At 59.9% G+C, this 56,222-nt stretch carries 59 protein-coding genes and 1 tRNA gene (2 of these 60 cut by a window edge); 37 read left to right on the top strand and 23 right to left on the bottom strand.

Translation table 11 applies throughout. The annotated features are described in order from the left end of the window. Together AOA60_RS08140 and AOA60_RS08135 are read left to right on the top strand one after the other, a co-directional pair. A protein-coding gene (locus tag AOA60_RS08140; RefSeq protein ID WP_099583989.1) for an outer membrane protein assembly factor BamD crosses the window boundary here: on the top strand, positions 1–489 show its final stretch. Its footprint begins 537 nt before the window's first position; only the last 489 of its 1,026 coding nucleotides appear in the window; its start codon lies beyond the left edge, outside the window; the stop codon is at positions 487–489. Between the two features lie 124 nt (positions 490–613). Beyond that, entirely contained in the window at positions 614–847 is a 234-nt protein-coding gene (locus AOA60_RS08135; RefSeq protein WP_099583988.1) for a PP0621 family protein, read from the top strand. Here AOA60_RS08135 and thiO read toward each other — a convergent pair. The 5 genes from thiO to pilV form a co-directional block, all read right to left on the bottom strand. Beyond that, complete coding sequence (gene thiO, locus AOA60_RS08130) at positions 834–1,943, bottom strand: glycine oxidase ThiO (RefSeq protein WP_099583987.1); 1,110 nt, start codon at positions 1,941–1,943, stop codon at positions 834–836. The genes AOA60_RS08135 and thiO overlap by 14 nt on opposite strands. 62 nt (positions 1,944–2,005) lie before the next feature. Then, on the bottom strand, positions 2,006–2,407 hold the full coding sequence (locus AOA60_RS08125; protein ID WP_099583986.1) for a type IV pilin protein: 402 nt from the start codon (positions 2,405–2,407) through the stop codon (positions 2,006–2,008). Between the two features lie 11 nt (positions 2,408–2,418). Continuing rightward, on the bottom strand, positions 2,419–2,949 hold the full coding sequence (locus AOA60_RS08120; protein WP_099583996.1) for a PilX N-terminal domain-containing pilus assembly protein: 531 nt from the start codon (positions 2,947–2,949) through the stop codon (positions 2,419–2,421). A 7-nt stretch (positions 2,950–2,956) separates the two neighbouring features. Further along, positions 2,957–3,664: a PilW family protein gene (locus AOA60_RS08115; protein ID WP_099583985.1), complete on the bottom strand. Its 708-nt coding sequence runs from the start codon at positions 3,662–3,664 to the stop codon at positions 2,957–2,959. Continuing rightward, positions 3,661–4,146, bottom strand: coding sequence for a type IV pilus modification protein PilV (gene pilV, locus AOA60_RS08110; protein WP_099583995.1), 486 nt, complete (start codon positions 4,144–4,146; stop codon positions 3,661–3,663). The genes AOA60_RS08115 and pilV overlap by 4 nt, the downstream gene beginning before the upstream one ends. A gap of 202 nt (positions 4,147–4,348) precedes the next feature. Between pilV and AOA60_RS08105 the strand changes: the two genes are divergently transcribed. Next, positions 4,349–4,930 (top strand): GspH/FimT family pseudopilin, encoded by a 582-nt coding sequence (locus AOA60_RS08105; protein WP_099583984.1) that lies wholly within the window; start codon positions 4,349–4,351, stop codon positions 4,928–4,930. On the opposite strand, the gene ispH is transcribed toward AOA60_RS08105, so the two are convergent. The 6 genes from ispH to murJ all read right to left on the bottom strand — a co-directional run bounded on the left by ispH (position 4,884) and on the right by murJ (position 12,393). Then, on the bottom strand, positions 4,884–5,831 hold the full coding sequence (ispH, locus tag AOA60_RS08100) for a 4-hydroxy-3-methylbut-2-enyl diphosphate reductase (protein WP_099583983.1): 948 nt from the start codon (positions 5,829–5,831) through the stop codon (positions 4,884–4,886). The genes AOA60_RS08105 and ispH overlap by 47 nt on opposite strands. Before the next feature lie 172 nt (positions 5,832–6,003). Continuing rightward, positions 6,004–6,441, bottom strand: a complete 438-nt coding sequence (fkpB, locus tag AOA60_RS08095; protein WP_010213263.1) for an FKBP-type peptidyl-prolyl cis-trans isomerase — start codon at positions 6,439–6,441, stop codon at positions 6,004–6,006. A gap of 7 nt (positions 6,442–6,448) precedes the next feature. Further along, a complete protein-coding gene (gene lspA / locus AOA60_RS08090) occupies positions 6,449–6,958 on the bottom strand; it encodes a signal peptidase II (protein ID WP_099583982.1) in 510 nt (169 codons plus the stop codon). Further along, positions 6,951–9,782 carry an isoleucine--tRNA ligase gene (gene ileS, locus AOA60_RS08085; protein WP_099583981.1) on the bottom strand — a complete coding sequence of 944 codons (2,832 nt, stop codon included), beginning with the start codon at positions 9,780–9,782 and terminating at the stop codon, positions 6,951–6,953. Before ileS ends, lspA begins: the two co-directional genes overlap by 8 nt. Positions 9,783–9,796: 14 nt before the next feature. Beyond that, complete coding sequence (gene ribF / locus AOA60_RS08080) at positions 9,797–10,735, bottom strand: bifunctional riboflavin kinase/FAD synthetase (RefSeq protein WP_160385075.1); 939 nt, start codon at positions 10,733–10,735, stop codon at positions 9,797–9,799. Positions 10,736–10,854: 119 nt separating this feature from the next. Further along, positions 10,855–12,393 (bottom strand): murein biosynthesis integral membrane protein MurJ, encoded by a 1,539-nt coding sequence (murJ, locus tag AOA60_RS08075; RefSeq protein ID WP_099583979.1) that lies wholly within the window; start codon positions 12,391–12,393, stop codon positions 10,855–10,857. Positions 12,394–12,647: 254 nt separating this feature from the next. Between murJ and rpsT the strand changes: the two genes are divergently transcribed. Continuing rightward, positions 12,648–12,926 carry a 30S ribosomal protein S20 gene (gene rpsT / locus AOA60_RS08070; protein WP_003188401.1) on the top strand — a complete coding sequence of 93 codons (279 nt, stop codon included), beginning with the start codon at positions 12,648–12,650 and terminating at the stop codon, positions 12,924–12,926. A 188-nt stretch (positions 12,927–13,114) separates the two neighbouring features. On the opposite strand, the gene AOA60_RS08065 is transcribed toward rpsT, so the two are convergent. After that, positions 13,115–13,600 (bottom strand): peptidylprolyl isomerase, encoded by a 486-nt coding sequence (locus AOA60_RS08065; protein ID WP_032886172.1) that lies wholly within the window; start codon positions 13,598–13,600, stop codon positions 13,115–13,117. Between AOA60_RS08065 and AOA60_RS08060 the strand changes: the two genes are divergently transcribed. Genes AOA60_RS08060 through AOA60_RS08050 form a run of 3 tightly spaced genes read left to right on the top strand, consistent with a single transcriptional unit; the run spans position 13,569 to position 16,964 of the window. Next, complete coding sequence (locus tag AOA60_RS08060) at positions 13,569–13,904, top strand: DUF3565 domain-containing protein (protein WP_099583978.1); 336 nt, start codon at positions 13,569–13,571, stop codon at positions 13,902–13,904. The two genes, AOA60_RS08065 and AOA60_RS08060, sit on opposite strands and share 32 nt — an antisense overlap. Before the next feature lie 60 nt (positions 13,905–13,964). Then, positions 13,965–16,064 carry a phosphate acetyltransferase gene (gene pta, locus AOA60_RS08055; protein WP_099583977.1) on the top strand — a complete coding sequence of 700 codons (2,100 nt, stop codon included), beginning with the start codon at positions 13,965–13,967 and terminating at the stop codon, positions 16,062–16,064. Beyond that, a complete protein-coding gene (locus tag AOA60_RS08050) occupies positions 16,065–16,964 on the top strand; it encodes an acyltransferase (RefSeq protein ID WP_099583976.1) in 900 nt (299 codons plus the stop codon). It abuts the gene before it with no gap. Between the two features lie 176 nt (positions 16,965–17,140). Here AOA60_RS08050 and cysN read toward each other — a convergent pair whose 3' ends face one another. The 3 genes from cysN to AOA60_RS08035 form a co-directional block, all read right to left on the bottom strand. Beyond that, positions 17,141–19,039, bottom strand: a complete 1,899-nt coding sequence (gene cysN / locus AOA60_RS08045; protein WP_099583975.1) for a sulfate adenylyltransferase subunit CysN — start codon at positions 19,037–19,039, stop codon at positions 17,141–17,143. Between the two features lie 9 nt (positions 19,040–19,048). Continuing rightward, positions 19,049–19,966, bottom strand: coding sequence for a sulfate adenylyltransferase subunit CysD (gene cysD / locus AOA60_RS08040; protein WP_032886164.1), 918 nt, complete (start codon positions 19,964–19,966; stop codon positions 19,049–19,051). 163 nt (positions 19,967–20,129) lie between these two features. Further along, the gene (locus tag AOA60_RS08035) at positions 20,130–20,888 is read right to left on the bottom strand and encodes a Nif3-like dinuclear metal center hexameric protein (RefSeq protein WP_099583974.1); all 759 of its coding nucleotides are present in this window, start codon (positions 20,886–20,888) and stop codon (positions 20,130–20,132) included. Positions 20,889–20,990: 102 nt separating this feature from the next. On the opposite strand from AOA60_RS08035, the gene algW reads away from it, so the two are divergent. Continuing rightward, positions 20,991–22,145, top strand: a complete 1,155-nt coding sequence (algW, locus tag AOA60_RS08030) for a Do family serine endopeptidase AlgW (RefSeq protein WP_099583973.1) — start codon at positions 20,991–20,993, stop codon at positions 22,143–22,145. Between the two features lie 112 nt (positions 22,146–22,257). Continuing rightward, complete coding sequence (locus AOA60_RS08025) at positions 22,258–24,363, top strand: TonB-dependent siderophore receptor (RefSeq protein ID WP_099583972.1); 2,106 nt, start codon at positions 22,258–22,260, stop codon at positions 24,361–24,363. Positions 24,364–24,466: 103 nt separating this feature from the next. Here the strand turns inward: AOA60_RS08025 and hemH are convergent, their stop codons facing one another. Both hemH and AOA60_RS08015 read right to left on the bottom strand, forming a co-directional pair. Continuing rightward, positions 24,467–25,492, bottom strand: coding sequence for a ferrochelatase (gene hemH, locus AOA60_RS08020; protein ID WP_099583971.1), 1,026 nt, complete (start codon positions 25,490–25,492; stop codon positions 24,467–24,469). Positions 25,493–25,506: 14 nt separating this feature from the next. Next, on the bottom strand, positions 25,507–26,406 hold the full coding sequence (locus AOA60_RS08015) for a TIGR01777 family oxidoreductase (protein WP_099583970.1): 900 nt from the start codon (positions 26,404–26,406) through the stop codon (positions 25,507–25,509). A 212-nt stretch (positions 26,407–26,618) separates the two neighbouring features. Here AOA60_RS08015 and AOA60_RS08010 point away from each other — a divergent pair, with 212 nt between their 5' ends. The 12 genes from AOA60_RS08010 to AOA60_RS07955 all read left to right on the top strand — a co-directional run bounded on the left by AOA60_RS08010 (position 26,619) and on the right by AOA60_RS07955 (position 36,603). Next, complete coding sequence (locus tag AOA60_RS08010; protein WP_099583969.1) at positions 26,619–27,605, top strand: NAD(P)/FAD-dependent oxidoreductase; 987 nt, start codon at positions 26,619–26,621, stop codon at positions 27,603–27,605. Beyond that, positions 27,602–27,817, top strand: a complete 216-nt coding sequence (locus AOA60_RS08005; RefSeq protein WP_099583968.1) for a TIGR02450 family Trp-rich protein — start codon at positions 27,602–27,604, stop codon at positions 27,815–27,817. The genes AOA60_RS08010 and AOA60_RS08005 overlap by 4 nt, the downstream gene beginning before the upstream one ends. A 112-nt stretch (positions 27,818–27,929) precedes the next feature. Then, a complete protein-coding gene (locus AOA60_RS08000) occupies positions 27,930–28,889 on the top strand; it encodes a DUF523 and DUF1722 domain-containing protein (RefSeq protein WP_099583967.1) in 960 nt (319 codons plus the stop codon). Positions 28,890–28,892: 3 nt separating this feature from the next. Continuing rightward, the gene (locus AOA60_RS07995; RefSeq protein ID WP_099583966.1) at positions 28,893–29,822 is read left to right on the top strand and encodes a MerR family transcriptional regulator; all 930 of its coding nucleotides are present in this window, start codon (positions 28,893–28,895) and stop codon (positions 29,820–29,822) included. Further along, positions 29,823–31,265 (top strand): deoxyribodipyrimidine photo-lyase, encoded by a 1,443-nt coding sequence (gene phrB / locus AOA60_RS07990; protein WP_099583965.1) that lies wholly within the window; start codon positions 29,823–29,825, stop codon positions 31,263–31,265. Continuing rightward, the gene (locus AOA60_RS07985) at positions 31,258–31,680 is read left to right on the top strand and encodes a nuclear transport factor 2 family protein (RefSeq protein WP_099583964.1); all 423 of its coding nucleotides are present in this window, start codon (positions 31,258–31,260) and stop codon (positions 31,678–31,680) included. Before phrB ends, AOA60_RS07985 begins: the two co-directional genes overlap by 8 nt. Further along, complete coding sequence (locus tag AOA60_RS07980) at positions 31,677–32,459, top strand: SDR family oxidoreductase (protein ID WP_099583963.1); 783 nt, start codon at positions 31,677–31,679, stop codon at positions 32,457–32,459. The genes AOA60_RS07985 and AOA60_RS07980 overlap by 4 nt, the downstream gene beginning before the upstream one ends. Then, positions 32,456–33,703 carry an NAD(P)/FAD-dependent oxidoreductase gene (locus AOA60_RS07975; protein ID WP_099583962.1) on the top strand — a complete coding sequence of 416 codons (1,248 nt, stop codon included), beginning with the start codon at positions 32,456–32,458 and terminating at the stop codon, positions 33,701–33,703. The genes AOA60_RS07980 and AOA60_RS07975 overlap by 4 nt, the downstream gene beginning before the upstream one ends. Next, positions 33,700–34,509 (top strand): DUF1365 domain-containing protein, encoded by an 810-nt coding sequence (locus AOA60_RS07970; protein ID WP_099583961.1) that lies wholly within the window; start codon positions 33,700–33,702, stop codon positions 34,507–34,509. Before AOA60_RS07975 ends, AOA60_RS07970 begins: the two co-directional genes overlap by 4 nt. Beyond that, entirely contained in the window at positions 34,496–35,767 is a 1,272-nt protein-coding gene (locus AOA60_RS07965) for a cyclopropane-fatty-acyl-phospholipid synthase family protein (RefSeq protein ID WP_099583960.1), read from the top strand. Before AOA60_RS07970 ends, AOA60_RS07965 begins: the two co-directional genes overlap by 14 nt. Next, positions 35,760–36,245, top strand: coding sequence for a DUF2878 domain-containing protein (locus AOA60_RS07960; protein WP_099583959.1), 486 nt, complete (start codon positions 35,760–35,762; stop codon positions 36,243–36,245). The genes AOA60_RS07965 and AOA60_RS07960 overlap by 8 nt, the downstream gene beginning before the upstream one ends. Positions 36,246–36,297: 52 nt before the next feature. After that, positions 36,298–36,603: a YkgJ family cysteine cluster protein gene (locus AOA60_RS07955; protein WP_099583958.1), complete on the top strand. Its 306-nt coding sequence runs from the start codon at positions 36,298–36,300 to the stop codon at positions 36,601–36,603. 126 nt (positions 36,604–36,729) lie between these two features. Here AOA60_RS07955 and AOA60_RS07950 read toward each other — a convergent pair whose 3' ends face one another. The 6 genes from AOA60_RS07950 to hemA all read right to left on the bottom strand — a co-directional run bounded on the left by AOA60_RS07950 (position 36,730) and on the right by hemA (position 42,086). Continuing rightward, positions 36,730–37,248 carry an acyloxyacyl hydrolase gene (locus AOA60_RS07950; protein WP_099583957.1) on the bottom strand — a complete coding sequence of 173 codons (519 nt, stop codon included), beginning with the start codon at positions 37,246–37,248 and terminating at the stop codon, positions 36,730–36,732. A 102-nt stretch (positions 37,249–37,350) separates the two neighbouring features. Next, positions 37,351–38,145 carry a glutamate racemase gene (gene murI, locus AOA60_RS07945; RefSeq protein WP_099583956.1) on the bottom strand — a complete coding sequence of 265 codons (795 nt, stop codon included), beginning with the start codon at positions 38,143–38,145 and terminating at the stop codon, positions 37,351–37,353. After that, entirely contained in the window at positions 38,138–38,893 is a 756-nt protein-coding gene (locus AOA60_RS07940; protein WP_099583955.1) for a molybdopterin-synthase adenylyltransferase MoeB, read from the bottom strand. Before AOA60_RS07940 ends, murI begins: the two co-directional genes overlap by 8 nt. Beyond that, positions 38,887–39,717, bottom strand: a complete 831-nt coding sequence (gene prmC / locus AOA60_RS07935; RefSeq protein WP_099583954.1) for a peptide chain release factor N(5)-glutamine methyltransferase — start codon at positions 39,715–39,717, stop codon at positions 38,887–38,889. The genes AOA60_RS07940 and prmC overlap by 7 nt, the downstream gene beginning before the upstream one ends. Next, on the bottom strand, positions 39,718–40,800 hold the full coding sequence (gene prfA / locus AOA60_RS07930) for a peptide chain release factor 1 (RefSeq protein WP_099583953.1): 1,083 nt from the start codon (positions 40,798–40,800) through the stop codon (positions 39,718–39,720). Further along, complete coding sequence (gene hemA / locus AOA60_RS07925) at positions 40,797–42,086, bottom strand: glutamyl-tRNA reductase (protein ID WP_099583952.1); 1,290 nt, start codon at positions 42,084–42,086, stop codon at positions 40,797–40,799. Before hemA ends, prfA begins: the two co-directional genes overlap by 4 nt. 182 nt (positions 42,087–42,268) lie before the next feature. On the opposite strand from hemA, the gene AOA60_RS07920 reads away from it, so the two are divergent. The 16 genes from AOA60_RS07920 to hrpT form a co-directional block, all read left to right on the top strand. Further along, the gene (locus AOA60_RS07920; RefSeq protein ID WP_099583951.1) at positions 42,269–43,993 is read left to right on the top strand and encodes a tetratricopeptide repeat protein; all 1,725 of its coding nucleotides are present in this window, start codon (positions 42,269–42,271) and stop codon (positions 43,991–43,993) included. 4 nt (positions 43,994–43,997) lie between these two features. Further along, positions 43,998–44,615, top strand: coding sequence for a lipoprotein insertase outer membrane protein LolB (gene lolB, locus AOA60_RS07915; RefSeq protein ID WP_099583950.1), 618 nt, complete (start codon positions 43,998–44,000; stop codon positions 44,613–44,615). A gap of 1 nt (position 44,616) precedes the next feature. Then, positions 44,617–45,468 carry a 4-(cytidine 5'-diphospho)-2-C-methyl-D-erythritol kinase gene (gene ispE / locus AOA60_RS07910; RefSeq protein WP_099583949.1) on the top strand — a complete coding sequence of 284 codons (852 nt, stop codon included), beginning with the start codon at positions 44,617–44,619 and terminating at the stop codon, positions 45,466–45,468. Positions 45,469–45,505: 37 nt separating this feature from the next. After that, positions 45,506–45,580: transfer RNA gene (locus tag AOA60_RS07905), tRNA-Gln, on the top strand. Positions 45,581–45,626: 46 nt separating this feature from the next. Next, on the top strand, positions 45,627–46,568 hold the full coding sequence (locus tag AOA60_RS07900; RefSeq protein ID WP_003171603.1) for a ribose-phosphate pyrophosphokinase: 942 nt from the start codon (positions 45,627–45,629) through the stop codon (positions 46,566–46,568). Positions 46,569–46,706: 138 nt separating this feature from the next. Next, positions 46,707–47,306 carry a 50S ribosomal protein L25/general stress protein Ctc gene (locus AOA60_RS07895; protein ID WP_099583948.1) on the top strand — a complete coding sequence of 200 codons (600 nt, stop codon included), beginning with the start codon at positions 46,707–46,709 and terminating at the stop codon, positions 47,304–47,306. A gap of 168 nt (positions 47,307–47,474) precedes the next feature. Further along, positions 47,475–48,059 (top strand): aminoacyl-tRNA hydrolase, encoded by a 585-nt coding sequence (gene pth, locus AOA60_RS07890; protein ID WP_003171596.1) that lies wholly within the window; start codon positions 47,475–47,477, stop codon positions 48,057–48,059. A 22-nt stretch (positions 48,060–48,081) separates the two neighbouring features. After that, positions 48,082–49,182 (top strand): redox-regulated ATPase YchF, encoded by a 1,101-nt coding sequence (gene ychF / locus AOA60_RS07885; protein ID WP_099583947.1) that lies wholly within the window; start codon positions 48,082–48,084, stop codon positions 49,180–49,182. A gap of 308 nt (positions 49,183–49,490) precedes the next feature. Then, positions 49,491–50,414: a sigma 54-interacting transcriptional regulator gene (locus AOA60_RS07880; RefSeq protein WP_099583946.1), complete on the top strand. Its 924-nt coding sequence runs from the start codon at positions 49,491–49,493 to the stop codon at positions 50,412–50,414. A 587-nt stretch (positions 50,415–51,001) separates the two neighbouring features. After that, positions 51,002–51,370 (top strand): EscI/YscI/HrpB family type III secretion system inner rod protein, encoded by a 369-nt coding sequence (locus AOA60_RS07875; RefSeq protein ID WP_099583945.1) that lies wholly within the window; start codon positions 51,002–51,004, stop codon positions 51,368–51,370. Between the two features lie 5 nt (positions 51,371–51,375). Further along, the gene (sctJ, locus tag AOA60_RS07870) at positions 51,376–52,176 is read left to right on the top strand and encodes a type III secretion system inner membrane ring lipoprotein SctJ (protein ID WP_099583944.1); all 801 of its coding nucleotides are present in this window, start codon (positions 51,376–51,378) and stop codon (positions 52,174–52,176) included. A 13-nt stretch (positions 52,177–52,189) separates the two neighbouring features. Then, entirely contained in the window at positions 52,190–52,774 is a 585-nt protein-coding gene (locus AOA60_RS07865) for a type III secretion protein (protein WP_099583994.1), read from the top strand. After that, positions 52,752–53,345: a type III secretion system stator protein SctL gene (gene sctL, locus AOA60_RS07860; RefSeq protein ID WP_099583943.1), complete on the top strand. Its 594-nt coding sequence runs from the start codon at positions 52,752–52,754 to the stop codon at positions 53,343–53,345. Before AOA60_RS07865 ends, sctL begins: the two co-directional genes overlap by 23 nt. A gap of 293 nt (positions 53,346–53,638) precedes the next feature. Further along, positions 53,639–54,031: a type III secretion protein gene (locus AOA60_RS07850; protein WP_099583941.1), complete on the top strand. Its 393-nt coding sequence runs from the start codon at positions 53,639–53,641 to the stop codon at positions 54,029–54,031. Between the two features lie 14 nt (positions 54,032–54,045). Then, positions 54,046–56,184, top strand: a complete 2,139-nt coding sequence (gene sctC / locus AOA60_RS07845; protein WP_099583940.1) for a type III secretion system outer membrane ring subunit SctC — start codon at positions 54,046–54,048, stop codon at positions 56,182–56,184. Further along, a protein-coding gene (gene hrpT, locus AOA60_RS07840; RefSeq protein ID WP_099583939.1) for an HrpT family type III secretion system protein crosses the window boundary here: on the top strand, positions 56,181–56,222 show its 5' end (the start). The gene runs 162 nt beyond the window's last position; the window shows 42 of its 204 coding nt (coding positions 1–42); its start codon is at positions 56,181–56,183; the stop codon falls past the right edge of the window. The genes sctC and hrpT overlap by 4 nt, the downstream gene beginning before the upstream one ends.

Raw genomic sequence — 56,222 nt, 5'->3', positions numbered from 1 at the left:
GTAGCTCACTACTACCTGACCCGTCAGGCGTACGTGGCTGCCGCCAACCGTGGCCGCTATGTCGTAGAGAACTTCCAGGAAACCCCTTCCGTGGGTGACGGCCTGGCAGTGATGACCGAGGCTTACCAGCGGCTGCACCTGGACGATCTGGCCAACACCAGCCTGGAGACCCTCAAGCTCAACTACCCGGATCACCCTAGCCTGAAAGACGGCCAGTTCGTGCCTCAGGTTGCCGAAGCTGACAACCGTTCGTGGCTGAGCAAGTACACCCTGGGCCTGATCGAGTCGCGCCCTCCGTTGCCGCCGGGCGAAACCCGCGCCAATCAGGACGTGATCAAACAATACCAGGACGCCAAGGAAGCCATTCCGTCGGAGCTCAAGCCGCACGACGAGAACGGCGACGTGATCGAAGAAGAAGAGCCAGAGGCTCTGGGCAACAACCAGGACCGCTCGTGGTTCAGCTACATGACCTTCGGTGTGTTCGACTGATCTGTCGATGCAACGCAAAAAAGGAGCCCCTCGGGGCTCCTTTTTTATGGGCAGTATTATTGCGCTGTGCGTCTGCCACGTCCTTGGCTAAACTGGCGCATTCCTTATCGAGAAACCGCCCATCATGCTTCGTCTTCTGTTCTGGATTGCCGTTATTGCTGCCGCGGTATGGTTCTGGCGCAAATTCAAAAACCCGGCCGCCAAGCAGCAACGCAACAACGAGCCTGACGCTGCGTTGATGGTGCGTTGCGCCCACTGCGGCGTGCACCTGCCACAGGATCGCGCCCTAAGCTTGCGCCAGGAGTGGTATTGCACTCAGGCGCATCTGGAGCAGGGACCGAAGTCTATACAGCGCTGATGCGACCTTCAGGCAAGTAAGGCGCAGGATCGATGATCGGCGCATGCCCCAGCAGCAAGTCTGCAAACAACTGACAGGACGCCGGCGCCAGTACCAGGCCGTTGCGGTAATGCCCGCAATTGAGCCACAGCCCTTTAAAGCCGGGAACCTGGCCGATATAGGGAATACCTTCCGGTGAGCCTGGGCGCAAACCGGCCCAATGCCCCACTACTTCGGCGTCTGCCAGGGCGGGAATCAGCTCCACAGCCGAGGCTTTGAGACTTTCCAGCGCAGTATCGGTGGGGGTCTTGTCGAAGCCCTCGTGTTCCAGGGTACTGCCAATGAGAATATGCCCGTCGCGCCGGGGGATGGCATAACGGCCCTTGGCCAGGACCATGCTCGACAAGAAGTCCGAGGCGCATTTGTACAAAATCATCTGCCCCTTGACCGGTTCCACCGGCAGCACCAAGCCCAGCGTGCCGAGCAACTCACCGCTCCACGCGCCTGCTGCCAGTACCACTTGCTCCCCGACAATCGCCCCCACTGCCGTGTTTACGCCCACTACATTGTCGCCTTCCATGACAAATCCAGTGACTTCACACTGTTCGTGAACAGTTACGCCAGGCAGTGCCAACAACGCAGCCTTGAGGGATTTGACCAAGCGAGGGTTGCGCACATTGGCCACGCCAGCCATATAGATCGCGCTGGAATACCCGCCACCCAGCACCGGAACCGCATCATGGGCGGCCGACACATCCACTTTGCCTAGAGGCCGACCTTCACGGACCGCCCATGCCAGCGCCTCGGCCTCATCTTCCAAGTCTAGCCAGTACAAGCCGGTGGTATGAACCTCAGGGTCGATGCCGGTGGCGGCAAACAGGCGCTCAGCCAGTTGCGGATAAAAATCCTGGGACCAATGGGCCAATGCAGTGACCGCCGGGCTATAGCGCCACGGATACAGCGGAGACACAATGCCACCGCCCGCCCATGAAGACTCCTGCCCCACACCGGCGCGCTCCAACAGGACCACCGCCTGCCCCTGGCTCGCCAGGTTGTACGCCGTCAGCAGGCCAATGACTCCGCCGCCGACAATCACCACTTGCTGTTGCTTAGCCATCATTCGATCCAGCCGATAAATAGGAACAAGCGCACCTGGCGCCCAATCATCCAGCACCCCCATCAGTGCCCCCAGCATGTCTGGCGCGACATCTCAGGTGCTGCCCCCGGATTGGCCCGCACACCCGTGCTGCTAAGGCTGAAGTCACCACAAGGGTCACCCACCATCAACGAATCGACGCCCGGCGTAGCGACCAGGTAGAAATCCTGAGGGTTCAACGCAGCGGTGATTCTATAGCGATCATTGCCTGTGCTGACGCCGCTGGCGTCAATAAAAGTGCCGTTCCTCGTATAAAAACGCTCAAGGTGCTGAGCTTGCTCGGTCAGTAGCGCGACAATTTCCGCGCGATAGACCTTTTTTACATGACGGGTGTAGCCGGGGTAAGCGATCCCGGCCAGAAACGCGATGATCGCTACGCAGATAAGTAACTCGATCAGGGTAAAGCCCCGGCAGTCCATGCCCATTCCACTGTTCCTCATTGAAGCTGTCGCCATGACACCCGCCGAAACCGCGGGCCACTTTCCAATTCCACCCGCGCATATACAGTCTCCAATACCGTGCGCGACTGGCCGCTGAACCCGACCGCCGTCACCCGGTAGACCGCCGCCGAGGCATGAGGCGGCAGATGCGCCAGCCCTACGCCAGGACCCAAGGCTTGAATGCCGTAGAGCCCTCCCCTGACGGCAACCCAGGTCACTGCCGAAACAGGGTTCGTCCCTGCAGCCACCAGCAAAAACGCCTCGTCCGGCGGCGCGCAGGTAACGATCGACCAGCACTGCGGCCACCCGACACCCGCTCGCTGCACCGCCTGCTCTCCCAGCCTCAAGCCGCTTTCGGCGTTTTGAAGCGACTGGTTTCGTTGCCACAGGCTGCCGCTGATCTTTTGCTGGGCCACCGCACCTTGGATTGACGACAAGCCAATCAGTGACAACAGCAGCAAAAACACCAGGCTTATCAGCAGCACCATTCCCCTCTGCTGCGAAGAAATACCGTCAGTCAGCACCATGACCGCCCTACCCCACACGGTTACGCAGCGCCGCCACGACGCTATAGGTTTGATCTTTCACCCGGCCCGTCGGGTCTCGCAGCGTCATGCGGATGCGTACGCTGCGGATCAACGACTCGTCAGACGGCATGGCGTCGTAGCGCACTACCTGCGCCGATGTCGGCCCGGCCGCCACACCGAAACTGAGATCGAACGCCCCCACGTTATCCACCAACACTGCCCTGGCCGGCGCAGCAGGCGTGCTGACCTTTAACTGGCCGGCCTCGAAGGTGTAGGTGAGTTGGCGAATGGCAAAGCGAATCTGCCCGGGAACTGGCGAAGGTGAGGTCCCGCCGTATGCATAGGCCGTACCCGTGCAGTCGGACAACACCGTCCAGTCAGGTTTGCCACCGCCAGCACCCACGTCCGCAGTCAACAGCGTCAGCGACGTTGAACCGCCCCCGGCACTCCAGCCAACCGGCCGATCAAAGGCCGGTGGGGCATTGTCGATAAACGCAGTAGCCATACAGCCAAACATGCCCGCCTGGCGAATGTCCTGGAGCATCTTGCCCAGCGCAAACCGGGCGTCGTCCTGCAGCAACATGGCTGCCTGCTGGCTGGCGTGGGTCATTCGGGAACCGATCACCACTTGGCTGCCCCCAAGCACCAGCACCAAACCGACTGCCAGGGCCAGCAGCAACTCCATCAAGCTGAAACCCCTCGCCACAGGCCTCATTGCGCCACCTCTGGCCCTGGGTCGATTCGACTGGTCAGGGTAAAGGTTTCCCGCGCATCAGGGATGTTCGAACTCGATCGGTCATCCCAACTGATACTGACCGTCACCTCATTTCTACTGACCACCACAGAGCCTTTGGCACTTTCCCCGGCAAAACCGCGAATATTGGCCTCGAAGTCATGCAGGTCCAGGTCACGCACACTGGCAGTCGCGGTATTGGCCGGAGCCCTTACCCTCCCTGGCGATGAGTAGTCGGCGCCGGAATTGGCGCGGATTCGGTCGAGCATATCGTAGGCAATGAAACTGGCCTGACTGGTCATCCTCGAACTGTCGGTGTATTTGAGGGCATTGAGCTGGAGCACCACCGCGCCTAACAGGCCGACCGCGAGAATCAGCACCGCTACCAGCACCTCAATCAACGTCATGCCGATTTGATGTCGCGCTACAGCGTGGGGAAAACAGGTATTCAGGCAGGCAAGCATTACCGTCGTCATCCGTGTCGAAGGGCAAAAAAGCAGGAAAATCCTGCGGTGCGGCCCAAGACTAGCGTCGGTTTTTCGCCCGCGCTGCTGATGGAACAAAGGGAAATACTTTGGACATGAAGGCCATCATTCGGCACTCCGCGCCGGGCGCTATACCTATGTCTCAACCTGCTTTCTGCACACGTCCACGGAGGGACGTCCAATGGGACAACGAGGTTTTACCCTGATCGAACTGCTGCTCGGACTGATCGTGAGCGGCATCCTGGCGCATCTGGCAGTGCCGGGTTTCGCGGGGCTGCTGGAGTCACAGCAGCGACAAAGCGCGGCGCAATCGCTGACCAACGGACTCCGCTTCGCACGCACCGAAGCCATCACGCGTAACCGCGCGGTGGTCATTCACGCACTGGACGATGACTGGAGTCGAGGTTGGCGGGTGATAGTGGACATCAGCGGGCGCGGCCATCTGGACGACAACAACCCGGTGCTGCTGGAGCGCCAGGACAGCGGTCGTGTGCCGATAGTGGGAAATGGCCCGGTCAAAAGCCAGGTGCGGTTCAGCGGGTTGGGCGAACCGGTATTTTCAGGGGGAGGTTTTCGTGCCGGCACTGTGCACATATGCGCCAAGGACTCGGCGCAAAGTGTGCACCAAGTGGTGCTGGCGCCCAGTGGGCGCATCAGCCTGCGCAGCGATAAAGCCGAACAGGCGTTGTGCCGGAGTACCTCCGGCACCCTGGCATTCAGAGCAGTGAGCGAACCCGCAGCTCCTTGGGCATGGAGAAAGTGATGTTCTCTTCACGTCCCGCCAACTCATCAGCGCCGGTAGCCCCCCAGGCGTGCAGTTGCTGGATAACACCGCGCACCAGTACTTCTGGGGCAGAAGCACCCGCTGTGATGCCGATACGCTGGACGCCATCGAACCAACTGCGCTGCATGTCTTCAGCCCCGTCGATCAAGTACGCCGGGGTAGCCATGCGCTCAGCCAGCTCACGCAGACGGTTGGAGTTGGAGCTGTTGGGGCTGCCGACCACCAGAACCACATCGCACTCGTCAGCCAATTGCTTGACCGCGTCCTGGCGATTTTGGGTGGCGTAGCAGATGTCATCCTTACGCGGGCCGCCGATGGCCGGGAAACGGGTGCGCAGGGCATCGATCACACGGCTGGTGTCGTCCATGGACAAGGTGGTCTGGGTGACGAAGGCCAAACGATCTGGGTTGTGCACCTGCAGGTTGGCGACGTCTTTCTCGTCTTCCACCAGGTAGATGGCGCCGCCATTGCTGGCGTCGTATTGGCCCATGGTGCCTTCGACTTCCGGGTGACCGGCATGACCGATCAGGATGCATTCCCGACCGTCGCGGCTGTAGCGCGCGACTTCGATGTGCACCTTGGTGACCAGAGGGCAGGTGGCATCGAACACTTTGAGGCCACGGCCTGCTGCTTCGGTACGCACGGCCTGGGAAACACCGTGGGCACTGAAGATGACGATCACGTCGTCCGGCACCTGGTCTAGCTCTTCGACAAAGATCGCGCCGCGTGCGCGCAGGTCTTCGACCACAAACTTGTTGTGGACGACTTCATGACGCACGTAGATCGGCGGACCGAAGACTTCCAGGGCGCGATTGACGATTTCGATCGCACGGTCCACGCCGGCGCAGAAGCCACGGGGGTTGGCGAGTTTGATTTGCATGCTGTGCCTCGTGTCTGGCGCTGGGGTCAGAGTTGATGCTACTGAACTGACAATAGAGATCAAAAGTGGGAGAGGGCTTGCCTCCGATGGCTGCGCGTCAATTGATACATCTTTGACTGAGCCGCTGCCATCGGGGGCAAGCCCCCTCCCACATTTTAGACCGGGGCGTTGATCAAAGTGCTTTAACGTCGATGATTTCAACGTCAAAGGTCAAGGTTTTACCGGCCAACGGGTGGTTGAAGTCGATCGTCACTTGCGCGTCATCGAAGGTTTTCACCACGCCAGGCAGTTCGGTATTCGCCGCGTCGTTGAAGATCACCAGCAGACCTTCCGACAGGTCCATGTCCTGGAACTGCGAACGCGGGATGATCTGCACATTTTGCGGGTTGGGCTGGCCAAAGGCGTTTTCCGGCAGAATCTGCAGGGTGCGCTTGTCGCCGGCCTTGAAACCGAACAGGGCCGCTTCAAAACCCGGCAGCAGGTTGCCGTCACCGACCTTGAAGGTCGCAGGGGCTTTGTCGAACGTGCTGTCGACCGTGTCGCCATTCTCCAGGCGCAATGCAAAGTGCAAAGTGACTTCCGTGTTCTGGCCGATGCGTTGCTCAGCCAATACCTGATCAGTCATTGACGGTCTCTCCGGTTTTCTTACTTTTGAACATATCCAGCGCCAACATGATTGCGCCGACGGTGATGGCGCTGTCGGCGAAGTTGAACGCCGGGAAGTAATGACGGTTCTGCCAATGCACCAGGATGAAGTCGATCACATGGCCAAGGGCAATGCGGTCGTACAGGTTACCCAGCGCACCACCCAGCACCAGGGCCAAGGCAACGGCCAGCCAGGTGTCATCGCGACCCAGGCGCTTGAGCCACACCACCAGCACCGCACTGACCACCAGCGCGATAACGGCAAACAGCCAGCGCTGCCAGCCACCGCCATCAGCGAGGAAGCTGAACGCGGCGCCGGTGTTGTAGGCCAGGGTCCAGCTGAAGTAATCGGGGATCACCACGATCTGCTGGAACATTTCCAGGGAGCCCTCGAAGTGAGCCTTGCTGACCTGGTCAATGACCAGGACCAGCAAACTCAACACGAGCAAGCCCAGGCGTCCGAAACGACTGGCGTTAGGCATAGTGGCGAACCTCGCCTTCACCGGAGATGTTGTCGACGCAACGACCACAGATTTCCGGATGCTCAGGGTTCACACCCACATCTTCACGGCAGTGCCAGCAACGGGCGCACTTGGCAAAGGCGGACTTCATCACTTTAAGCTTGAGGCCCGGCACTTCGGTAGCCACGGCATCAGCCGGTGCTTGAGCGAATGGCGCCAGGCTCGCCGTGGAGGTGATCAACACGAAGCGCAGCTCGTTGCTCAGTTTGGCCAGGTCGGCGGTCAGGCCTTCCTCGGCAAACAGGGTGACTTCAGCTTGCAGGTTGCCACCGACGGCCTTGGCCGCACGTTGAACTTCCAGCTCCTTGTTCACCGCAACTTTGACGGCCATCACGCCTTCCCAGTACTCGCGGCCCAGTTCGAAGTCGGCAGGCAGTTCGGTCAGGCCTTCGTACCAGGTGTTGAGCATCACGGATTCGTTGCGCTCGCCCGGCAGGTATTCCCACAGTTCGTCGGCGGTGAACGCAAGGATCGGCGCGATCCAGCGCACCAGCGCTTCGCTGATGTGGTACAGCGCAGTCTGCGCCGAACGGCGTGCTTTGCTGTTAGCGGCGGTGGTGTACTGGCGGTCCTTGATGATGTCGAGGTAGAAACCACCCAGTTCCTGCACGCAGAAGTTGTGGATTTTCGAGTACACGTTCCAGAAGCGGTATTCGCCGTAGTGTTCCTGCAACTCGCGCTGCAGCAACAGGGTGCGGTCCACGGCCCAACGGTCCAGGGCGAGCATGTCCTCGGCCGGCAGGATGTCGGTGGCCGGGTTGAAACCGGTCAGGTTCGACAGCAGGAAGCGCGCGGTATTGCGGATGCGACGATAGGCATCGGCGCTGCGGGCCAGGATCTGGTCCGATACGGCGATCTCGCCCGAGTAATCGGTCGAGGCCACCCACAGACGCATGATGTCGGCGCCCAGGGTGTCGTTGATCTTTTTCGGCTCGATCACGTTTTTCAGCGACTTGGACATCTTGCGACCCGTCTCGTCGACGGTGAAGCCGTGGGTCAGCAATTCGCGGTACGGGGCGTGATCGTCGATGGCGCAACCGGTCAGCAACGAGGAGTGGAACCAGCCACGGTGTTGGTCCGAGCCTTCCAGGTACAGGTCGGCACGCGGGCCGGTCTCGTGGCCCATCGGGTGCGAGCCACGCAGCACGTGCCAGTGGGTGGTGCCCGAGTCGAACCACACGTCGAGGGTGTCGCTGATCTTGTCGTACTGCGGCGCTTCGTCGCCAAGCAGTTCGGCGGCGTCCAGTTTGAACCAGGCTTCGATGCCCTCCTGTTCAACGCGCTGGGCCACGACTTCCATCAGCTCGACGGTACGCGGGTGCAACTCGCCGCTTTCCTTGTTCAGGAAGAACGGGATCGGCACGCCCCAGTTACGCTGGCGGGAGATGCACCAGTCCGGACGATTGGCGATCATCGAGTGCAGGCGCGCCTGGCCCCAGGCCGGGACGAACTTGGTGTCTTCGATGGCCTTGATCGCGCGGTTGCGCAGGGTATCGCCGCTGGCTGGCTCTTTGTCCATGCCGATGAACCACTGCGCGGTGGCGCGGTAGATCAGCGGAGTTTTGTGGCGCCAGCAGTGCATGTAGCTGTGCTTGATGGTGTCGGTTTGCATCAATGCGCCGACTTCACGCAGCTTTTCGATGATCGGCTGGTCGGCCTTGAAGATGAACTGACCACCGAAGAACTCCAGCGAAGGCACGTACACGCCGTTGCTTTGCACCGGGTTGATGATGTCATCGTTGACCAGGCCGTACTTCTTGCAGATCACAAAGTCGTCAACGCCATAGGCGGGCGAGCAGTGGACCACGCCAGTGCCCGAGCCCAGCTCGACATAGTCAGCCAGGTACACCGGCGACAGACGGTCATAGAACGGGTGACGGAAGTTGATCAGTTCAAGCGCGGAGCCGGTGGTGGTGGCGATGACCGAACCTTGCAGCTCGTAACGCGCCAGGCACGCCTCGACCATTTCCTCGGCCAGCACCAGCAGGCGATCACCGACGTCTACCAGCGCGTAGGTGAACTCCGGGTGCACGTTCAGCGCCTGGTTGGCCGGGATGGTCCACGGGGTGGTGGTCCAGATCACGATGGCCGCTGGTTTGCTCAGGCTTGCCAGGCCGAATGCCTGGGCCAGCTTGGCGTCGTCGGCGATCGGGAACGCCACGTCGATGGTCGAGGACTTTTTGTCTTCGTACTCGACTTCGGCTTCGGCCAATGCCGAACCGCAGTCAAAGCACCAGTTCACGGGCTTGAGGCCCTTGAACACGAAACCACCCTTGACGATTTCTGCCAAGGCGCGGATTTCACCGGCCTCGTTCTTGAAGTTCATGGTTTTGTACGGGTTGTCCCACTCGCCCAACACACCCAGGCGGATGAACTCGGACTTCTGCCCTTCGATCTGCTCGGCGGCGTAGGCACGGCACAGTTCGCGGGTTTTATCGGCGCCCAGGTTCTTGCCGTAGGTCACTTCGACCTTGTGTTCGATCGGCAGGCCGTGGCAGTCCCAACCCGGAACATAAGGTGCGTCGAAGCCCGAAAGGGTTTTCGAACGCAGGATCATGTCCTTGAGAATTTTGTTCAGTGCATGACCGATGTGAATCGTGCCGTTGGCGTAAGGAGGGCCGTCGTGCAGGACGAACTTCGGACGATCCTTGCCAATCTCGCGCAACTTTCCGTACAGGCCAATACTGTCCCAGCGCTGCAGGATCTGCGGTTCGCGCTGTGGCAGGCCGGCCTTCATTGGGAAGGCGGTGTCCGGAAGGTTTAGCGTGGCTTTATAGTCGGTCATTTAAGGCTCTTCGGTTAGCGATGGGCGCTAGGTGCGGCTAGTGCACGGGCGGCGGCGACATCCGCATTGATCGCCGTTTTCAACGCCTCAAGGGAGGCGAAACGCTGCTCTTCACGCAGCTTCTGGTGGAAAACCACCGTCAAACGCCGGTCGTATAAATCACCGGCAAAATCCAAAAGGTGAACTTCCAGGTGGGCCTTGCCATCACCTGCAACCGTGGGCCTGACGCCTATGTTGGCGACTCCCGGCCACGGCTGGCCGTCGATGTCGACGCTCACCAGGTAAACCCCGGTAAGCGGCACACGACGACGCTTGAGTTGCACGTTGGCGGTTGGCGTGCCCAGTTGGCGCGCCAGCTTCTGGCCGTGCAGTACCCGCCCGGCAATGCGGAACGGGCGACCCAGCAGACGCTCGGCCAGGGCGAAGTCGGCAGCCGCCAGGGCATTACGCACCTGGGTGCTGCTCACACGCAGGCCGTCCAGTTCGACGGTTTGCGCGGCTTCAACGGTAAAGCCCTGGGTAACGCCGGCGTGCTGCAGGAATTCGAAATCCCCAACCCGATCGCAACCAAAACGGAAGTCGTCGCCGACCTCCAGATGCTGCACGCCCAGGCCATCCACCAGGATACGGTCGACGAACTCGGCGGCGCTGAGGCTTTGCAAGCGCTGGTTGAAAGCCAGGCAGAGGACGCGGTCCACGCCTTCTTCGGCCAGCAGTTGCAGCTTGTCCCGCAAGCGGGCCAGGCGGGCCGGCGCCGTCTCCGGGGTGAAGTATTCCCGCGGCTGTGGCTCAAAAATCACCACGCAGCTGGGCACGCCCAACTCGACCGCACGCTCGCGCAGCCGGGCCAGGATAGCCTGGTGACCACGGTGAACACCGTCAAAGTTGCCAATAGTGGCGACGCAGCCCCGATGCTGGGGGCGCAGGTTGTGGAGACCTCGAACCAGCTGCATAACGCGCTTCTTGCTCATAAAGTGGTCGATTATAACCACACCCAGCCTCAGACGACAGGCAACAGCGCAGGGCAAATGGATCGAATCGATAAAACACCGCTTTTATCGCGGCAAACTCTCTAGTTCAATGACTTGCGATTGAAATCCCGCAGGCGGAAACCCTGCAGCAGCAACATTCCGAAGTACACCACCACGCCAGCGACAACCAACACGCCCAGACGCATGAAGCGCTCCAACATAGGGCCTTGGTCCCACGCCGGCATAAAGTGCATCAAGCCCAGTAACACCGCCGACATCATTGCCACCGCCACCAGCAGCTTGAGGGCAAACATGCCCCAGCCCGGCTGCGGCTGGAACATCTGCTGTTTGCGCAGTTGATAAAACAGCAAGCCCGCATTGATGCAGGCACCCGCGCTGATCGCAAGGGCCAGGCCGGCATGAGCCAATGGACCGATAAACACCAGATTGAGCAGTTGCGTGACGATCAGCGTGAAGATCGCGATTTTCACGGGTGTACGGATGTTTTGCTGGGCATAAAAGCCAGGCGCCAGCACTTTGATCACGATGATGCCTAGCAGGCCGACGGAGTAGGCAACCAGCGCGCGCTGCGTCATCAAGGCGTCATGGGCGTCGAATTGGCCGTATTGGAACAGTGAAACCGTCAGCGGCTCGGCCAGGATGCCCAGCGCCAGGGCACACGGCAACACCAGGACAAAACACAGGCGCAGGCCCCAATCAAGGATGCGCGAGTACTCCTGCCGGTCCTTGCTGGCATACGTGCGCGCCAGGGTAGGCAGCAGGATTGTGCCCAAGGCCACGCCCAGCACGCCGGACGGCAGCTCCATCAGGCGGTCGGCGTAATACATCCACGACACCGAGCCCGATACCAGCAGCGAGGCAAAGGCCGTGTTGATAATCAGGGAAATCTGGCTGACCGATACGCCGAGGATCGCCGGCAGCATATTGCGCATCACGCGCCAGACGCCGGTGTCCCTGAGGTTCAGGCGCGGCAGTACGAGCATGCCGATCTTTTTCAGGTGCGGCAGTTGGTAGAGCAATTGTGCCAGGCCGCCGGCCAATACAGCCCAGCCGAGCGCCATGACCGGCGGATCGAAATACGGGGTGAGGAACAGCGCGAAAATGATCATGCTGACGTTTAGCAGGGTCGGCACAAACGCCGGCACCGAGAAACGGTTCCAGGTATTGAGGATCGCCCCGGCCAGGGATGACAGGGAAATCAGCAATATATAAGGAAAGGTAACCCGTAGCAGATCAGTGGTCAGCGCGAACTTTTCCGGCGTATTGGCGAAACCGGGCGCCGTGGCCCAGATCACCCAAGGTGCGGCGAGCATGCCGAGGATAGTCACCACCATCAAAACCAGGGTCAGCAGGCCTGAGACGTAGGCAATAAAGGTGCGGGTGGCCTCCTCGCCTTGCTGGGTCTTGTATTCCGCCAGAATCGGCACGAATGCTTGGGAAAATGCTCCCTCCGCGAAGATACGCCGCAGCAGATTGGGCAATTTAAAGGCAATAAAGAAGGCATCCGTGGCCATGCTGGCGCCAAAAATGCGTGCCAGCAGGGTGTCACGCACAAACCCCAGAACCCTGGAGATCATCGTGATAGAGCTGACGGCGGCCAACGATTTGAGCAGATTCATTGAAAGAGTTTGCGCCTATTAGATAAAGAGCAGGCGAACTGTGCGCCTACTTATGCGATACTGCGCGCCTGCAACAGCACAGAGCCAAAGCTCGCGAGTTTACAGGTCAAGCGCCGGAAATAAATCACCCGCCTCTTCAGATCGACCACTCAGCAGTTCGCATCAGCCGCCCTTGACAACACATCAAGTCATCGGCATGATTCGCGGCCTATTTTGTTTGCTATTTCCTAAAAAGTCTTTCGAGGAGCTCGACGGTGGCCAACACACCTTCCGCCAAAAAACGTGCAAAACAGGCTGAGAAGCGTCGCAGCCACAACGCCAGCCTGCGTTCCATGGTTCGTACCTACATCAAGAATGTAGTTAAAGCCATCGATACCAAAGACGCTGAAAAAGCTCAAGCAGCTTACGTTCTGGCTGTGCCAGTTATCGACCGTATGGCCGATAAAGGCATCATCCACAAGAACAAGGCCGCTCGCCATAAGAGCCGCCTGAACGGCCACATCAAGGCTCTGAGCGTTCCTGCTGCTGCCTAAGTGGTAACAACTGCAACGCAACCCTGGTTGCGAAACAGTTAAGAAATGCCCCGTACCGAAAGGTCCGGGGCATTTTTGTTTTCTGAAGTACGCCCCTCCCACATTTGAACTTCAGTGCTTTTTTAAGCGCAAAAAAAACGCCCCGAACCAGTCGGGGCGTTTTTGCTATCAGCTGATTAACGCATCAATCAGTGCTGATGACCGCCTTCACCGTGAACGTGGCCGTGAGCCACTTCTTCCTGGGAAGCGTCGCGGATGGCAACGATCTTCACTTGGAAGTTCAGGCGCTGGCCTGCCAGAGGGTGGTTGCCGTCGACGGTTACGTCGTCGCCGTCCAGATCACGGATAGTCACGATCTGCATTTGGCCGTCCGGCGCGGAAGCGTGGAACTGCATGCCCACTTCCAGCTCGTCAACGCCTTCGAACATGCTGCGGCTCAGAGTGCTGACCAGTTCAGCCGAGTACTCGCCGTAGGCATCTTCAGGTTCTACGGCAACGGTCAGTTCATCACCAACTGCCTTGCCTTCCAGTGCCTTTTCCAGGCCTGGGATGATGTTACCTGCGCCTTGCAGGTAGACCAGCGGCGCGCCGCCGGCGGAGCTGTCGATGACCTCACCAGCGTCGTTGGTCAGGGTATAGTCGATGGAGACAGCCTTGTTAGCGGCGATCGTCATGGGGCGAGACCTTTTGCATAAGAATGAAGAACGGACAAGTCTAAACAAGGATTTGCCCGAAAGCGAACAGAACCCGGACAGACGGGACCGATCAAGGGTCACGGTCGTCGGTTTTCATCTGGACGAAGAACGGCATTGGGTGGCCGAGCTCTCCTGCGGCCACACCCAGCATCTGCGCCACCAGCCGCCATGGCAATCCCGCGCCTGGGTACTCGACCCCGCACAGCGTCTGGAAAAAATAGGCCAGCCCTTTGCCTGCGGCTGGTGTGCGCAAGCCCCGAATAACGATAACCTTGACGCCTGATTCCCGGTAGGCGCTCAGCCATAGAGCGCCACCGAAGCCATGCACCTCCAGAGAATTCGCATGCAGACTTTTTTTATCGCGCCCACCGATTTTGGTGTGGGTCTGACCTCCATCAGCCTTGGGCTGGTGCGCACCCTTGAGCGGGCCGGGCTGAAAGTCGGCTTCTTCAAGCCGATTGCCCAGCCGCACCCCGGCGACACTGGCCCCGAACGCTCCACCGAACTGGTGGCACGCACCCACGGCCTCAAGCCACCACAGCCTTTGGGCCTGGCACACGTTGAACGGATGCTCGGCGACGGCCAGCTCGACGAACTGCTCGAAGAGATCATCACCCTCTATCAGCAGGCCGCCGTGGGCAAGGACGTACTGATCGTCGAAGGCATGGTGCCCACCCGCAACGCCAGCTATGCGGCACGGGTCAACCTGCACCTGGCCAAGAGCCTGGACGCGGAAGTGATCCTGGTCTCCGCTCCGGAAAACGAAGTGCTCACCGAACTCTCCGGCCGCGTGGAATTGCAGGCCCAACTGTTCGGCGGCCCGAAAGACCCGAAAGTACTCGGCGTGATCCTCAACAAGGTGCGCACCGACGAAAGCATGGAGGCGTTTTCAGCGCGCCTTAAAGAGCATTCGCCTTTACTGCGCAGCGGTGACTTCCGCCTGCTCGGCTGCATTCCGTATCAACCGGAACTCAACGCGCCGCGCACCCGCGACGTGGCCGACCTGATGGGCGCGCAGATCCTCAACGCCGGCGACTACGAAACCCGGCGCATGACCAAGATCATCATCTGCGCCCGCACCATGCGTAACACCGTCGAGCTGCTCAAACCCGGCGTGCTGGTGGTAACCCCAGGCGACCGCGACGACATCATCCTCGCCGTCAGCCTGGCCGCGATCAACGGCGTGCCGCTGGCCGGCCTGCTGCTGACCAGCGATACACTGCCCGATCCGCGCATCATGGATCTGTGTCGCGGAGCGTTTCAGGCCGGGCTACCGGTGCTGTCGGTGAGCACCGGCTCCTACGACACCGCCAACCTGCTCAACAACCTGAACAAAGAAATCCCCATCGATGACCGCGAGCGCGCCGAGATCATCACCGATTTCGTCGCCAGCCACCTTGATGCGCGCTGGCTGCATCAGCGTTGCGGCACACCACGGGAAATGCGCCTGTCGCCAGCGGTGTTCCGCTACCAGTTGATCCAACGCGCCCAGGCCGCCAACAAACGCATCGTGCTGCCCGAAGGCAGCGAGCCACTTACCGTCCAGGCCGCCGCCATCTGCCAGGCCCGAGGCATCGCCCGTTGCGTGTTGCTGGCCAAACCAGCCGATGTGGAAGCCGTCGCCCGCGCCCAAGGCATCGAATTGCCGGAAGGCCTGGAAATTCTCGACCCGGACCTGATCCGCCAACGCTACGTCGAACCAATGGTCGCGCTGCGCAAAAGCAAAAGCCTCAACGCGCCGATGGCCGAGCAACAATTGGAAGACACAGTGGTGATCGCCACCATGATGCTCGCACTGGATGAAGTGGATGGCCTGGTTTCTGGCGTTATCCACTCCACCGCCAACACCATCCGCCCCGCCCTGCAACTGATCAAAACGGCGCCGGGCTGCACGCTGGTGTCGTCGGTGTTCTTCATGCTGTTCCCCGAAGAGGTGCTGGTGTACGGCGACTGCGTGATGAACCCGCACCCAAGCGCTGCGGAACTCGCGGAAATCGCCCTGCAAAGTGCCGACTCGGCGGCGGCGTTCGGCATTACCCCGCGCGTGGCGATGATCAGCTATTCCAGCGGTGATTCGGCCAGCGGCGAGGAAGTGGAAAAAGTTCGCGAAGCCACCCTGCTCGCCCATGAACAGCAAAGCTCGCTGTTGATCGACGGCCCCCTGCAATACGACGCCGCCGCCAACGAGGACGTAGCCCGACAACTGGCGCCCAACAGCCAGGTCGCCGGCAAGGCCACCGTGTTCGTCTTCCCTGACCTGAACACCGGCAACACCACCCACAAGGCCGTACAACGCAGCGCCGACTGCGTAAGCCTGGGCCCGATGCTCCAGGGCCTGCGCAAACCGGTCAACGACCTGCCCCGCGGCGCCCAGGTTGACGACATCGTGTACACCATCGCCCTGACCGCGATCCAAGCCGCCAACCGACCAATGGATATCTAAATGCTGGATTTTCTACCTGCCGCCGTGCGCGGGGTGATCGCTTCGCTGTTGCTGGCGCTGAACACGATCCTGCTGTGTTCGTTCCTGTTCATCGTTGCGCTGTTCAAGGCGTTGCCGTTTGCCAAGCGCTTCAGCGAATGGCTGATGAACCACACCCACGAAGCCTGGGTCACCAACAACAAGGGCTGGATGAACCTGGTACAGCGCACGCGCTGGCACCTCAAAGGCCTTGAAGGGCTGGATTATCAACACTCGTACCTGGTGACCAGCAACCACCAGAGCTGGGTCGACATCATGGTCTTGCAATACGTGCTCAATCGACGGATTCGCCCGCTGAAGTTCTTCCTCAAGCAGGAATTGATCTGGGTGCCGGTGATTGGTCTGGCGTGGTGGGCACTGGGCTTTCCGTTCATGAAGCGCTACACCAAGGCTTATCTGGAGAAGCACCCGGAGAAGAAAGGCAAAGACTTGGAAACCACCCGCAAGACCTGTGCGAAGTTTCGCGACAACCCGGTCGGGATTTTCAACTTTGCCGAAGGCACACGGTTTACTGATGGCAAACATGCCCAGCAAAAATCGCCATTCCGTTACCTGCTCAAGCCCAAGGCTGGCGGCATCGCATTTGTGCTGGACGCCATGGGCGAGCAACTGAAGTCACTGGTGAATGTGACCATTCACTACCCTGGCGGGCGTCCTGGTTATTGGGATTTGCTATGCGGGAATGTGAAGGACGTGGTGGTGCAGTTTGAAGAGGTGCAGATTCCGGCCGAGTTTATTGGCAAGAATTATGAGCAGGATGGGGAGTATCGGTTGGCGTTCCAGAGCTGGATCAACCGGTTATGGGAAGACAAGGATGCGTTGCTGGAAAAGCTGCATAAAGACTTCCCAGGCAAACGATGATCAACCTGTGGGAGGGGGCTTGCCCTCGATGACGGAGCATCAGTTGATGCCGTTGTAGCTGACCCACCGCTATCGAGGGCAAGCCCCCTCCCACATTTGACCGCGCCCGATCTTGAAGATGTGAAAAAGCCCGCCACCGATCACTCGGTGGCGGGCTTTTTTTGTGGCCGCGAGGTTTAGATCGCGCCGCGCTGACGCAACAGTTCCAGCACTTGCTTGACGCTGTCTTCCAGCGACAGCGCCTGGGTGTCGAGCACCAGGTCGGCATTCAACGGCACGTCGTACGGGAAGGATTCGCCAGGGATGTTATCCCCGCCGGCCGCGTACAGGCCTTGCGGATCACGCTCGGCGCATACCAGCGGCGACGCCTGCACGTACACAGTCAGCAGACGATCACCGCCAATCAGCGCCTTGGCCTGTTCACGGCCTTCGGCATCCGGGGCAACGAACGCGGCCAGGGTCAGCAGGCCGGCTTCGTTGAACTGGCGCGCCACGTGAGCGGCACGACGCCAGTTTTCCGTACGCCCGGCACGATCCTGTGGCAGACCTTTGTTCAGGTCGTGACGCAGGTTCTGACCATCCAGCACGAAGACCGCACGACCCATGTCGAACAGCTTGCGCTCGACCGCATAGGCCAAGGTGCTCTTGCCAGCGCCGGACAGGCCGCTGAACAGCACGGTGGCCGGTTGCTGGCCGAAGCGCTGGGCACGCTCTTCGGTGGCCACATGCGCCAACTTGCCATGCTGCGCCGCGCTGCCGTGAGTGACCGGCGGTGCGATGATCATGCCTGCGGCAACGGTGCCGTTGGTCAAGCGGTCGATAACAATGAACGCACCCGTGGTGCGATTGCTGTCGTAGCCATCCAGCGCGATGGCGGCGTCGAGGCTGACCTTGACCCGGCCGATCTCGTTCAATTGCAGCGAACTCGCCGGGCCTTCGGCCAGGGTGTTCACGTCCACGCGGTGCACGATGCTGGTGATGGAACCCGGCACGTAGCTGGTGGCGCGCTTGATGTCGTATTTCTTGCCCGGCAGCATCGGTTCTTCGGCCATCCACACCAGCATGGCGTCGAAGGCGTCAGTTACTTGCGGCACGTTGTCGGCATGCACCAGCAGGTCGCCACGGGAGATGTCGATCTCGTCTTCCATGGTCAGGGTCACGGCCTGGCCTGGGCCGGCGTGTTCCAGCTCACCATCGAAGGTGACGATGGATTTGACGCGGCTGCTCTTGCCCGACGGCAGAACCACGATCTCGTCGCCCTTGTGCACGATGCCGCTGGCCAGGGTGCCGGCGAAACCACGGAAGTTCAGGTTCGGACGGTTGACGTACTGCACCGGGAAACGCAGGTCGGTGTAGTTGCGGTCGTTGGCGATCTCGACGGTTTCGAGGATTTCCATCAGCGACTGGCCGGTGTACCAAGGCGAACGCTCGCTCTTGTTCACCACGTTGTCGCCCTTGAGCGCCGACATCGGCACAAAGGCCATGGTGCTCGGCTTGAAGGCGATACCGTCGGCGAACTTCAGGTAATCGGCCTTGATCTGCTCGAACACGCTCTGGTCGAAGCCATTGATGTCCATCTTGTTGACGGCGATCACGATGTGCTTGATGCCCAGCAACGAGGCGATGAAGCTGTGGCGACGGGTCTGGGTCTGCACGCCGTAGCGGGCGTCGATCAGGATGATCGCCAGGTCACAGGTGGAGGCACCGGTGGCCATGTTGCGGGTGTACTGCTCATGGCCGGGGGTGTCGGCAATGATGAATTTGCGCTTGGCGGTGGAGAAGTAGCGGTAGGCAACATCGATGGTGATGCCCTGCTCACGCTCGGCCTGCAGGCCGTCGACCAGCAAGGCCAGGTCGATGTCGTCACCGGTAGTGCCGGACTTCTTCGAATCGCGGGTGATGGCTTCCAGGTGATCTTCGTAGATCATCTTGGAGTCGTGCAGCAGGCGCCCGATCAGGGTGCTCTTGCCGTCATCGACGTTGCCGCAGGTCAGGAAGCGCAACATCTCTTTGCGCTCGTGCTGGCCCAGGTAGGCGAGGATGTCCTCGCTGATCAAATCAGATTGATGCGACATGACAGCCCCTTAGAAATAGCCTTGACGTTTTTTATCTTCCATTGAGCCTGCGCCATCGTGGTCGATGACACGGCCCTGGCGCTCGGAAGTTCGCGTCAGGAGCATTTCCTGAATGATGTCCGTCAGCGTCTCGGCTTCGGACTCCACCGCGCCCGTCAACGGGTAGCAGCCAAGGGTACGGAAACGTACTTTCTTTTTGACGATGCGGGCTTTGTCTTCGTCGGACAGGTGCTCAAGGATGCGGTCGTCGTCGATCATGATCAACGTGCCGTTCTTCTCGATCACGTCGCGTTCGGCGGCGAAGTACAGCGGCACGATCGGGATGCCTTCCAGGTAGATGTACTGCCAGATGTCCAGCTCGGTCCAGTTGGACAGCGGGAATACACGGATCGACTCGCCCTTGTTGACGTTGCCGTTGTAGACGTTCCACAACTCGGGGCGCTGGTTCTTCGGGTCCCAGCGGTGCTTGCTGTCGCGGAACGAGTACACGCGCTCTTTGGCGCGGGATTTCTCTTCATCACGACGGGCACCGCCGAACGCTGCGTCGAAACCATGCTTGTCCAAGGCCTGCTTGAGGCCTTCGGTCTTCATGATGTCGGTGTGCTTGGCGCTGCCGTGGGTGAACGGGTTGATGCCCTGCGCAACGCCATCGGGGTTGACGTGGGTGATCAGGTCCAGGCCCAGTTCCTCGACCATCTTGTCGCGGAACGCGTACATCTCCTGGAATTTCCAGCGGGTGTCGACGTGCATCACCGGGAACGGCAGTTTGCCCGGGAAGAAGGCCTTGCGTGCCAGATGCAGCATCACGGCGGAGTCTTTACCGATCGAGTAGAGCATCACCGGGTTGTCGAACTCGGCGGCGACCTCGCGGATGATGTGGATGCTTTCCGCCTCCAGCTGTTTCAGATGCGTCAGTTTGTCGACCATGGTTACTCACGGAAAAACGATCTTATGGACGGCCAGCGGGCCGTGTTCGAGCGAGGCATGCTAGCACAGCACCTTCTTCTATTCAGGGAGCTGGCTAGATCGAAACGGTATATGAATATGCCGCCAGGTTTGGCCTGCCATGCCGTCAAACCCCCTCCCACATTCAGATTGGGTTGGGGCAGTCGATGAACAGATGTTCGAGCGCAAAACGCCGCGCCAGGTAATCACCCAATGCCTGTACGCCGTAGCGCTCGGTGGCGTGGTGGCCGGCGGCGATGAAGCTGATGTCGTTTTCCCGCGCGCTGTGGAAGGTTTGCTCGGAGGCTTCGCCGCTGAGGAACAGGTCGACGCCGGCGGCAATCCCATGGTCGATGTAGCCTTGGCCACCGCCGGTGCACCAGCCGACGCGGCGGATCATTTCGCTGCCTTCGATCAGCAGCGGTTCGCGGCCCATGACGTCCTGCACGCGGCGGGCAAAGTCGCGGGGCGACAGGGGTTCGGCGAGGGAGCCGACCAGGCCGACGATCTTGGGGTTGGTCGGGTCGAGAGGGCCTTCGACGGTGATGTCCAACTGCTTGGCAAGCTGCACGTTGTTGCCGACGTCGGGGTGCAGGTCCAGCGGCAGGTGATAGGCCAGCAAACTGATGTCGTGCTTGAGCAGGGTTTTCAGGCGGCGCTGCTTCATGCCGGTGATGCAGGGGTTCTCGCCTTTCCAGAAATAGCCGTGGTGCACCAGGATCAAATCGGCCTGGGCTTCAACGGCTGCGTCCAGCAGGGCTTGGCTTGCGGTCACGCCGCTGACGATGCGCATCACCTGCGGACGGCCTTCGACTTGCAGGCCGTTGGGGCAGTAGTCGGCGATTTTTGCACTGCAGAGGTAGCGGTCCGCTTCCTCGACGAGGGTGGTAAGGGGGACGGCCATAAAAGACTCCTAAATATCCCGTTCCGAGGCGCTCGCAGCCTCGTATAATGCGCGACATTATGGGCGCTCTCCCGCCCCCTGCAACCTGTCAGGACTTACTTGATGCTCAAGGCACTGCGTTTTTTTGGATGGCCATTGCTGGCTGGCGTGCTGATCGCGATGCTGATTATTCAGCGTTATCCCCAGTGGGTGGGCTTACCCAGCCTTGATGTCAACCTGCAACAGGCGCCGCAGACCAGCGCGGTGGTGCAAGGCCCGGTGACGTACGCCGACGCAGTGGTCATTGCCGCTCCGGCGGTGGTCAACCTGTACACCACCAAGGTCATCAACAAGCCGGCGCATCCGTTGTTCGAGGATCCGCAGTTCCGCCGCTATTTCGGTGACAACGGGCCCAAGCAGCGGCGCATGGAATCCAGCCTGGGTTCCGGGGTGATCATGAGCCCCGAAGGCTACATCCTCACCAACAACCACGTGACCACCGGCGCCGACCAAATTGTGGTGGCCCTGCGTGATGGCCGCGAAACCCTGGCCCGCGTGGTGGGCAGCGACCCGGAAACGGACCTGGCGGTGTTGAAGATCGATTTGAAAAACCTGCCTTCCATCACCCTCGGCCGTTCCGATGGCTTGCGAGTGGGTGATGTGGCGCTGGCCATCGGCAACCCGTTCGGGGTGGGCCAGACGGTGACCATGGGCATCATCAGCGCCACCGGCCGTAACCAGTTGGGCCTCAACAGCTACGAAGACTTCATCCAGACCGACGCGGCGATCAACCCCGGCAACTCCGGCGGCGCGCTGGTGGATGCCAATGGCAACCTGACCGGTATCAATACCGCGATTTTTTCCAAGTCCGGCGGCTCCCAGGGCATCGGTTTTGCGATCCCGGTGAAGCTGGCGATGGAAGTGATGAAGTCGATCATCGAGCACGGCCAGGTTATTCGCGGCTGGCTGGGGATCGAAGTACAACCGCTGACCAAGGAACTGGCCGAGTCGTTTGGCCTGACCGGGCGCCCTGGCATCGTAGTCGCCGGGATCTTCCGCGACGGACCGGCGCAGAAAGCCGGCCTGCAATTGGGTGACGTGATCCTGAGCATCAACGGCGAACCGGCCGGCGATGGTCGCAAGTCGATGAACCAGGTGGCGCGGATCAAACCGACCGATAAGGTGGCGATCCTGGTGATGCGCAACGGTAAAGAGATCAAGTTGTCGGCGGAGATCGGCCTGCGCCCGCCGCCGGCTCCGGTAAAAGAAGAAGAATAAGCCGCCTCGCCCAGGTGCCCCTTAGCGGGCACCTGTAAGTTAATGTTTCACAGCGATTCATTCTCATTAGTCATGTTATATTGTTTCAATATCGCTATTGGAACGCTCTATCATGCCGTCTCGAAGAATTGCCCCCTTGGCTGGCCTGGCCTTGGGTTTGCTGCTCGACCCCGCCTTTGCCGAAGAAACCACCGTCGAACTCGATACCATCAGCGTCACTACCGACGCCTATGAATCCGCCACCGGCCCGGTGAAGGGCTACCGCGCCACTCGTTCGGCCAGCGCGACTAAAACCGACACGGCCCTGCGCGATATCCCACAATCCATCAGCGTGATTCCCGCCACGGTGCTCAAGGACCTGGGCAGCACCAACGTGGAACGTGCCCTGGAATTTGCGGGCGGCGTGTCCAAGCAAAACAACTTTGGTGGCCTGACCCTCTACGAATACAGCGTGCGTGGTTTCACCACCTCGGAGTTCTACCAGGACGGTTTCAGCGCCAACCGTGGTTACCCGAGCACACCGGACGCGGCCAACATCGAACGCATTGAAGTACTCAAAGGCCCTGCGGCCAGTTTGTACGGGCGCGGCGACCCAGGCGGCACCGTGAATATCGTCACCAAAAAACCTCAGCCAGACGCCTTCACCACCCTGCAAACCAGCGCCGGCAGTTGGGACCGTTACCGCACCGCCATCGACGTCAACACGCCGCTGGACAACGAAGGCCACGTGCTCTCGCGGGTCAACCTGGCAGTAGAGGACAACCACAGCTTTCGCGATCACGTGCAGAGCAAGCGCGTTTTCGTTGCGCCCTCGTTCAGTTGGCAACTGGACCCGGACACCAGTCTGCTGGTGGAAAGCGAATTCGTGCGCCACAGCTCCACGTTCGACCGTGGCATCGTCGACGCGCCCGGTCTGTCGCGCTCCACCTTCCTCGGCGAGCCCAACGACGGCGACATCGACAACCACAACAACCGCATCCAGGCGACCCTCGAACATCACCTCAACGACGCCTGGAAACTGCGCCTGGCCAGCCACTACAAACAAGGCAGCCTATGGGGCGATGCCTCGGAAAACCGGCCACTCAGCGCCGACGGCCATACCCTCAACCGCCGCTACCGCGAACGCTCCATGGGCTGGCACGACAGCATCACCCAATTGGAGCTGCGCGGTTTGTTCGACGTCGGCAGCTGGCAGCATGAACTGCTGGTGGGCACCGAATACGAGGACTACCGCAAGAAGGAACGCGTGACCGCCATCGCCGGCAGCCCGGGTAGCTCATACGCGATCGACATCTACAACCCGGTCTACGGCCAAGCCAAACCCAATGGCGTACGTTCCGGCACCGACTTTTTCGAGCAGACCAAAAGCCACGCCCTGAACCTGCAAGACCAGATCGTCTTTACCGACCGCCTGCGCGGCATGGTCGGCGCACGCTTCGAGCATTTCGAGCAAACCGTCGACGACTTCCCCCGCAACGCCCCGCCGAGCCGGCAAACCCACGACGCCCTCACCCAGCGCGCCGGCCTGCTTTATCAACTCACGCCCGAAGTCGGCGTGTTCGCCAACGCTTCGACCTCGTTCAAACCCAACAGCGGCCTGGACGCCACGGGCAACACCTTCAAGCCCGAAGAAGGCGTGGGTTATGAAGTGGGGATCAAGAGCGAGCTGTTCGACGACCGCCTCAGCACCACCGTCGCCGCGTTCCATATCGAAAAGGAAAACGTGCTGGCCCTGGACCCGGCCACCAACACCAACCGCGCCATGGGCAAGGCGCGCAGCCAGGGCGTTGACTTGCAACTGACCGGGCAACTGACCGACGCGATACGGGTGATCGGCGCCTTCGCCTACATCGACGCCGAAGTGACCAAAGGTGACAAGGCCATTGCGGCCGGCAGCCGCATTCTCGGCGTGGCCAAGCGCAGCGGCAGTCTGTTGGGGGTGTATGAATTCCAGGATGGCGCGTTGCGCGGCTCAGACCTGGGCGCAGCGTTTACCTATGTGGGAGACCGCTCAGGTGAAGCAGGCGGCAGCTTTGAACTGCCGGCCTACCACACCGTAGATTTGCTCGCGCATTACAAGGCGACCGAGAACGTGACGGTGGGCCTGAACCTGAACAACCTGTTTGATGAAAAATACTATGAGCGGTCCTACAGCAATTACTGGGTCAACCCCGGCGAACCGCGCAACTTCACGGTCAGCCTGACCCTCAATCTCTAACACAAATCAAACATGTGGGAGGGGGCGTGCTCCCGATAGCTGCTACGAATTACGTGTAGCGGGATCAAGCCCCTTCCCACATTTGGATCTGTGCCAGGTTCAATTACAGTGAAAGAGGCGCTCTTTCACACAGCGTATTGAGCGCCGCCGCCCACTGCGGATCATCATTCAAGCACGGTACCAATACCAATTCCTCGCCTCCGGCCTCGCGGAACTGCTCCAGGCCGCGATCGCCAATCTCTTCCAGGGTCTCGATGCAATCGGCCACAAACGCCGGGCACATCACCAGCAGCTTTTTCACGCCTTGTTGAGCCAGCGCCTCCAAGCGCGCTTCGGTGTAGGGTTCGATCCACTTCGCACGGCCCAGGCGCGATTGAAACGCCACCGACCATTTGCCATCCGGCAAGCCCAGGCGCTCGGCCACATCGCGGGCAACACTGAAGCACTGCGCGCGATAGCATGTGGCAAGCACTTGCGGCGAGGCGTTCTTGCAGCAGTCGGCATCCTTGAAGCAATGCTGGCCGGTCGGGTCGAGCTTAGTCAGATGGCGCTCGGGCAAACCATGAAAGCTCAGCAGCAAGTGGTCGTAATCCTGCTCGACATAACGCTGTGCGCTCGCCGCCAGGGCATCGAGGTATTCGGGCTGATCGTAGAACGGCTGCAGGATCGAAAACTGTACATTCAGTTTCCTGTCTTTCACCACGCGCCGGGCCTCTTCGATCACCGTGGTCACGGTGCTGTCGGCGAACTGCGGGTACAAAGGCGCCAGGGTGACCTTCTGAATGCCTTGGGCGGCCAGCCGGGTGAGGGTCGTTTCCAGGGACGGCTCGCCGTAACGCATGGCCAGCTCTACGGGGCCCTGGGTCCACTGCGCGGTCATCTGCTGTTGCAGGCGGCGACTGAGCACCACCAGCGGCGAACCTTCATCCCACCAGATCGACGCATAGGCATGGGCCGACTGCTCGGGGCGCTTGATCAGGATCAGCGACACCAGCAAGCGCCGCACCGGCCATGGCAGGTCGATCACATAAGGGTCCATCAAAAACTGGTTGAGGTAGCTGCGCACATCGGCCACCGAAGTGGACGCCGGTGAACCCAGGTTGACCAGTAACAACGCGTGATCCGTCATGCAACATCCTATCTCTAGAGGCGGCTGGACAAGTCGTCCAGAGCCGCATGCAACTCAGTGAACTGGAAAATGAAACCGGCGGCCATCAAGCGTTCGGGGATCGCCTTCTGCCCGCCCAGTAACAGCCCCGACAACTCGCCCAAGCCGACTTTCAGCGCAAAGGCCGGCATCGGCATGAACGCCGGGCGGTGCAGCACCTGGCCCAGGGTCTTGGCGAACTCGCGGTTACGCACCGGGTGTGGCGCGCAGGCATTATACGGACCGCTGGCGTCATCCTTGTGCAGAAGAAAATCAATCAGGGCGATTTGATCCTTGATATGCACCCAGGGCATCCACTGCCGACCATTGCCGATCGGCCCGCCCAGCGCCAGTTTGAACGGCAGCAGCAGCCGCGACAAAAAGCCGCCCTCGGCCGCCAGCACCAGGCCGGTCCGCACCAGCACCACACGGATGCCCAGGGATTCTGCGCGCTGGGCGGTTTCTTCCCAGGCGATACACAGCTGGCTGGGGAAGTCGTCCTGCACCGGGCCGCTGGCCTCGGTCAGTTCGCGCTCACCGCCGTCGCCGTACCAGCCCACCGCCGAGCCGGAAATCAACACCGCCGGTTTCTGCGCCTGGCCTTCGAGCCACGCCAGCAGGGTTTCGGTAAGACCGATGCGGCTGCTCCACAACAGCGCCTTGCGTTTGTGAGTCCAGGGGCGGTCGGCGATGGCGGCGCCGGCGAGATTGACCACCGCGTCCACGGCGCCGATCACCTCTTCCAGGCGCGCAACGCCCAGCACCTGCGCGCCACACAGGGCGGCAACCTCTTCCGGATGGCGGCTCCACACGGTCAGGCGATGGCCTTGGGCGAGCCAGTGTTGGCAGAGTTGGCGGCCGATCAAGCCGGTACCGCCGGTCAGCAAAATATGCATGGGATCCTCCTCATGTAACGTTCGCCGCCGATCACTGGTCTATTTTATAAGCAGGGATCAATTTGTAATCGGGCGTGGCTGTTGTTTAAGCCTCAGCTTTAACCATAGGTCACGCCAGACGTTCAGGTACGCCAAAACTTATACCAAAAAACAATATTGTACAGCTATTGGTGTCGGCGTAGTCTGTACCCAACGGTAAAACGAGGCCTCCCATGACTGTCCCCATCGCGATCATCGGTACCGGCATCGCCGGTCTCTCCGCCGCCCAAGCGTTACGAGACGCCGGGCACGCTGTAAAACTTTTCGACAAGAGCCGCGGCAGCGGTGGCCGCATGTCCAGCAAGCGCAGCGATGCCGGCGCGCTGGACATGGGCGCCCAGTACTTCACCGCCCGCGACCGACGCTTCGTCAACGAAGTGCAACGCTGGCAAAGCAACGGCTGGGCCGAGCAATGGAAACCGCAGTTGTACAACTTCAAATCCGGCCAGCTCACGCCCTCCCCCGACGAGCAGATCCGCTGGGTCGGCTCCCCGCGCATGAGCGCCATCACCCGCGCCCTGCTCGATGACTTGCCGGTGGAATTCGGTTGCCGCATTACCGAGGTGTTCCAAGGCACTCAGCACTGGAACCTGCTCGACGCGGACGGCGGCAGCCATGGCCCATTCAGCCATGTGGTCATCGCCACGCCAGCGCCCCAAGCCACCGCCCTGCTGGCTGCTGCGCCCAAGCTGGCCAGCGCCGCCGCGGGGGTGAAAATGGATCCCACGTGGGCTGTCGCCCTGGCCTTCGACAAGCCACTGGATACACCGATGGAAGGCTGTTTCGTACAAGACAGTCCCCTCGACTGGCTGGCGCGCAACCGCAGCAAACCTGGGCGCGACACCACCCTCGATACCTGGGTCCTGCATGCCACAAGCGCGTGGAGCAAAGCCCATCTGGACTTGCCCAAGGAAGCCGTGATCGAACACCTGCACGGCGCCTTCGCCGAATTGCTGCACAGCGCCATGCCTGCGCCGTCCTTCAGCCTGGCGCACCGCTGGCTTTATGCGCGCCCGTCCAGCAGTCACGAATTCGGTGTGCTGGCCGATGCTGACCTGGGCCTGTACGTGTGTGGCGACTGGTGCCTGTCCGGTCGGGTCGAAGGTGCCTGGCTCAGTGGCCAGGAAGCCGCGCGACGATTGATCGAGCACCTGCAATGAACCGTCTCAACCCCGCCAAACTGCTGCTGTCGAAGTGGACAGCAGCCCACCCCCGCCACAAGGAAAAACACTTTCTGGTCACCGAATTGTTCCGGGACGAAGAAGGCACCGTGCTGGAAATCGAGCTGCAGGCGATCATGACCAAACGGGCCGAACGCCTGCCGTGGCAGACGTTGCAGAATGCCGAGGCCTGGAAAATCGGCTGGAAATAGTCCTCACGAAAAAACCTGTACAAATGATTTGACTTGTACAGCATCAAACCTATGATGAGATTTAGTTGTACAACGCCTAAAGCTTGTACAGGAATTTATCAGGGGTTTGCCGATGTCCAGCAGCGCAAAACCGAAGATCGCTATCAGCGCCTGCCTGTTGGGCGAGAACGTGCGCTTCAACGGCGGTCATAAACAATCCCTGCTCTGCAGCCAGACCCTCGCCGACTATTTCGACTTTGTGCCGCTGTGCCCCGAAGTTGCGATTGGCCTGGGCATCCCCCGCGAACCGATCCGCCTGGTCGGCGACCCTGCCCACCCGCAGGCCGTGGGCACAGTGCGCCGTGAGCTCAACGTGACCCAACCGCTGGACGACTACGGCCAGCAGATGGCCCAGGAACACACCGACCTGTGCGGTTACATTTTTATGCAGAAATCGCCGTCCTGTGGCCTGGAGCGGGTCAAGGTGTACCGCGAAAACGGCACCCCGGTCGACGGCGGCGGGCGCGGCATCTATGCCCGGGCGTTTTGCGCGCGCCACCCCAACCTGCCGGTCGAAGAAGACGGCCGATTGAATGACCCGGTGCTGCGGGAAAACTTCCTGACCCGCGTGTTCGTCTACGCCAGTTGGCAGCAGCTGCTGGCCGAAGGACTGACTCGTCACGGCTTGCTGGCTTTTCACTCGCGCTACAAATACCTGCTGATGGCCCACAGCCCTGTCCATTACAAAAGCCTGGGTCACCTGCTGGGCAGCATGGGCAAAGGCACCGACCTCAGTGAACTGGCCGCGTGTTACTTCAGTGACTTGATGACCGGCCTGACCAAATGCGCCACCCGCGGCACCCACACCAATGTGCTGCAACACATCAGTGGCTACCTCAAGCAGGTCATCAGCGCCGACGACAAGCAGGAAATGCAGACCGTTATCGGCCAATACCGTCACGGCATCGTGCCACTGGTGGTGCCTTTGACCCTGCTCAAACATCACTTTCGCCAACACCCGGACCGCTACATCGCGCAGCAGGCGTACCTGCAACCGCACCCGGAAAACCTCAGCCTGCGCAATGCGATCTAGACCATGAAAGTTGCCCTGCAAGACGAACCCGGTGAAGACATCGCCCAAGCCCTGCAAGACGGCTGGCTGCCGATCCGCGAAGTGGCGCGCCAGACCGGTGTCAACGCCGTGACCCTGCGGGCCTGGGAACGCCGCTATGGCCTGATCGTGCCCCAGCGCACGCCCAAGGGCCATCGGCTGTTCAGCGCCGACCATGTGCAACGTATCCACGCCATTCTCACCTGGCTCAATCGCGGCGTGCCGGTCAGCCAGGTGAAACACCTGATTGACACTGCTCAGACCAGCCCCGACACGGCAGAGAATGAATGGCACACCCTGCGCCAGTCCCTGGTGCAGGCCACCAGCGAACTGACCGAGCGCCGGGTCGACGACGCCTTCAACCAGGCCATGGCGCTATACCCGCCGCGCACCCTGTGCGAACAACTGCTGCTGCCACTGATCATGGAGCTGGAGCAGCGTTGGCAGGGCCAGTTCGGCGCGCAGATGGAACGGGTGTTTTTCCTGTCCTGGCTGCGCAGCAAGTTCGGTGCGCGTATCTACCACAACAATCGCCAACTGCACGGTGCGCCGCTGTTGCTGGTCAACCAGTCCGACCTGCCACTGGAGCCGCACCTGTGGCTCAGCGCCTGGCTGGCCAGCAGCGCCGATTGCCCGGTGGAAGTGTTCGACTGGCCGCTGCCCGCCGGCGAACTGGCCCTGGCGGTGGAGCATCTGCAACCGCGCGCGGTGCTGCTGTATTCGAGCAAGGCCCTGCACTTGCCAGCGCTGACCAAACTGCTGATGGGCGTCAGTTGCCCGACGCTGCTCGTCGGACCAACGGTGTGCATCCACCAGGCTGAGTTAGCCGTATTAACCCGTGACACTCCTGAATTGTTCGTGGCCGAAGAGGTGCTGTCGGCTCACCAGTTATTGATCCAGCGTGGACTTATCTAAATGCATTTGATCTGGCTGCGCACCGACCTGCGCCTACACGACAACACCGCCCTGGCCGCCGCGAGCCAGCGTGGCCCGGTCGCTGCCGTGTACCTGATCACGCCTGAGCAATGGCTGGCCCACGATGACGCGCCGTGCAAAGTCGACTTCTGGCTACGCAACCTGCAGCACCTGAGCCAGGCCTTGGGCGAGCTGAACATCCCGCTGTTGATCCGCACGGCGGCCACTTGGGATCAGGCGCCCGCTGTGCTCGGCGAACTGTGCCGGGCGCTGTCGGTGCAATCGCTGCACGTCAACGAGGAGTACGGCATTCACGAAAGCCGCCGTGACGCCGCCGTCGCCCAGGCGCTGGAGGCCGAAGGCGTGACGTTCCACAGCTACCTTGACCAATTGTTCTTCCAACCGGGCAGTGTGCTGACCAAGACCGGCACCTACTTCCAGGTCTTCAGTCAGTTCCGCAAGGTCTGCTACACACGGCTGCACAGCGCGCTGCCACGCTTGGTGCCCACGCCAAAGGCCCAGGCCAGACTCGACTTCAACAGCGATCCGGTCCCGACCACCGTTGCCGGTTTCGAGCCGCCCAGCAACACCCTGCGCGCGCTCTGGCCTGCCGGTGAAGACGAAGCCCGGCGCCGCCTTGACACCTTCGCCGACCAGCAGATCAGCTACTACAAAGACGAGCGCGATTTCCCCGCCAAGCCCGGCACCAGCCAGTTATCGGCCTACCTCGCGGCAGGCGTGGTCTCGCCGCGTCAGTGCCTGCATGCCGCGTTGCAGACCAACCAGGGCGAATTCGAAAGTGGCGACATCGGCGCCATCACCTGGATCAACGAATTGCTCTGGCGTGAGTTCTACAAACACATCCTGGTGGGCTACCCACGGGTGTCGCGCCACCGTGCGTTCCGCCCCGAAACCGAAGCCGTGGCTTGGCGTGATGCGCCCAAGGATCTGGCGGCCTGGCAAGAAGCTCGCACGGGCCTGCCGATCATTGACGCCGCCATGCGCCAACTGCTGGAAACCGGCTGGATGCACAACCGGCTGCGCATGGTGGTGGCGATGTTCCTGACCAAGAACCTGCTGATCGACTGGCGTGAAGGCGAGCGCTTCTTTATGCGCCACCTGATCGACGGCGACCTGGCGGCCAACAACGGCGGCTGGCAGTGGAGTTCGTCCACCGGCACCGACTCGGCGCCGTACTTCAGGATCTTCAGCCCCCTGAGCCAGTCGGAAAAGTTCGACAGCGAAGGGGTATTCATCAAGCACTGGCTGCCGGAACTGGCCGCACTGAATAAAAAGGAAGTGCACAACCCCGAAGCCGCCGGTGGCCTGTTTGGCGTGGCGGATTATCCGCGCTCGATTGTCGACCTGAAAAAGTCCCGCGAGCGAGCCCTGGCCGCCTTTCGCAGCCTGCCTTCGCGGCAGTCGGTGGCCGAACATGAGTGACTTCCTGCAACGCTTCGCCCAGACCTTCGCCACGCTGGACAAGCACAACCTGCACCTGCTCGACAGCCTATACAGCAAGGACATTGCCTTTACCGACCCGCTGCACGAGGTCCATGGCCTGACCGCGCTGCACAGCTATTTCGCCGAGCTGTACAGCAATGTCAGCCAACTGCGCTTCGACTTCCACGGTTTCGACCAAGTGGCCGAAGGCGAAGGCTACCTGCGCTGGAAAATGAGTTTTTGCCACCCGCGCCTGGCCAACGGCCAAGTCATCCGGGTGGAGGGGTGCTCGCACCTGATGTGGCGGGACAAGGTGTACCGCCACCGCGATTACTTCGATGCGGGCGCCATGCTCTACGAACACCTTCCCGTCCTGGGCAAAGTCGTCAGTTGGTTGAAAAGGAGAGTGGGATGAACGCAGTGTCGCCACGTCGTTATTGGCTGACCGGTGCCAGCAGTGGGATTGGTGCCGCCTTGGCTGTGGAGTTGCTTGACAGCGGCGCCCATGTGGCCTTGAGTTCCCGCACCCAGGCGCCGCTGGACGCACTGGCCCAACGTTACCCCGGCCAAGTGCTGGTGGTGGCCGGTGACCTGACCAACAGCCAGACGGTACGCGAGATCGGGGAGCATATCGGTGCTGCCTGGGGTTCGCTCGACACCGTGATCCTCAACGCCGGCACCTGTGAGTATGTCGACGCCAAGCAGTTTGATTCATCGATCATCGAGCACGTGGTGCGCACCAACTTGCTGGCCAGCAGTTATTGCATCGAAGCGGCCCTGCCGTTGCTGCGTGCCGGGCGCACCCCGCATCTGGTGGGTGTTGCCAGCGCCGTGACCTACCTGCCGATGCCCCGCGCCGAAGCCTATGGCGCGTCCAAGGCCGGGCTGCGTTACCTGTTCGAATCCCTGCGCATCAGCCTGTCGACGGAAAACATCGACGTCACCGTGATCAGCCCTGGCTTTGTCGACACGCCACTGACCGAGCGCAATGACTTCCCGATGCCCCTGAGCTGGCCTGCCGACAAGGCGGCTCGGCACATTTTCGCCAAGCTGGACAAACGCCCACTGGAAATCGCCTTCCCGGCGTTGTTCATTGCGACCCTGTGGCCGCTGTCGAAACTGCCTAACCGCGCGCAATTGATCATCGGCAAACGCATGCTGCGCAGCCCGCCACCGAAAAAGGACGACCAGTGAAGATCGCCATTATCGGCAGCGGCATTGCTGGCCTGACCAGCGCCTACCTGCTCAGCCGCCGTCACGAGGTCACCGTGTTTGAAGCGGGCAATCGTATCGGCGGGCATACCCATACAGTCGATGTCAGCGTCGACGGCAAAAGCTACGCGGTGGACACCGGCTTTATCGTGTTCAACGACTGGACCTACCCCAATTTCATCCGCTTGCTGGGGCAGATTGGCGTGACGTTCAAACCCACCGAGATGAGCTTCTCGGTGTGCGACGAAAGCACCCGGTTCGAATACAACGGCAATAACCTCAACAGCCTGTTCGCCCAGCGCCGCAATATCCTGTCGCCGGGCTTCTGGGGCATGTTGCGCGACATCCTGCGCTTCAACCGCCAGGCGCCGCTGGATCTGCAGGAGCAACGCATCAGCGCCGAGATGACCTTGGGCGATTACCTCGCAGCCGGCGGATACGGCGAACGCTTTGTGCGGCATTACATCGTGCCGATGGGCGCGGCGATCTGGTCGATGTCCCTGGCAGACATGCTGGGCTTTCCGTTGCAGTTCTTTGTGCGCTTCTTCAAGAACCACGGCTTGCTGTCGGTGAACAACCGGCCGCAGTGGTGTGTGATCGAAGGCGGGTCCAGCCGCTACATCGAACCGTTGACGCGCCGCTTTCGCGAGCAGATTCGCCTGAATTGCCCTGTGCATAATGTCGAGCGCACCGAGGACGGCGTAGTTATCCACAGCCCTGCCGGCAGCGAGGCGTTTGATCGGGTGGTGTTCGCCTGCCACAGCGACCAGGCACTGGCATTGCTCGCCGACCCCAGCCAGGCCGAACAGGAGATTCTCGGTGCCCTGCCCTACGCCGACAACGACGTGGTCCTGCACACCGACACCCGCCTGCTGCCCGACCGCAAACTCGCCTGGGCCAGCTGGAATTATCGGCTGAGCGGCAACACCCAGACCCAGGCGGCCGTCACTTATGACATGAACATCCTGCAGGGCATCGACAGCGCCACCACCTTTTGCGTCAGCCTCAACCAGACGCCAATGATCAACCCGCTGAAGATCCTCGCGCGCTACACCTACGCCCATCCGCAATACAGCCTGGCGGCGGTGGCCGCGCAAAACCGCTGGGAAGAACTGGCCGGGGCGCGCAACACCTTTTACTGCGGCGCCTACTGGGCCAATGGGTTCCACGAAGACGGCGTGGTCAGCGCCCTGCGTGTGGCCCAGGCCTTTGGGGAAACCCTGTGAACAGCGCCCTGTACAGCGGCTGGATTGCCCATCGACGGTTTGCGCCCAAGGCCCATGCCTTTCGCTACCGCATCGGCCTGCTGTACCTGGACTTGAGCGAACAAGACGAAGTCCTCGGGCTGTCGCCGTTGGCGGGGCGCAGTCGCCTGGCGCCCTTCGGTTTTCGTCAGCAGGATTACCTGCGTGAATTCACGCGCCACGGCATGAGCTTGAGCGATGCCGTGCGCCAGGAAGTCGGCAAGGCGCTGGGGCGTACGCCTCAGGGCGTTATCTGCCTACTGACCCAGGCCCGTAGTTGGGGCCTGGCTTTTAATCCGGTGAGTTTCTTCTATTGCTTCGAGGCCGATGGGCAACTGGCCGCGATTCTGTGTGAAGTGACCAACACCCCGTGGCGCGAGCGCTACCACTATGTGCTGCCGGCCCAAGCCCTGGGCGCTGATGAGCACCAGCATTTCGCCGTGGCCAAGGCCTTCCATGTGTCGCCGTTCTTGCCCCGCGACCTGGAATACCGCATGAGCTTCAGCCCGCCCGCCGCCAGGCTCGGCGTGCACATGGCCGACTGGCAGGGCGAGCTGAAAGTGTTCGACGCCACCTTGAGCCTGCAAAAAGAAGTGTTGGATCGCGCCAGCCTGCATCGCTACTTGTGGCGCTTTCCGTGGATGACCGCCAAGACGTGCCTGGCCATTTACTGGCAGGCGCTGCGCCTTTTTCTTAAGCGCACACCGATTTTTTCCCACCGGGCCGCCGATGGCGCCTCTCGTACAGCCGTCGGGTATACCAAGGATCGCCGCCATGAAATCCCCTAGCTTATCGGTCAAGGCCAACCGCCTGAACGTCAACGGTGTGACCAGTGCGCTGTTGCGCAAGGGCGTGCTGCGTCAACTCAGCCAATTGCGCCACGGCCAACTGGTGGTGATCGAGGACGGCGAACGGCAAGTGTTCGGCGCACGGGAAGCGCACTTGCTGGGGGAAATCCAGATCCTCGACCCTGCGGTTTGGGGACTGGTGGCGGCCAACGGCTCCATCGGCGCCGGCGAGGCGTTTATCCACGGGTATTGGAGCAGCCCGGACCTGACCGCCGTGGTGCGTGTGATGGTCAGCAACCTGGACGTGCTCGACGCCATGGAAGGTGGCCTGGCACGGCTGGCACGCCCGCTCACCCAAGGCCTGCACTGGCTCAACCGCAACACACGCAAGGGCTCGCAGAAAAACATCGCCGCGCACTACGACCTGGGTAACGACCTGTTCGAAGAATTCCTCGACCCGACCATGATGTATTCGGCGGCGCAATTTCTGAGCCCTGACGACACCCTGGAACAGGCGCAACTGAACAAGCTGGAACGCATCTGCCAGAAGCTCGTGCTCAAGCCCACCGACCACCTGCTGGAAATCGGTACAGGTTGGGGCAGCATGGCGCTGTATGCGGCGCAACACTATGGCTGCAAGGTCACCACCACGACCTTGTCCAAGGAGCAGTTCGCATACACCGAAAAACGCATCGAAACCCTCGGCTTGCAAGGCCAGGTCACGCTGCTGCTGAGTGACTATCGCGACCTCACCGGCCAGTACGACAAGCTGGTGTCCATCGAGATGATCGAAGCCGTTGGCCATCGCTTCCTGCCGACCTACTTCAAGCAATGCGCGCACTTGCTCAAGAGCGATGGGCTGATGTTGCTGCAGGCCATCACCATCCGCGAGCAACGGTTTGAGCAGGCCAAGAACAGCGTGGACTTTATCCAGCGCTACATTTTTCCGGGCGGCGCCCTGCCCAGTGTGCAGAACATGCTGCAAATCGTCAGCCGCGACACCGATATGAACCTGCTGCACATGGAAGACTTTGGCCTGCACTACGCGCGAACCCTGCGCCTGTGGCATGAGAACTTTCGTCGCGCTCACGGCCGCCTGACAGAAATGGGCTACGACGAATACTTCCTGCGGTTGTGGGAGTTTTACCTGTGTTACTGCGAAGGTGGCTTTATGGAGCGCACCATCGGCACCGCGCAATTGCTGCTGGCCAAACCGGCAGCGATCAACCCGCCGTTGCTCGGGCGCTTCAATGCTTAAAAACCTGGCCAATGCCGTGCTGTTCCAGTGCGGCTGGTTTGCCTGTGTGCTGGGCGGCGACAGCGTGTGGTTACTCGTGGGGCTCGCTGCGCTGGCTATTCACCTGCTGTGGATAAGTTCATGGGCCGAAGACGGCAGACTGATTCTCGGCGTGACGGTGCTGGGCACATTGCTGGATACGGCGTTACGCACGGTGGGCGTGTTTCATTTCACCGAGCCGGGCCCGCTGATCCCGTTCTGGTTGATGCTGCTGTGGGCGCTACTGGCAACTACACTGCGTCATTGTCTGGCCTGGAGCACCCGGCCTCGCTGGCGCGCAGCATTATTGGGCGCCGTGGGCGGCCCCATGTCCTATTACGCAGGCAGCCAACTGGCAGGGGTGAGCTTCGGTTACGCCCTGTGGCCGAGCCTGTTCGGCTTGGCACTGCTGTGGGCTGTGCTCTTCGCACTGCTTGCTCGCGCCGCGACAAAATACTGAAGCCGGTCGGCTTTTTCTTGCAGCTTGCCGCTCAAAGCATGAAGCTGCCGCCATGACCAACATCCCCCACACTCAAATTGCCGAACCCGCCGTCACCTGCTCGACGTGCGCGGCCTGCTGCTGCCAGCTGGAAGTCATGCTGATCACCGACACCGGCGTGCCGGAGCGCTATATCGACACCGATGATTGGGGCGGCGAAGTGATGCTGCGCCTGGACGACGGCTGGTGCGCGGCGCTGGATCGGGACACGATGATGTGCACGATCTATGAGCGCCGGCCGCTGATTTGCCGGGAATTCGAGATGGGCGCACCGGAGTGCATCGAAGAGCGCCAGGGGATTGCGACGGCCTACCGCTGACCCAAACACCGATGACGATCAAATGCAGGAGGGAGCTTGCCCCCGATTGCAGTGTGTCAGGCAAAAACTTGCTGGCTGATACAGCCCAATCGGGGGCAAGCCCCCTCCCACAAGGGATTTGCGCAATTACAACTGCAGGGTGTAGTGCAGCGCGTAGCTCTCTACCCCATCATTGTTGCTGCTGATGCCGGCATTGGAATAGTGCGTGGCACGAATGCCCACTTCATGCCCACCGGTAAACCGCAGGCCGAACCCCAGACGGTCTTCGAACTGGAAAGCCTGGCCGATGTTGTTGTCTTCCAACTTCGTGCGGGAGAACACCGCCACACCGATCCCCGCCTCGATGTATGGCTTGACCGATTCCCCGGCAAACTCATACACAAACACCGGCGAGAACGACAGGCTGCTGGCACTGGCGCGCTTGTCGCCATCCCAGTAGGTATAAGCGCCGCTCCAGTAACCGGTCAGGCGACCCACATCGCTCTGCCACCAGCTTTTATCCCAGTCCGACGTGAGCCCCAATCGGTAGGTCATGGTCGAGTCGCTGGTGCTGCCTACGCCAAATTCCAGGCCAGCAGCCTGGGCCGAAACCGAGTGTCCCACCACTACGGCCGCAATTGCGGCCAAACAGAACAAGCGCTTCATAAGAAACAGTCCTTTGAGAACGAAGTTGTATGATTTTTTACAGGCCATCTCGCTATAGAAGCTGACTCAGAGCCAGAAGTTCAGCGACATTTCACGAAATTTTCACGAGCCAAAGCTTCGCACAACTGCGGAATGTTTCCAAAGTGTGGGTAGGATATTTCTTAGATGACACACATCACCGCTGGTCCAGAACTGGGCAGGTTCAGGATCGCCATGGGCCAGCAGGTTGCGTTCGCCCAACAAACGCTTGAGCTGGCGGGCCACGGCGGCGCCGGTGTCGATGAGGGCGATACTGGGGGGCAGCATCTGTGCCAGGAGGGGCTTCAGGAAGGGATAGTGGGTGCAACCGAGGATGATGGTGTCGCAACCAGCGTTGAGCAGCGGCTCGATGTAGCCCTGCAACAACTGGCGCAGGGCCGGGCTGTTCAGGTCGCCAGTTTCAATCAGTTCCACCAGGCCGGGGCACGGCTGGGTGATCACCCGCACATCGGTGGCGAAACGGTCGAGCAACGCGGCGAACTTGGCACTTTGCAGGGTGCCGGTGGTGGCCAGCACGCCGACCACGCCACTGCGGGTGGCGGCAGCCGCTGGCTTGACGGCGGGCTCCATGCCCACCAACGGCCAGTCGGGGTAGTCCTCGCGTAAATCGGCAACGGCGGCGACGGTGGCGGTGTTGCAGGCAATCACAAAAGCCTTGGAACCCTGTTCGCGGAAAAACTCAGCGACCCGTCGCGAACGCTCACGAATAAATTCGGGGGTTTTCTCGCCATAGGGGATATGCCCGCAATCGGCCACGTACAACAGCGATTCGTGGGGCAATAGCTGTTGGATTTCATCCAGCACCGACAAACCGCCGACGCCGGAATCGAACACACCGATTGGCGCGTCCTTACCCATGTTGCGTCCCGCAGACACTGCAACCGGGATCACGCTTGACGCGCAATTCTCGAAAACGTGTGGTCAAGGCGTCGATCAGCAGCAAGCGGCCCACCAGCGGTTCACCGAAACCGGCCAGCAACTTCAAGGCTTCCAAGGCTTGCAGGCTGCCGACGAGCCCCACCAACGGCCCGACCACGCCCGCTTCGCTGCAGGTGAGTTCGGTGTCGCTGCCGTGCCCGTATAAACAGTGGTAGCACGGACTGTCGGCGCGACGCGGGTCGAACACCGACAATTGGCCTTCCAGGCGAATAGCTGCCCCGCTGATCAACGGCTTGGCCGCGATAACGCAGGCGGCGTTGACCGCTTCGCGTGTGGAGAAGTTGTCGCTGCAATCAAGCACCACGTCCACCGCAGCCACTGCCGCCGCCAGCGAGTCGGCGTCCAGTGCGGTGCGATGGGCGACCAACGTGATTTCAGGGTTGATGGCGGTCAGGCGGCGCAGGGCCGAGTCGACCTTGGTCTGCCCGACACTGTCGGTGTCATGGATGATCTGGCGTTGCAGGTTGGTCAGGTCGACGGTGTCGAAGTCGGCCAAATGCAGTTCGCCCACGCCCGCAGCGGCCAGGTACAGCGCCACTGGCGCGCCCAGGCCACCAAGGCCGACGATCAGCGCACGGCTGTTTTTAAGGCGCAACTGGCCTTCGATGTCGACATGCTGCAACAGAATCTGTCGGCTATAGCGCAACAGCTCCTGATCGGTCAGCACGGGCGATGCCCCAAGGTGATGCGTTCGTGGCCGCCGAGGTCGATGCGACTGTGCACGCCCTCAAAACCCTGGCCCAGCAGCAGATCACGCACGGCCAGGGCCTGGTCGTAACCGTGTTCGAGCAGCAACCAACCACCGGCATTCAGGTAGGCCGGGGCCTCGTTGATGATCAAGCGCAGGTCGTCCAAACCGTCATGGCCCGCCACCAGGGCGCTGGCCGGTTCAAAACGTACATCGCCCGCGACCAGATGCGGGTCATTGTCGGCGATATACGGCGGATTACTGATGATCAGGTCGTAACGGCGACCTTGCAGCGCGCTGAACCAATGACTGCTCAGCACCGTGGCGTTATTGAGGTGCAGACGCTGGCGATTGCGCTCGGCCAGCGCCACGGCTTCCAGCACGCGGTCGACGGCCGTGACGTGCCAGGCCGGGCGCTCGCTGGCCAGGGCCAATGCGATGGCGCCGCTACCCGTGCCGAGGTCGAGGACCTGGGTGGGCGTGGCCGGCAACAATTCCAGGGCGGCCTCTACCAGCAACTCGGTGTCCGGACGCGGGATCAGCGTGTGGGGCGCGACCTCCAGGTCCAGCTTCCAGAAGCCCTGCTGGCCGAGAATATAGGCGACCGGCTCCCCGGCGCGGCGGCGCTGGAGGTAGTCGGCAAAGGTCAGCGCGTCTTCGCTGCTGACGATTTTTTCCGGCCAGGTGTGCAGGTAGCTGCGGGACTTGCCCAGGGCCGCCGCCAGTAACAATTCCACGTCCAGGCGCGCGGTGGGCGAGTCGGGCAGGTCGGCGGCGCGCAGCAGGCTGGCGATGATGGTCATTTATTCACCTATCGCGGCCAATTGGTCGGCCTGGTACTCGGCGAGCAAGGGCTCGATCACCGCATCGACGCCGCCGGCGAGAATCTCGTCGAGGGAGTAAAGGGTCAGGTTGACCCGGTGGTCGGTGACCCGGCCCTGGGCAAAGTTGTAGGTACGGATGCGCTCGGAACGGTCGCCCGAACCCACCAGCAACTTGCGCTCGCTGGCAATCGCATTGGCGGCGGCGCTGGTCTGCTGGTCATTGAGCTTGGCCGACAGCCAGGACATGGCCCGGGCCCGGTTCTTGTGCTGGGAACGTTCTTCCTGGCATTCGACCACGATGCCCGACGGCAAGTGGGTGATACGGATTGCCGAGTCGGTCTTGTTGACGTGCTGACCACCGGCACCCGACGAGCGGTAAGTGTCGACCCTCAGGTCCGCCGGGTTGATCTCGATGGCCTCCTGCTCATCCGGCTCAGGCAATACAGCCACGGTGCACGCCGAGGTGTGGATACGGCCTTGGGATTCGGTCGCCGGTACACGCTGTACGCGGTGTGCGCCGGATTCGAACTTCAGCTTGCCGTAGACATTTTCGCCTTCGACCCGCGCGATGACTTCTTTATAGCCGCCGTGCTCGCCCTCGTTTTCGGACAGGATCTCCACACGCCAGCCACGTCGCTCGGCATAGCGCGAATACATGCGAAACAGATCGCCGGAGAAAATCGCCGCCTCGTCGCCACCGGTGCCGGCGCGGATTTCGAGGAACACGTTGCGCCCGTCGTTTGGATCCTTGGGCAGCAGCATGCGTTGCAGGTCGCCTTCCAGCGCGATCAACTTGTCCTTGGCCTCGCGGACTTCTTCCACGGCCATTTCGCGCATATCAGGGTCGCTGTCCTTGAGCAGCGCCTGGGCACCTTCGAGGTCGGCCTGGGTTTTCAGCCATTGCCCGTAGGTGGTTACGATCGGTTCAACTTCGGCGTATTCCTTGGAATAGGTGCGGAACTTGGTCTGATCGGAGATGACTTCGCCATCGCCGAGCAAGGCGGTCAGTTCTTCGAAACGGTCCTGGAGCACGTCCAGTTTATTGAGCAGTGACGCTTTCATTGCGGTTTTTTATCCGAAGAGCTTTCTGACGCGCCCTCACCGAGGGCAAAGAGTTCCTGAGCCATGGCCAGCGCATCGAGGCGGCCTTCGGCGGTAAGCTTTTTCAACTGTACGCTGGGCGCGTGGAGCAACTTGTTGGTCAAGCCACGGGCCAGTTGCATCAGCACTTCTTCGGCGCTGCTGCCGTTGGCCAGCAAACGCTGGGCCTTGATCAGTTCCTCGTCGCGCAGGCGTTCGCCCTGCTGACGATACGCCTTGAGCACGTCCACTGCCGCCAGTTCACGCAGGCGCACCATGAAATCTTCGGCGCCGGTGCTGACCATTTCCTCGGCGGCCTGGGCTGCGCCCTGGCGGCTCTTGAGGTTTTCGGCGACGACTTCGTGCAGATCGTCGACGCTATAGAGGTAAACGTCGTCCAACTCGCCGACTTCGGGCTCGATATCCCGGGGAACGGCGATGTCTACCATGAAAATCGGTTTGTGCTTGCGCAGCTTCAGCGCGCTTTCCACCGCGCCCTTGCCGAGGATCGGCAATTGGCTGGCGGTGGAGCTGATGACGATGTCACTGCGCACCAGTTCGGCGGGGATATCCGCCAGCAGAACGGCGTGGGCACCGAATTGTTCGGCGAGGATGCTGGCGCGCTCAAGGGTGCGGTTGGCGACCACGATGCGCTTCACACCCAGGTCATGCAGGTGACGGGCGACCAGGGTGATGGTCTCGCCGGCGCCAATCAGCAAGGCCTGGCTGCGTTGCAGGTCGCTGAAAATCTGTTTGGCCAGGCTGACGGCGGCAAATGCCACCGAGACCGGGTTTTCGCCGATGGCGGTGTCGGTGCGCACCTGCTTGGCGGAATTGAACGTGGCCTGGAACAGCCGGCCCAGCAGCGGGCCGACGGTACCGGCCTCACGCGCCACAGCGTAGGCGGATTTCATCTGCCCCAGAATCTGCGGCTCGCCCAACACCAGCGAATCGAGACCGGCAGCCACGCGCATCATGTGACGAACTGCCGCATCCTCTTCGTGCACATAAGCGCAGGCGCGCAGGTCGTCGAGGCTCAAATGGTGGAAATCGGCCAGCCAGCGCAGGACGACATCCGCTGAAAGATGTTCCTGCTCTATATAAAGCTCGCTGCGATTGCAGGTCGAAAGGATCGCAGCTTCGCGACTGTCGGTGAGCCGGCAGAGCTGCTGCAAGGCCTCAACCAACTGCTCTGGCGTAAACGCCACGCGCTCGCGCACGTCTACGGAGGCAGTCTTGTGGTTAATACCGAGTGCGAGGAAGGCCATTCAATATCGCTGATGATGTCGGGAAGCCGACAATTGTCCTACTTCGAAAGATTCAGAACAACCACCGTCGTCTATTGTCCTAATGCCTTGTGTCTATAAAGGCATCAACTGAGACTCGGTTATGTTTGGCCGAAGGCTTGTGTCATGATGATCCGACCGCAGGTTAGTCGTCCTCTTCCTATATGAATAGATCTTCCGCGTTGCTCCTTGCTTTTGTCTTCCTCAGCGGCTGCCAGACCTTGGCCCCCGTGTCGCCGGACGGTACGCCGCCGGTAGAAGACAGCACCCCCGCCCCTGAAAAGCCCAAGGTTTATTCCTCATTCAGTGAAGAAACGGTGTTCAGCCTGCTGAGTGCGGAACTGGCCGGCCAGCGCAATCGCTTCGACATTGCGCTGGACAACTATGTGACCCAGGCCATCAATACACAGGATCCTGGCATCTCCGAACGGGCATTTCGCATCGCCGAGTACCTGGGCGCCGATCAGGCCGCACTGGACACCTCGCTGATCTGGGCGAAAAACGCGCCGGACGATCTGGAAGCGCAACGGGCGGCGGCCATTCAACTGGCGCGGGCCGGGCGCTATGACGACTCCATGGTCTATATGGAGAAAGTCCTGCAAGGCAAGGGCGACACCCATTTCGACTTCCTCGCGCTGTCGGCTGCCGACACTGACCAGGACACGCGCAATGGCCTGATGAAGAGTTTCGACCGCCTGCTGCAAAAGCATCCAAAAAACAGCCAGCTGATTTTCGGCAAGGCCCTGCTGCTGCAACAGGACGACGAGGCCGACGCCGCGCTGAAACTACTGGAGCAGAACCCGCCGGACGAGGGCGAGATCGCGCCGATCCTGCTGCGCGCACGCTTGCTGCAGAATCTCAATCGCGGCAAGGAAGCCATTCCGCTGCTGGAAAAAAGCATCAAGAAGTACCCGGACGACAAACGCCTGCGCCTGACTTACGCACGTATGCTGGTGGAGCAGGACCGTATGGAGGACGCCAAAGTGCAGTTCGCCAACCTGGTCCAGCAATACCCCGATGACGACGAACTGCGTTACTCCCTGGCGCTGGTGTGCCTGGAAGCCAAGGCCTGGGACGAGGCCAAGGGTTACCTTGAAGAACTGATCGGGCGTGAAAGCCATGTGGACTCGGCGCACCTGAACCTGGGCCGTATCGCGGAAGAACGCAACGACCCCCAGGCCGCCCTGCTCGAATACGCGCAGGTTGGCCCCGGTAACGACTACCTGCCGGCCCAGCTGCGCCAGGCCGATATCCTGATGAGCAACGGTCGTACCGACGAGGCCGAAAAACGCCTGGCCGCGGCCCGCGATGCCGAGCCGGACTATGCGATCCAGCTGTACCTGATCCAGGCCGAAACCCTGTCGGCCAACAATCAGGGCGAGCGCGCCTGGAAACTGCTGCAACAAGCCTTGCTGCAATTCCCCGACGACTTGAACCTGCTGTACACGCGCGCCATGCAGGCGGAAAAACGCAATGACCTGGCGCAGATGGAAAAAGACCTGCGCCTGATCATCAAGCGTGACCCTGACAACGCCATGGCCCTCAACGCCCTGGGCTACACCTTGTCCGACCGCACGACCCGCTACGACGAAGCCAAGGTGTTGATCGAACAGGCACACCAGCTCAACCCGGAAGACCCGGCCGTACTCGACAGCCTCGGCTGGGTGAATTACCGCCTGGGCAACCTCGACGAAGCAGAGCGCTTGCTGCGCCAGGCGCTGGAGCGCTTCCCCGATCAGGAAGTCGCGGCGCACCTGGGCGAAGTGCTGTGGGCCAATGGCAAGCAGCGCGAAGCACGTCAAATCTGGGAAAAATTCCTCAAGGAACAACCCGAAAGCCCCATCCTGCGCGGCACCATCAAGCGCCTGACCGGATCCGAGACCCTTTAAGCTTATGTTCTTGCGCCACGTTGTAGTGTTCAGTCTTATCGCCCTGCTCGCCGGTTGCGCGGGCATCGGCAGCCGTGAATCCGTTGAAGGCCAGGGCAACCCGGCGCAATGGCAACAGCACAAGGATCAGCTCAGCAGCATTGATGGCTGGCAGATCGAAGGCAAAGTCGGGGTGCGCGCACCCAAGGACTCAGGCAGCGGCACCTTGTTCTGGCTGCAACGCCAGGACTACTACGACATTCGCTTGTCGGGCCCGCTGGGCCGTGGCGCCGCTCGCCTGACAGGTCGACCGGGGCAAGTCAGCCTTGAAGTGGCCAACCAGGGCCGCTATGAGGCGGCTTCGCCGGAAGCACTGCTGGAAGAACAGATTGGCTGGAAGCTACCCGTGTCGCACCTGGTGTGGTGGGTGCGCGGCTTGCCCGCTCCGGACAGCAAGAGTCGCCTGAGCCTCAATGGTGACAGCCGCCTCGCATCACTGGAACAGGATGGCTGGCAGGTCGAGTACCTCAGTTATGTGGAACAGGGCGGTTATTGGCTGCCCGAGCGCATCAAGCTGCATGGCACTGACCTTGATGTCACGCTGGTGATCAAGGATTGGCAACCGCGCAAGCTGGGGCAATAACGTGACTTCAGAACGCCTGACGCTGCCCTCACCCGCCAAGCTCAACCTGATGCTGCATATTCTCGGCCGTCGTGAAGACGGCTATCACGAGTTGCAGACGCTGTTTCAATTTCTCGACTACGGTGATGAGCTCACCTTCGCCGTGCGCGACGATGGCGTGATCCACCTGCACACCGAATTCGAAGGCGTGCCCCACGACAGCAACCTGATCGTGAAGGCGGCCAAAAAACTTCAGGAACAATCGGGTTGTGCATTGGGCATCGATATCTGGATCGATAAAATTTTGCCCATGGGCGGCGGAATCGGTGGCGGCAGTTCAAATGCCGCGACGACGTTGCTGGGGCTCAATCACTTGTGGCAACTGGGCTGGGGCCATGATCGCCTGGCCGCACTGGGCCTGACACTGGGCGCAGACGTCCCGGTTTTCGTGCACGGACACGCCGCTTTTGCTGAGGGCGTGGGGGAGAAACTCACCCCGGAATATCCCGAAGAGCCGTGGTATGTCGTGCTTGTCCCGCAAGTATCTGTAAGTACAGCAGAAATTTTTTCAGATCCGTTGTTGACACGTAACTCTTCTCCCATTAAAGTGCGCCCCGTTCCCAAGGGAAACAGTCGAAATGACTGCTTACCGGTTGTAGCAAGGCGTTATCCAGAGGTACGTAACGCTTTGAATTTGTTAGGTAAATTTACCGAAGCAAAATTAACCGGAACTGGAAGTTGTGTGTTTGGGGGCTTCCCAAACAAAGCTGAAGCTGATAAAGTCTCGGCCCTTCTTACAGAGACCCTTACAGGGTTTGTAGCAAAGGGAAGCAACGTTTCGATGTTGCATCGCAAGCTGCAAAGTCTGCTCTAAAAGGAACCGAGTACTGGGTACTCGTTGCAACAGATACAGGGGCGTCGCCAAGCGGTAAGGCAGCAGGTTTTGATCCTGCCATGCGTTGGTTCGAATCCAGCCGCCCCTGCCATTTTCTAATACTCATCCAGGTTACCCTCAGCCTCTAGGTACTGCGCGTGTCCAAGATGATGGTCTTTACGGGGAACGCCAACCCCGATCTGGCTCGACGTGTCGTACGTCAGCTGCATATCCCTCTCGGTGACATCTCTGTCGGTAAATTTTCCGACGGCGAAATTACAGCCGAGATCAATGAAAACGTCCGCGGTAAAGACGTCTTTATTATTCAGCCGACCTGCGCTCCGACCAACGATAACCTGATGGAACTCGTCGTGATGGCTGATGCCTTCCGCCGCTCCTCAGCGACTCGAATCACAGCTGTAATCCCTTACTTTGGTTATGCCCGTCAGGATCGCCGTCCGCGTTCCGCACGTGTGGCTATCAGCGCGAAAGTCGTTGCTGACATGCTGACCGTGGTAGGCATCGACCGTGTTCTCACGGTTGACCTGCACGCTGACCAAATCCAGGGATTCTTCGATATTCCGGTAGATAACATCTACGGTTCGCCAGTACTGGTGGACGATATCGAAGATCAGCGCTTTGAAAACCTGATGATCGTGTCCCCGGACATTGGTGGCGTCGTGCGTGCACGGGCTGTTGCCAAATCCCTGGGCGTTGATCTCGGGATCATCGACAAACGCCGCGAGAAAGCCAATCACTCTGAAGTGATGCATATCATCGGTGATGTCGAAGGGCGTACCTGTATTCTGGTTGATGACATGGTCGACACCGCCGGCACCCTGTGCCACGCGGCGAAAGCCTTGAAAGAGCACGGTGCAGCAAAAGTCTTCGCCTACTGCACACACCCTGTGCTGTCAGGCCGAGCGATCGAGAACATCGAGAACTCTGTGCTGGACGAACTGGTGGTGACTAACACCATCCCGTTGTCCGCTGCTGCACAAGCCTGTGCGCGTATCCGTCAACTGGATATCGCACCGGTAGTTGCCGAAGCGGTTCGCCGCATCAGCAATGAAGAATCGATCAGCGCGATGTTCCGCTAAGGGTCAAACCTTCGGAACACCTCACTGACGAAAAGCGCCCCGCCCCAGCATTCTGTTGGGGCGGGGCTTTTTTGCCCATATCGCCTTTAGCGCTGGTCGCAAACGCTGGGGCGAATGTGGTTATTTTGGAGATACAACATGAACGATTTTACTCTGAATGCTGAAGTGCGTTCCGACCTGGGGAAAGGTGCGAGCCGCCGCCTGCGTCGTCTCGCAAGCCTGGTTCCAGCTGTAGTTTACGGTGGCGAGAAAGCCCCTGAATCCATCAGCATGCTGGCTAAAGAAGTTGCCAAACTGCTCGAAAACGATGCTGCCTACAGCCACGTTATCGAACTGAACGTTGGCGGCAAAAAGCAGAACGTAATCATCAAAGCCCTGCAACGTCACCCGTCCAAGGGCCACGTTCTGCACGCTGACTTTGTACGCGTTGTAGCCGGTCAGAAACTGACCGCTATCGTGCCTGTGCACTTTGTTGGTGAAGAAGCTCCGGTCAAGAAAGGCGGCGAGATCTCTCACGTCCTGAACGAAATCGAAGTAACTTGCCTGCCGAAAGATCTGCCTGAGTTCATCGAAGTCGACCTGTCGGCTCTGGAAATCGGCGCAATCGTTCACCTGTCCGACCTCAAGGCCCCTAAAGGCGTTGAGTTCGTTGCACTGGCTCACGGTGATGACAAAGCTGTTGCAAACGTACACGCTCCACGCGTTGCTCCAGAAGCTGAAGAAGGCGCTGCAGAGTAATTCACTCTGTATTGCCGGAGCTTGAGGAAACATCGCGGACCGGAACGTAGCGAGAAAGCGGGCGACAACGCGAAGTTTATCTCTGGATAAGTGAGCTCCTGTCGTCCACTTTCGCCGCACTCAGTTCGCGGCGATGTTATCCACAACTCCAAAGGAAGGGCCCCTGTCGTGACTGCCATTAAACTGATCGTTGGCCTGGGAAATCCAGGCGCCGAATACGAACAGACCCGGCATAACGCGGGGGCCCTTTTTGTTGAGCGTATCGCCCATGCCCAAGGTGTAAACCTGGCGGCCGATCGCAAGTATTTTGGCCTGACCGGGCGCTTCTCGCACCAGGGTCAGGATGTTCGTCTGCTGATTCCCACCACCTACATGAACCGCAGCGGCCAAGCTGTCGCGGCGCTTGCGGGCTTCTTCCGGATCAAACCCGAAGAAATCCTGGTGGCCCATGACGAACTGGACCTGCCACCCGGCGTTGCCAAGCTCAAGCTCGGCGGCGGGCATGGCGGGCATAACGGCCTGCGCGACATCATCGCGCAGTTGGGTAATCAGAATAATTTCTACCGCCTGCGGCTCGGCATTGGCCACCCAGGCGTTGCCAGTATGGTTTCAAATTTCGTCCTGGGTCGTGCGCCACGCGCCGAACAGGAAAAACTCGATGCAAGCATCGACTTTGCCCTCGGCGTGCTGCCGGATATCTTCGCCGGGGAATGGAACCGCGCGATGAAAAACCTGCACAGCCAGAAGGCCTGACTTTTTTCCGAGGGGAAACACCATGGGATTCAATTGCGGCATCGTCGGCCTGCCCAACGTCGGCAAATCCACCTTGTTCAACGCTTTGACCAAGTCCGGTATTGCGGCGGAGAACTTCCCCTTCTGCACCATCGAACCCAACAGCGGTATCGTGCCGATGCCGGATCCACGCCTGGATGCCTTGGCGGCCATCGTCAATCCCAAGCGCGTCCTGCCGACCACCATGGAGTTCGTTGACATCGCAGGCCTGGTAGCCGGCGCGTCGAAAGGCGAAGGCCTGGGCAACAAGTTCCTGGCCAACATCCGCGAAACCGATGCCATCGCCCACGTGGTCCGCTGCTTTGAAGACGAGAACGTGATTCACGTCTCCAACAGCGTCGACCCGAAACGCGACATCGAGATCATCGACCTGGAACTGATCTTCGCCGACCTCGACAGCTGCGAGAAACAACTGCAGAAAGTCGCGCGTAACGCCAAGGGCGGCGACAAGGACGCAGTGGTCCAGAAAGGCCTGCTGGAGCAGTTGATCGCACACTTCACCGAAGGCAAGCCGGCACGCAGCCTTATGAAGGGCATGGGCGCCGACGAGAAGGCCGTGATCAAGGGCTTCCACCTGCTGACCACCAAGCCGGTGATGTACATTGCCAACGTCGCTGAAGACGGCTTCGAGAATAACCCCCTGCTCGACGTGGTAAAAGCCATCGCGGACGAAGAAGGCGCGATCGTAGTGCCAGTGTGCAACAAGATCGAAGCGGAAATCGCCGAACTCGATGACGGCGAAGAAAAAGACATGTTCCTTGAGGCCCTGGGCCTGGAAGAACCTGGCCTGAACCGCGTGATTCGTGCGGGCTACGAAATGCTCAACCTGCAGACCTACTTCACCGCCGGTGTCGAAGAAGTCCGCGCCTGGACCGTCAAGGTCGGCGCCACCGCGCCACAGGCTGCAGGCGTGATCCACACCGACTTCGAAAAAGGCTTTATCCGTGCTGAAGTGATCGCCTACAACGACTTTATCCAGTTCAAGGGTGAAGCCGGTGCCAAGGAAGCGGGTAAATGGCGCCTGGAAGGTAAGGAATATATTGTTAAAGATGGCGATGTGATGCACTTCCGATTTAATGTGTAAACATCACCTGCAATAACTGCCGTAATAAAAAGCCGATGCATTGCATCGGCTTTTTTGTGGGCGAGCGTTTAATTTCAAATGTTATTTACATCCAAACATTAAACACTCTCAGACGTTTCCTATTGATCTTATTCGCGCGCCAGCTCAAACACCAACGCCCCAATTTAATCATTACAACCCAAAGACAATTTCCTACGTCACTTAACCCGCTAAACGCCTTAAAAACCAAAGACAACTTCTATAACCTAAGCTCAACTGGTCACCTTTTGCATACCGCCCTTTTAATAGCGATAAGGGAGCATCATTCAATGCCGGCAACCTTCAACATGGAAAATGAAACGGCAATTTCACTCATTGAAGGCCCGGACATTGAAAACACACTTAACAACACCGCTGCACTCGACATTGACATCTTGTTGCTGGGAGAAACCGGCACGGGAAAAGATACGCTAGCCCGACGAATTCATCTTTTATCGGGGCGACGTGGCAACCTTGTTGCCGTGAACTGTGCGGCCATCCCGGAAAGCCTGGCGGAAAGCCAATTGTTCGGCGTCAACAGCGGCGCCTATACCGGAGCAATGCAATCGCGGGCAGGGTTTGTCGAAGCCGCCCATCTGGGCACGTTATACCTCGATGAAATCGACAGCATGCCATTGGGTCTTCAAGCGAAGCTGCTGCGAGTATTGGAGTCGCGAGGCGTCGAGCGCCTGGGATCGACCCGTTTTATACCGGTGGACATGCGTGTCATAGCGTCGGCCCAGCACTCGCTGCACCAGATGGTCGAGCACGGTACCTTCCGGCGTGACCTTTACTTTCGCCTGAATGTCGTCCACATCCAGCTTCCGCCCCTGCGGGACAGGCGTGAGCGCATCATCCCGTTGTTTCTGGAGATGATCCAGCAGGAAGCCGACCATTTCAATTGCTCGGCCCCGCCGCCCTCTGACGGGCTGCTGCAACAATTGTTGTGCCACCCATGGCTGGGTAATGTCCGCGAGTTGCGTTCGACGGCAAAACGGTTCGTGCTGGGGTTGACACCGCTCTCCACTCCCATGAACAGCTTGGTTGATACCAAGACGAACCTGAAGGCACGCCTGCAGCAAATTGAAAAGGCACTGATTGAGGAGTCGCTGTGCCGCCATGAGCATTGTGTAGATACCGTGTCGCTGGAACTGGGGGTTGCCAAGCGCACGTTGTATCACAGGATGAAACAGCTGGAGATAGCGCTGGGATGAGTTCGTTTGGGACGCTCGCCACTCCAAGTCATGTTACAAATTCCAGGCAACCCTAAACACGACCCAAATTCTTATCGGCTCAACACACTGATGCTTGATAAATCTTGTTTCCACCTCAACGCTTAGCTACACATTTTGAAATACCTAGCCTTTACATAAGCTGGAACGCTTTAACCGAATCTAACCACCTAACTATAGCCAGGTTCGAGGCCTCCTTAAAAAGAGGGAACTCAAGTATCACTCGACACCCGGCAACCACATCAACACTCACGTCAACAATACCGGAGTCTCATCATGATTGGTCCAAGTGGTTCTGGATACAACCCATCAGCCAATATATACAACAACATGCTCCAAAGCCCGAGCGGAGGTATCGACAAAGGTGCCAGCTCGGCGAATGATCGATCTGAGGAAGTCGCCGAAGCGACTTTCCAAGAAAGTTTGAGAGCGAGACTGATCTCGGGACTCTATGCCGCGGCTAAAGAAATCCGGTCGTAACGTGATCACCTCCCCGGCTCGTAAGCCGGGGGGGCTTTCATACGAGCTTAAGCCGCTAACATGCCGACAACAATCACTAAAGGCCTTACATGCAGATAGAAGATTTTGGTTCGTCAACGTTTGTTAACGGCAGGGACAGCATCAGAAATAAGCAAGCCTCTCCAGCGCCCGCGACAGATGTTGCTTTTTTCTCGTCAATGCTGGATCCCTTGGCACCGAACACCGCCACGATGGTTAAAGACGGTATACCTTCGCTACTGGCAAACACTTCAAACCAACTTCAGGACTTACAACGCCGCCTTGGGCGCACGTTGAAATCTTCAAGTAAAACCATGAACGTTGAAAAGCTCAGGGAGTATCCACGCGATTTATCCAATGCGACGCTTACCTCGCAGCTCCTGATAAAAAGCCTAGGCAAAGCTACCCAATGCATCGACAAAATTTCTAATCTGCAATAGTGAACATGACTAAATTCCTGCCTGTCGCGTTACTTCTGGTGATTACATTCACGTTAGGCGGTTGCAGCGACCGTGTTGAACTTCATCGCCAACTCTCTGAGCAAGAGGCCAATGAAGTCATCGCTGAATTGGCGGACAAACACATTCGCGCGCAAAAAATCCCAGCAAAAGATGGTGTCGTGGTTGCGGTTAATGCAACCGACATCGGGCGTGCCGTACGCACGTTGGAGGCCGCAGGCCTACCCCGCATTGCACGGACGACCCTGGGCGATACCTTTCGCAAGGAAGGGGTTATTTCCACCCCGCTGGAAGAGCGGGCACGCTACATTTATGCCTTGTCCCAAGAACTTGAGGCGACGCTGTCTAACATTGACGGCGTCATCGTTGCCCGCGTGCACGTAGTACTGCCAGAACGCATCGCACCAGGAGAGCCGGTCCAACCTGCGTCCGCTTCAGTATTCATCAAACACGACCCGCGCTTGGACCCCGATAACATCCGCGCACGCGTCCGAAGGATGGTGGCGAGCAGTATCCCAGGCATGACCTCAGCAGTAGATAACCCGCAAAAGCTCACGGTTATATTCGTACCAGCCACCACTTATCAGGAACAACAGCGCCTGGTGTATTTCGGGCCGTTTCTTGTACCCAGCGACGATCTCGGATTTTGGCGAGTCGCCATTATCGTTTCTCTGCTCAGTTTGGTTTCATGCGTGGCCGCCGTGCTATTCCTGCAAAATCGGCGTCAACGCCGTATCCAGGGGTCACCCGCAGCTAGCAACACGTTTGGTCCTGTTGATGATGCTTAGACCCGATCAGTCGATGCGTGAACATCTGACCTGGGTCCAGTGGTGGGCATTCCCGTGGAAGTGTGCTCACGAGGACTGGCGAGGTGACAAGTATCGCGTGTTTATGACGCTCTATCACTGCGGACAGTCGGCACCGATCAGCCTCACAGACGTTGCACCTTGCTTACCTCCTGCACCTCATCCCACCGTGCTGCGCTTGGCCCTGGCCTCTACGGACCAGCTTAACCTGGCGATGGAATTAGTTCACAACACGTTCAGTCCTCAAGCGGCAACGCTCTTGAGCGACAGTCACCATCTATGGTGCCTGCGTTTATCCAAGGCATTTCCTCCCGCCATGTTGTCGCCGGATGCAGATCCGTTGCAACTGCTCCATAACTGGGTAGACCCCGATATCTGGAAACGCCTTCGCTTGCGATTCCCCCGCGAGCGCGTGCGTGAGGTTGAAAGGATTAATGTCCCGATTGAGAAGAACGCAGTCAGCCGGCTGAATACGCTATGGCAAGCCGTAGCCTGGCGCGCTACAGCACGGGCTACAGATCAGATACATCCCGAACCTGGCGGCGAGGAAACCAATGATGTTATGCCGATACACAATTGAGTTACCCACAGACGCGCCTAGAGCGCCGCGTGCTCTTATCCCCCGCGACGAGCTTTTAAATTGGAAGCAGGCGGACCAACTCCTGAGCCGGGCCGATGCCCAGGCCAATGAGCTGATACGCCAGGCAGAGAAAAAATGTGAAGTGTTACTCGAAACGGCCTCACTGGAAGTCTGGCAACGCGCAGATGCCCAATTCAAGCAGTGGGAACGCGAGCGTCAAACGATGTGCCAGAGCCTGGAACGCTACGCAACATCGCTCACGAACCAGGCGATTCAATGCCTGCTTGACGAAACGGTTCCTCCCCAACGCCTAGCGGCCTTGATTAAGCAATTGCTTGCAAGCCAAGTCCAGGAGATCGACGCAACATTGCTCTGCCACCCACATGAGTGTGAGGAGATAAAACAGTGCCTAGCTCATTACAAGGCGACGTTTTGGAAGCTTCAACCCGACGAAACAATCCCAACTCAGACCCTCGTGCTAAAAACCGACGAGGGAGATTTTCGTATTAGTTGGCGTTCAATGCTCGATACTTTTTTCAACCAAGGCAAAGAACTCCGCATCGAAATTTAACGATACATACCTTGCGCTTTGCATGACGTACTTCAACAAAATTGTTTATCAATGCACACACAAGAGAACCTACATGGACTTTTTCAAAGACCTATCACGCGACCTTTTAAATAACAGCAATACCGCCCATAAACTGTACAACTCGAAGTCTCGCGCTGCAACGGGAGATCCATCGGACTCCGCGTTGTTCTACGAACTCGCCGTAAGAACTACAACAGCCCAGATGGCGTTCCTGGAACACACCCGAGTCAAGCACATGTTACTCAAAAGTACTTTTGAGAGTTTTCAATAAAATGCAGGCGTTTATCAGCGAATGGCTACACAGCCGCAAAGAGCAGATCAGCTTTTTTGAAAAAGATAGCGAAATAATCCTGAAGCATCAGGGAGGCGATTTGTTGCTCAAGGCTCAACTAACCTCAGCACACTCAGATAACGCATCGCCTCTATTCTGGCTGCGGCTCGGCGGCGCCAGTCTGAATCACTTTCGGGGCGCACTTGCTCAAAAAGCTGACACAGGTGCGTTATGGCTGGTTCAAAGCCTGCGGGGTGGGCAAGGAGAAGCCAACGTGCTGAGTTCCCTCGCTGCCCTGCTCAACCAACGCGATACATGGCGCGCAGCAATCACGCGCCTTGCTCGCCCGTCCCGGCACTTCAAACCCACTTCGCTCCGCTCACTGCCTTTCTAACCAGAGAAACGTCTATGTATAACCGCCCTCCCAAGCGCAGCAGCTTGCGCCTTCATTCGCCCGGTGATTCATCAAAAAGATCGCATTGGCGGCGCAGCATGCTTGTGCTTTCCTGCCTGCTGATTCCCGTCAGTAGCGCGTTAGCCGCCATTCCCCCGGAATGGAAAAACACCGCCTACGCCTATGAAGCCGAACACAAACCCCTGAGGGAAGTGCTCGAAGACTTCGGCCAGACCTTCGGCACACAACTGCAAATCGAGGGTTTGCTGGAGGGGACTGTCAACGGCAAGATCCGTGCGAATACCCCGCAGTCCATGTTGGACAGGCTGGGCGTTGAGCACCGCTTCCAGTGGTATCTCTACAACAACACCCTGTACATCAGCACGCTGGACCAGCAGGAGTCCGCGCGGCTGGAGGTGTCTTCGGAGACGATCAGCGACCTCAAACAGGCGCTGACCGATATCGGATTGCTCGATAGCCGTTTCGGCTGGGGCGAGCTACCGGAAGACGGTGTCGTACTCGTCTCCGGTCCCAGGAGCTATATCCAACAGATCAAGCAATTCAGCAGTCAACGCCGCTCTGCGGATGAAAAACAGAGCGTGCTGAGTTACCCGTTGAAGTTCGCCAATGCGACAGACCGCCTGGTGGATTACCGCGGTGAAAAACTCAACGTTCCCGGCGTCGCCAGCATTTTGCGCGGGCTGCTGGAACCTCGCGCCTCCTCTGCTCTCTCGGGTCTCGGCCAGCGCCCTGCAGCCCAGCCGTCGCCTCTCACGCCAAACGTGCCCCGCCTGGGCAACCCGTTGTTGGGCCAAATGCTTGGTGCAAACGCCAACCCTGCGCAAATGGACATGGGGGCGACCTTGACCCCGCGAGCTTCGGTCGCCAGCAGCCGGATCCGCGTCGAGGCGGATGTGCGTAACAACGCCGTGCTGATCTACGACGTGCCAGAGCGTCAGGCGATGTATCGGGAGTTGATCAGCCAGCTCGACGTTGCGCGCAAACTGGTTGAGATCGATGCGATCATCCTCGATATCGAGCGCACGCAGTTGCGCGAGTTCGGGGTGAACTGGGGCTTTCAGAACAGCCGGTTTCGCGGCGGCGCCAATGTCTCGCCGGGCACCTCATCGCAACTATCGATTGAAAACCGTGACCGCTTCTATGCCGATATACGCGCATTGGAAGCCAAGGGCTTGGCAACCATGGTCTCTAACCCCTCCGTGCTCACCCTGGAAAACCAACCGGCAGTCATCGATTTCAACCGCACGCAGTACCTGACACCCGGTAGAGAGAATGCAACCATTTTGCCGGTTACCGTGGGCACCAGCTTCCAGGTAGTGCCTCGCGTCATCACCAGCCGTGGCGGCCATCAGATCCACTTGGTGGTGGATATTGAAGACGGCAATTTCGACGAGACCAGCCCCAATCCGAACAACCTTGACGTGCGCCGAGGCAAGGTCAGCACCCAGGCCGTGATGGCGGAAAAGCGTTCGCTGGTGGTCGGCGGCTTCCATGTGACCGAGCGCAGCGACAAGCAAAACAAAGTGCCGTTGCTGGGTGATATTCCGCTGCTGGGCAAGGTGCTGTTCTCCTCGACCGAGCGCCAGAACAATCGGCGTGAGCGCTTGTTCATCCTCACCCCGCGTGTCATTGGTGACCAAACCGACCCGTCACGCTACTTGCCCCAGGCCGACCAGGCCGAACTGCAGGCCGCCCTCACGCCGCTGGCCAGGCGCGTTAACCCGCACCAACCGGTGATCAAGCGCAGCGACATCACCAGCACACTGGCCCATCTGGTCAGCGGGCAAGTCCCCAAGGCCTTCAAGGCGGCGCCGATGCCACTGGGGCTCGATACCCTGTGCAACACCCGTGACCTGCTGGCACTGAATACCGAACGCAGCCAATGGTATGCCGGACCGGAGTACAACGTCGCGGTGGTGGTACTGCGCAACCAGTTCACGCGCAATGTGCGCATTGATGAAAAAGAATGCAGCAACTCGCAGACGTTGGCCGTGAGTGTCTGGCCGCGTGCCTGGCTCAAGCCAGGTGAAGAAGCCGAGGTCTTTATCGCCATGCGACCGGTGGTAAAGGATGAACACCTCAGCGTGCCACGCCCCTCCTTGCTCTCTCCAATCCAGAAGGCCACGCCATGAAACACCGCTTGTTGTACGTCACCCTGATCGGCGCGGCA

The organism is Pseudomonas sp. 2822-17, from assembly GCF_002742485.1.
Taxonomy (GTDB): domain Bacteria; phylum Pseudomonadota; class Gammaproteobacteria; order Pseudomonadales; family Pseudomonadaceae; genus Aquipseudomonas; species Aquipseudomonas cyclaminis.
This window is presented reverse-complemented; position numbering and strand designations above follow the sequence as displayed.

Coding starts and splice junctions, on each gene's coding strand:
- AOA60_RS08135 (WP_099583988.1), top strand. CDS start 614: ATGCTTCGTCTTCTGTTCTGGATTGCCGTTATTGCTGCCGCGGTATGG.
- thiO (WP_099583987.1), bottom strand. CDS start 1,943: ATGGCTAAGCAACAGCAAGTGGTGATTGTCGGCGGCGGAGTCATTGGC.
- AOA60_RS08125 (WP_099583986.1), bottom strand. CDS start 2,407: ATGGGCATGGACTGCCGGGGCTTTACCCTGATCGAGTTACTTATCTGC.
- AOA60_RS08120 (WP_099583996.1), bottom strand. CDS start 2,949: ATGGTGCTGACTGACGGTATTTCTTCGCAGCAGAGGGGAATGGTGCTG.
- AOA60_RS08115 (WP_099583985.1), bottom strand. CDS start 3,664: ATGAGGCCTGTGGCGAGGGGTTTCAGCTTGATGGAGTTGCTGCTGGCC.
- pilV (WP_099583995.1), bottom strand. CDS start 4,146: ATGCTTGCCTGCCTGAATACCTGTTTTCCCCACGCTGTAGCGCGACAT.
- AOA60_RS08105 (WP_099583984.1), top strand. CDS start 4,349: ATGGGACAACGAGGTTTTACCCTGATCGAACTGCTGCTCGGACTGATC.
- ispH (WP_099583983.1), bottom strand. CDS start 5,831: ATGCAAATCAAACTCGCCAACCCCCGTGGCTTCTGCGCCGGCGTGGAC.
- lspA (WP_099583982.1), bottom strand. CDS start 6,958: ATGCCTAACGCCAGTCGTTTCGGACGCCTGGGCTTGCTCGTGTTGAGT.
- ileS (WP_099583981.1), bottom strand. CDS start 9,782: ATGACCGACTATAAAGCCACGCTAAACCTTCCGGACACCGCCTTCCCA.
- ribF (WP_160385075.1), bottom strand. CDS start 10,735: ATGCAGCTGGTTCGAGGTCTCCACAACCTGCGCCCCCAGCATCGGGGC.
- murJ (WP_099583979.1), bottom strand. CDS start 12,393: ATGAATCTGCTCAAATCGTTGGCCGCCGTCAGCTCTATCACGATGATC.
- AOA60_RS08060 (WP_099583978.1), top strand. CDS start 13,569: ATGGAGACAGCCTTGTTAGCGGCGATCGTCATGGGGCGAGACCTTTTG.
- AOA60_RS08065 (WP_032886172.1), bottom strand. CDS start 13,600: ATGACGATCGCCGCTAACAAGGCTGTCTCCATCGACTATACCCTGACC.
- pta (WP_099583977.1), top strand. CDS start 13,965: ATGCAGACTTTTTTTATCGCGCCCACCGATTTTGGTGTGGGTCTGACC.
- AOA60_RS08050 (WP_099583976.1), top strand. CDS start 16,065: ATGCTGGATTTTCTACCTGCCGCCGTGCGCGGGGTGATCGCTTCGCTG.
- cysN (WP_099583975.1), bottom strand. CDS start 19,039: ATGTCGCATCAATCTGATTTGATCAGCGAGGACATCCTCGCCTACCTG.
- cysD (WP_032886164.1), bottom strand. CDS start 19,966: ATGGTCGACAAACTGACGCATCTGAAACAGCTGGAGGCGGAAAGCATC.
- AOA60_RS08035 (WP_099583974.1), bottom strand. CDS start 20,888: ATGGCCGTCCCCCTTACCACCCTCGTCGAGGAAGCGGACCGCTACCTC.
- algW (WP_099583973.1), top strand. CDS start 20,991: ATGCTCAAGGCACTGCGTTTTTTTGGATGGCCATTGCTGGCTGGCGTG.
- AOA60_RS08025 (WP_099583972.1), top strand. CDS start 22,258: ATGCCGTCTCGAAGAATTGCCCCCTTGGCTGGCCTGGCCTTGGGTTTG.
- hemH (WP_099583971.1), bottom strand. CDS start 25,492: ATGACGGATCACGCGTTGTTACTGGTCAACCTGGGTTCACCGGCGTCC.
- AOA60_RS08015 (WP_099583970.1), bottom strand. CDS start 26,406: ATGCATATTTTGCTGACCGGCGGTACCGGCTTGATCGGCCGCCAACTC.
- AOA60_RS08010 (WP_099583969.1), top strand. CDS start 26,619: ATGACTGTCCCCATCGCGATCATCGGTACCGGCATCGCCGGTCTCTCC.
- AOA60_RS08005 (WP_099583968.1), top strand. CDS start 27,602: ATGAACCGTCTCAACCCCGCCAAACTGCTGCTGTCGAAGTGGACAGCA.
- AOA60_RS08000 (WP_099583967.1), top strand. CDS start 27,930: ATGTCCAGCAGCGCAAAACCGAAGATCGCTATCAGCGCCTGCCTGTTG.
- AOA60_RS07995 (WP_099583966.1), top strand. CDS start 28,893: ATGAAAGTTGCCCTGCAAGACGAACCCGGTGAAGACATCGCCCAAGCC.
- phrB (WP_099583965.1), top strand. CDS start 29,823: ATGCATTTGATCTGGCTGCGCACCGACCTGCGCCTACACGACAACACC.
- AOA60_RS07985 (WP_099583964.1), top strand. CDS start 31,258: ATGAGTGACTTCCTGCAACGCTTCGCCCAGACCTTCGCCACGCTGGAC.
- AOA60_RS07980 (WP_099583963.1), top strand. CDS start 31,677: ATGAACGCAGTGTCGCCACGTCGTTATTGGCTGACCGGTGCCAGCAGT.
- AOA60_RS07965 (WP_099583960.1), top strand. CDS start 34,496: ATGAAATCCCCTAGCTTATCGGTCAAGGCCAACCGCCTGAACGTCAAC.
- AOA60_RS07960 (WP_099583959.1), top strand. CDS start 35,760: ATGCTTAAAAACCTGGCCAATGCCGTGCTGTTCCAGTGCGGCTGGTTT.
- AOA60_RS07955 (WP_099583958.1), top strand. CDS start 36,298: ATGACCAACATCCCCCACACTCAAATTGCCGAACCCGCCGTCACCTGC.
- AOA60_RS07950 (WP_099583957.1), bottom strand. CDS start 37,248: ATGAAGCGCTTGTTCTGTTTGGCCGCAATTGCGGCCGTAGTGGTGGGA.
- murI (WP_099583956.1), bottom strand. CDS start 38,145: ATGGGTAAGGACGCGCCAATCGGTGTGTTCGATTCCGGCGTCGGCGGT.
- prmC (WP_099583954.1), bottom strand. CDS start 39,717: ATGACCATCATCGCCAGCCTGCTGCGCGCCGCCGACCTGCCCGACTCG.
- prfA (WP_099583953.1), bottom strand. CDS start 40,800: ATGAAAGCGTCACTGCTCAATAAACTGGACGTGCTCCAGGACCGTTTC.
- hemA (WP_099583952.1), bottom strand. CDS start 42,086: ATGGCCTTCCTCGCACTCGGTATTAACCACAAGACTGCCTCCGTAGAC.
- AOA60_RS07920 (WP_099583951.1), top strand. CDS start 42,269: ATGAATAGATCTTCCGCGTTGCTCCTTGCTTTTGTCTTCCTCAGCGGC.
- lolB (WP_099583950.1), top strand. CDS start 43,998: ATGTTCTTGCGCCACGTTGTAGTGTTCAGTCTTATCGCCCTGCTCGCC.
- AOA60_RS07895 (WP_099583948.1), top strand. CDS start 46,707: ATGAACGATTTTACTCTGAATGCTGAAGTGCGTTCCGACCTGGGGAAA.
- ychF (WP_099583947.1), top strand. CDS start 48,082: ATGGGATTCAATTGCGGCATCGTCGGCCTGCCCAACGTCGGCAAATCC.
- AOA60_RS07880 (WP_099583946.1), top strand. CDS start 49,491: ATGCCGGCAACCTTCAACATGGAAAATGAAACGGCAATTTCACTCATT.
- AOA60_RS07875 (WP_099583945.1), top strand. CDS start 51,002: ATGCAGATAGAAGATTTTGGTTCGTCAACGTTTGTTAACGGCAGGGAC.
- sctJ (WP_099583944.1), top strand. CDS start 51,376: ATGACTAAATTCCTGCCTGTCGCGTTACTTCTGGTGATTACATTCACG.
- AOA60_RS07865 (WP_099583994.1), top strand. CDS start 52,190: ATGCGTGAACATCTGACCTGGGTCCAGTGGTGGGCATTCCCGTGGAAG.
- sctL (WP_099583943.1), top strand. CDS start 52,752: ATGTTATGCCGATACACAATTGAGTTACCCACAGACGCGCCTAGAGCG.
- AOA60_RS07850 (WP_099583941.1), top strand. CDS start 53,639: ATGCAGGCGTTTATCAGCGAATGGCTACACAGCCGCAAAGAGCAGATC.
- sctC (WP_099583940.1), top strand. CDS start 54,046: ATGTATAACCGCCCTCCCAAGCGCAGCAGCTTGCGCCTTCATTCGCCC.